Here is a 54,070-nt window from a genome sequence, read left to right as displayed (position 1 = left end):
TGGTCTCGGAAGTGTTGCCGTCGGCAGCGACCTGCCAGCCCGACAGATACACGGCTTCCAGGCCGGCCTTGGCCTGCTGCATGGCCTGGCCCGCAGAGATGGCACCGAAGGCGTTCACATAGCCCTTTTTCGAGCTGCCGTTGATCTTGTCCCACAGCACTTCGGCTCCGCGCTGGGCCAAGGTGTACTCGGGCTGCAGGCTGCCGCGCAGACGCACCACATCGGCGGCGCTGTAGCCACGCTTGACGCTCTTCCAACGAGGGTTCTGTGCCCAGTCCTTTTCGAGGGCGGCGATTTGCTGTTCACGGCTCAGTTGCTGGGTCAGGGATTGGGGCATGGTGCACTCCTTAACGGTTGAAACAAGATGGTTTGGGGTTCGCCCTTGGGATCAACTGTACGGCGACGGCAGCCTCACAAGCAGTCTTATGTCTTATAAAAGACTAAAAATTTAAACCAATAAAAACAATAACTTATTTTTTGTTTTCACAATAAGAAAATCAATTTCTCATATCGAGAAATATTGCGGCGGTGCAACATTCAAAAATTTCACCATGCAAAAACAGATTTCCACGCAATGAAAATCCCGCGGTTTGCGGCCTTGCAGTCCTCGCAAGCTCCAGATGCAGTAGTCCGGATACGGCTCGGCACCGGCTTGCAGAGGCTGCCGGGAGCCGCGATTGCAGACCCCATCGCGGCGGCTTTGACGCAAGCACAACACCTGCTATCCCTGTGACGCGCCGGCCGGCCCGGCCAGACGCTATGCTTGGCGGCGCCATCCGCCCTCCAAGACCTGCCATGACCCTAATCAGCCGCCCTATTGCCTATCTCTGTCTGGGGTTGAGCATGTCCCTGGTCGGCAGCTATGTGGCACTGTCCAAGCCGCTGGCCACCGCCTTTCCCGTCATGCTGCTGGCCTGGCTGCGCTTCGGCATTGGCGCCGTGGCCATGCTGGGCTGGCTCAAACGCCCGGCCGGCGAGGCACCGCTGTCGCGCCAGACCAGGCTGCTGCTGTTTCTGGAGTCCTTTCTGGGCAACTTTCTCTTCACGCTGTGCATGATCAGCGGCGTGTCCATGACCAGCGCCGTCACGGCCGGGGTGACCATGGCCGCCATTCCCGCAGCCATCGCCATCATGAGCTGGCTGTTTCTGCATGAAACCGTTGCCAGGCGTACGTGGATCGCGATTGTTCTCGCGGTCGCCGGCATCAGCCTCAATGCCCTCAGCGCCGAGAGCCAAGCGGCCTCGTCAGAAGCCGCCCAGCACTCGCTGCTGGGTCAGTTGCTGCTGCTGGCCGCCGTGCTGTGCGAAGCCTCGTATGCCGTCATCGGCAAGCGGCTCACCGCCAGCGTCAGCCCCAAGCGCATCACGGCACTGATCAACCTCTGGGGCTTCACGCTGTCCACGCCCGCCGGGCTGTACCTGGCCTGGAGTTTCGACTTTGCCCGGGTCTCTGCGCCGATCTGGGGGTTGCTGCTGTTTTATGCGCTGGCCGCCTGCATGTGGACGGTCTGGCTGTGGATGACGGGGCTGCGGGTCGTGGCAGCCTCACAGGCCGGCATCTTCACCGTGCTGCTGCCCGTCAGCGCAGCACTGGTGGGCTTGCTGGCCCTGGGCGAACGCATAGGCAGCATGCAGTTTCTGGCCTTTGGCATCGCCCTGGCCAGCGTGCTCATCGCCACCTGGCCTCAGCGTTGGTCAGGACCGCGCGGATAGAGCCAGACCTTCAGCCCAGCAAATTGCGACGGCCGAGCACCACGCCGTCGGCGTCGGCATACAGCCAGTCGCCGACGCGCACCGGCACGCCGGCGATCTGCACCGGCACATCCCGCAAGCCCTGACCCTGCTTGAGCGTGGGCATGGGGTTCAGCGCCAGCGCATACAGGCCCACGGATACGGCCTGGAGTTCCGCGACATCGCGCACGCAGCCATAGACCAGCACCCCGGCCCAGCCATTCCTGGCCGCAGACGCCGCCACATTGCCTCCGACCAGTGCGCGGCGCAGCGAGCCGCCACCATCGACGACCAGTACCCGGCCCCGGCCTGGCTCCGCCAGCGCCGCGCGCACCAGGCTGTTGTCGTCCAGGCATTGCACCGTCGAAACCTCGCCCGCAAACCGGTCCTGGCCGCCAAAGCTGTGGAACATGGGCGGCAGGACTCTGAAATCGCCGCTGACGTCATCGAGATGGGCGTCGCACAGGTCACAGGTGCTGAATGCGATGGCGGTTTCCGGCTGATTCACGAGGGTCTCCAGAGGTGATTGATGTGCCCGCCATCTTGCCTCGGACACTCCGCGGCCGGCGACACGAGTGAGCGGCTTGTCTCAAACAGCATCTTTTTCACAACACTCTCTGGAGCAAACCCCTAAAAAAACGTGCCAACTGGCCTCAACACAACAAATCAAGGCAAAAAAACGCTCCACTAGCTTGGAAGAGCGTTTTTTTCCCATTAGCATCAGACAGCCAGTGGATTTCAGCTGTTTTTCGCTGGTGACAAGTCCACTACCAATTAGGAAATAAGCAATATGGCAACTGCAAAGAAGGCAACCGCTGCAGCTCCCGCAGCAGCTCCCGCGAAGAAGCGCACTCCCAACGCAGCCTTCATGAAACCCCTGACCCCCAGCCCCGCACTGGCTGCCGTGGTTGGCGCGGCGCCCCTGCCTCGCACCGAAATCATCAGCAAGCTGTGGGTCTACATCAAGGCCAACAAGCTGCAAGACGCTGCCAACAAGCGCATGATCAACGCCGATGCCAAGCTCAAGGAAGTCTTCGGCAAGCCCCAAGTCTCCATGTTCGAGATGGCCGGCCTGATCGGTAAGCACGTCAAGTAAGCTCAGGCTTGCTGATCAAAAAAAGCTGGCTCAGGCCAGCTTTTTTGCATTGCCGCAGGCGCGCAGACGCTTCAACGCGTCCTGCGGCATCAATACACGTCGCGCCTGTAGCGGCCCGCGGCCAACAATTCCTCCACCATGGCCGGGCCCAGAATCGCCTGCAGCGCCAGATGCACGCCCTGGCCCATGCCGCTGCGGCTGCCGCAGACATAGATGGCCGCCCCCCGCTCCACCCAGCGCTTGACCTCGTCGGCATGGCTGCGCAGCAGATCCTGCACATAGCGCGGCCCCTGGGCCTGGCGCGACCAGGCCAGATCCAGCCGTTCCAGCTGCCCCTGCTGCCGCCAGGCCTGCAGCTTGTCGGCGCACAAAGCATCATGCTGAGGGTTGCGCTCGCCAAAAACCAGCCACTGATCGCTGCGCCCCTGCTGCACGCGCGCCTTGATGTGGCTGAGCAGGCCCGCCAGGCCCGAGCCATTGCCGATCAGCATCAGCGGCCGCTCGGCGTTGTCACCTAGCCTGAAGCTGCTGTGCGCGCGCAGCGTCAGCGGCAGCGCAGTGCCAATCTCCATGCCGCGGCACAGCCAGTCGGAAGCCAGCCCCGGCGAGCCGTCCTCGCGCGTGCTCTGGCGCACCAGCAGCTGCAGACAGCCCTCCGCCGTGACGGAGGCGATGGAATAGTCGCGCGGCCGGTCCGCAGCCGCGGGCACGCATAGCGAGACCAGGTCGCCAGACTGCCACTGCGGCAGTTCGCCTGCCTGCGGAGTCCATTCCAGCAGATACAGCGGACCGCCCTCGCTGCCGGGGTTGAGCAAGTGGCGCCGGCTCAGCACAAAAGGCTGGCCGACCGGCGTCTGCAGCCAATCGCTCTCCTGCGCCGCAGCACCCCGCAGATCCTGGCGCAGCCGCTCCACCTGGGCCTGCCATGCCTGCAGGCTCTGGGGGTTCATGTTGTCGACACAGATCAGCTCGCTGTGCGCCCCGCAGGCCTGCAGCCAGGCATGCACCGCCACGCCAAAAGCGCAAAACTGCTCATATTCATGATCGCCAAGCGCCAGCACCAGGCTTTTATGCCCTGCCAAGCCGGTTTGCTTGGGCAGCAGCTGCTGCACAAAGCCCAGCGCATGGTCGGGAGCGTCGCCCTCCCCCGTAGTGGACAGCAGCCACAGGCTGTGAACATGCTGCTGCAGCACGGCCGGGGTCAGCTTGTCCACGGGCAGCAGCCGCACCTGCAGGCCGCCGTCCACCAGCATCCTGGCGGTGGCGCGGGCCAGCGCCTCGGCCTGACCGGTCTGGCTCGCATAGACCACCAGCACCGCAGGCGCCTGGGCTCGGCCCTGTGGCTCCGCATTCTCGGCCTCCTCGGCCCTGCGCCGCCTGCGCACTTTGGCGGCCACGGCCAGGCACATGGCCGCATAGCCCCCCAGCAAAGCCGCGGCGCCCGAAAGGCGCCCGGGCGTCAAAATCCATTCCACTGTCATGTCTCGAATCGCTTGATCCAGGCAGGTGTTCTGATCACCTGCGCTTGTGCTCCCGGCTCGGCATGGGCGCTCAGCAAGGCCGCGATCCCATGCCGGCACGCAAAATCCAGACCCTGCTGCGGCCCCAGCACCGTGAGCACGGTGGCCAGCGCATCGGCATGCATGCATTCCTCATGGAACACCGTGACGCTGCTCAGCCCATGCGTCACGGGCCGTCCCGTGCGCGGGTCCAGCGTATGCGAATAGCGCCGGCCATCGACACTGAAGCGGTGCCAGCGGTCGCCCGAGGTCGCAAACGCGCCGTCGACTAGAGCCAGCACCGGCGGCTGTTCATGGGCCTGCATGCCAGAGCCCAGCTGCACCCGCCAAGGCTGGGCATCGGGCCGCCGGCCCCAGGCGCGCAGCTCGCCGCCAATCTCGAAAAGACCGGCGCTCCAGCCGGAACTCTGCAGCCGCTGCACCGCCCAGTCCACGGCAAAGCCCTTGGCAATGCCGCACAGGTCCAGCTCCAGCCCGCCGGGCTGCAGCAGCCGCCGGGTCCGGGCATCCCAGTTCAGCAGGCGATGGCCGCTGCTCCTGAGCAGCCGCTCGATCTCCGGCTCCGGCGGGATCTGTGCCTTATGCGGCTCCAGCGGATTCTGGCGCGGACCAAAGCCCCAGAGCGAGACCAGCGCCCCCATGCTCGGATCCATGGCGGCACCGGAAAGCCTGGCCCAGTGCAGGGCCGCTTCCAGAACATGGGCGAACTCCGCAGGCAACACCTGGGACTGGCCGGCTTCCGAACGATTGAAGCGGGTGATCAGGGAATCCGCCTCCCAGTTGCTCATCTGGGCGATGACCTCGTCCAGCACCTGCTGCACCAGCGCTTGCGCGGGTTCCGCGGACAGATACTCGGGGTTGGCCAGGCTCAGCGACCAGGAGGTGCCCATGGTCCGGCCGGACAGGCGGTGAATGCGGCCGTCCTGCCGCTGCTGCAGGGCCGCGGGCTTCCAGTGCCGGATGCCGAAATTCGCGGGCACGGCATGGCCGGGCGCTGCGGATAAGGGCAGTTGCCGCAGGCTGGCGCTAAAGCGTACGCGTGGAGTGCTGGTCATGACTGTAGAGGCCCAAAAGGCCACGCGCCCGGTACGGGCGCGTGGTTTGGCGGCCGGCCCCAAGGCTTAGGGCAGAACCTCCAGCGTGGCGGTGTAGCTCAGGTGACGCTCCTTGGCCTGAGCCACACTGGTCTTGGCATCCCTGGCGTCGGCATTCAGCCAGAACAGGCCCGGACGCGGGAATTTGATCTTGAGCTGACCCTTGGCATCGGTCTTGAGTTTCATGGCATCGGTGCCGTCACGATAGCGGATGCCGTCGGCCACCAGTTCGACCTCCAGGCCCGCCGCGGGCTTGCCGTCGATCAGGAAATCAAAGACCGCCTCTTCGCTGGCCACCAGGTCGTTGGGGTGGGTCACGGGCTTGAGCTCCAGACCCTTGCCGCTCAGCGCAATCGCCGATGGCTTGCCCAGGGAGACAAAGGTCTCCATGCGGCGCAGGTTTTCGGAAATGTTCACCTCCTTGGCACCGGCGGGAATCTGCTTGAGCACCTCCTCCGCGGAGCCGCGCAGGCGCTTGGGCTGGCCGCCCGCATCCTTGTAGCTGCCCATCACACCGGTCATCAGCATGGTGACGCGGTAGGTGCCGGCCTGCTCGGGCTTGAAGTCGAACACGCTGCGCAGCTCGCCCTTGGCCACATTCTTCATATCCACGGCCGAGCCGTCGGGAGCGCTCACCTTCACGCCCTCCAGCCCCAGCGGACGGTGGTTGAAGAAGAACACATCGTTGGACACGGCGGCATCCACCGTCACCCAGTCGGACTTGGACAGCACGGTGCTGGAGGGCTTGAACCAGAGGTCATGCGCCTGCGCGCCGAGGGTTGCCAGGGCCAGGGTTGCGGCGACGAGAGCACGGGTTTTGAACTTCATATCGGGTCCTAGAAAACAGAAAGGGTGACAAATCCGAAGGCGAGGCCCAGGCCAGGAACACCGAGCAAGAGCCGCCTCGCAGCGAGGGTGTTGTCCCCCCAGGGGGAAGCGGCAAAGCCGCACAGGGGGTGGTTTAAGGCTTGAGGTCCAGCTTGATGGCGCCCAGCTCGGACTTGCCGCTGGCGCTCAGGCTGGCGGCCTCCTTGGCGGGCCATTCAAACGGAATGGACACCAGTTCGCGGCCGCCGACTTCGCGCGCGGCCTCCACCATCAGCTTGTACTGGCCCGGCGCCAGCTGCGGCAGCGGGTTGCGGCCTTCGGCAAAAGACAGGGCGTGAGCACCCGCCGGCTTGGTGGGCTGGGTCACGCCGTCGATGGGAAAGCTCAGCTCCCGTCCCGTGCGGCGCCACCACTGACGCATGTCCTTGAGCCACTTCGTGCCTTCGGCGTCGCGCTTCTTGAGGTCGTACCAGACCGACAGATTGGCGGCCACGCTGCCGTCGGCCTTCTCCAGCCAGACAGCGACATAGGGCTTGTGATATTCGGCCACCTGCAGCTGGAGCACGGTCACCGTCACATTCATGCCGCCGGCGATCGCCGGCAGGCCCACCACGGCGCTCAGCGCCACCGAGGTCTTGAAAATCCTCTTCGCCATTTCTCTTCCTTCACAAAATTCCGCTCAGTGCACCAGCAGCAGCACCAGCAGGGCCGGCAGCACCAGGCCCAGACCCACCATGGGCCAGGTCATGGGCCGGCGCTGGGCATGCATCTTCAGGATCAGCAGGCCCGTGATGCAGAACACCAGGCAGCCGATGGCAAACACATCGATGAACAGGCTCCAGGCTCCGCCCGTGTTGCGCCCCTTGTGCAAATCGTTGAGGTAGGAAATCCAGCCCCGGTCCGTCTTTTCATATTCGACCAAGCCGTCCTTCAAACCCAGGCGCAGCCAGGCATCGCCGCCCGGGCGCGGCATGGCCACATAGGCTTCGTCATCGCTCCATTCCACGGCAAAGCCTCGGGTACCGACCTTGAGCTGCCGGCCCACCCAGTCCTGCACGTCAGCGGGCAGAGGTACTCCTTCTTTGCTAGCAGCCTGCGCTTGTTGTTTCTGGGCTGCCTGCAGTTTTTCAAGCAAATCGTCGGGCAGTTGCGCATCGCGCGACTCCACCCGGGGCTTGGCTTCGATCTGCCCCGCATGGTTGAGCGTGAAGCCGGTCAGAGCAAACAGCAGCATGCCGATCAGGCAGATGGCTGAGCTGATCCAGTGCCATTCATGCAATTTTTTGAGCCAGTACGCTCTTTGGGGCGCGTTGGAAGAAGCCGCAGTCATTGAGAACCTTAGGAGAGGCGCGCTCGCACCCTCTTGAAAACATCTGCGCCGCAGGGACGGCGGTCGCCGGGAGCGGCGACAAAGCAGCCGGGATTCTAGTTGCCGGCCATGTTAAATGCATATCACTTTTATTTACTTTACTTCAGCGCAACAAACCGAGACCTTGCCGCCACCGCAAGAAAGCCTCATCCAGCAATGGTTTTGCGCTCTCATTCGTGAAACAAGCCGGTGAATGTTGCCGCAGAGCAACATAAATCCATGCATGCGCTGCAATTCCGTAATTGTATCGAGAATCATTATCAATATCACCTAGAATTCGATCGCTGACTGAAGTTAACCGCGTCTTTCATTTGTAAGAAACATGTCCAACAATCCTCTGACTCCAACTGATTCCAATGGCTTGCACTGCGAACTCAAGCAGATCGTGATTGCGGCAGGCCTGTGCCTGATGAGCGCCGGCGCCTTTGCCCAAGAGACCACACTCTCCACCGTGCAGGTGGAAGCCACGGCGGACAATCCGTTGAAGGCGGAAACGACATCTCAGGGCAAGTTCACCGCTCCTCTGATCGACACTCCAAAGACGGTCAATGTCATCCCTCAAGAGGTGATTCAGCAAACCGGTAGCACGACGCTGGTCGATGCGTTGCGCCTGAGTCCTGGCATCACCTTCGGCTCCGGCGAAGGCGGCAACCCCACCGGCGATCGCCCCTTCATTCGCGGCAATGATGCGCAGGGCAGCATTTACGTCGACGGCGTGCGCGATATCGCTGCAGGTTCGCGCGAAATGTTCAACATCGAGTCCGTGGAAGTCATCAAGGGTGCGGACTCGGCTTATGGCGGTCGCGGTGGTGCAGGCGGCTCCATCAATATGACAACCAAGACTGCGAAGAAGGAAAATTTCTTCAACGCAGATCTGAGCGTGGGCAATGCTGATTACAAGCGCGGCACTGTTGATCTGAACCGTGTGATCAACGACACCACAGCCATCCGTTTGAACGCCATGGCGCACGACGCCGAGATTCCTGGACGCGATGGCCCCAAAAACAAGCGCTGGGGTATTGCGCCTACCGTCACGTTTGGCCTGGGTACCCCCGACCAGCTGACTCTGAGCTACCAGCACATCAGCAGCGACAATATTCCTGATGGCGGCATCCCTTATTACTACAACAAGGCCGTTCTGAATCAGACCAGCGACGTCACGCTGCGCCCGACCAATGGCGGCAACCGCAACAACTGGTACGGTCTCAAAGCGCGCGACAAGTACAAGGAAGACAGCGACCAAGTCAGCGCCACTTACATCCACAAGTTCAGCGACACCAACCAACTGCGCAACACGCTGCGCTGGAGCGGCTCGACGCAGGACTACATCTGGACCCAGCCCGATGACAGCCAGGGCAACACCGCCAACGGCCAAGTCTGGCGTCGCTTCAACTCTCGCTACAGCAAGACTTTCACTCTGCAAAACGCGACCGAGCTGACCGGCAAGACCGAAACCGGCAGCCTCAAGCACAGCTATGCCGTAGGCTTGGAGCTGTCCACGGAGCGCTCCAAGCTAGATAGCTACAGCATGGTGGACGCCAATGGCAAGGCCATCGCCAACACCAACCAGTGCCCCAGCGGTTCGCCCTATATGTGCACCAGCTTGGCCGCACCAAATGGCAATGATCCATGGACAGGCTCCATGGTGCGCAACAACCTGTGGACCAATTACAAGACCGATACCGCATCGGTCTATGCGTTTGACACGGTCACACTGGCCCCTCAGTGGATCTTGAACGGCGGTCTGCGATTTGATCACTACAGCACCAGCGTCATCAACACCGGCGGCACAGAATACAGCCGCAACGACAATCTGCTGAACTACCAACTGGGTCTGGTCTACAAGGTGCAACCCAATGGCAGCATCTATGCCAATGTGGGCTCCTCCTCCACACCAGCCAACAACGGTTTGGGCCAAGGCGCAGATGCAACCCTGGACCCTACCAGCGGCCGCACACCCATCAAGAACGCCGATCTGCTCAAGCCTGAGAAGACCCGTTCTATTGAACTGGGCACCAAGTGGGACCTGCTGGACAAGCGTCTGGGCGTGACCGCTGCGATCTTCCGCAATGAAACCACCAACGCGCGCATTATTGACCCCACAGGCAACACCGCATCCATGGTGGGCAAGAAGACCGTGGACGGCCTTGAGCTGGGCCTGACCGGTCGCGTGACCAAGGAAATCGATGTATTCGCGGGCTATACCTATATGGATAGCACCCAGAACAATATCGGCACAGTGACATCGGGCGCGCTCGCAGGCAAGCCTGTCGCCGGTACCGGTCTCGCCTTCCCCAACACCCCCAAGCACAGCCTGAGCCTGTGGGCCAACTACCGCCCCGACAACAAGCTCTCCATCGGCCTGGGGGCCTTTGCTCAAAGCGAAGCTGTGGGTGGCTACGGCTATACCAACGACGGTCATCTGATCACCCGCGCCATCCCTGGCTACGTGCGGTTTGACGCCATGGTCAGCTACAAGTTCACGCCGAACCTGGCTCTGCAGGTGAATATCCAGAACCTGACCAACAAGGACTATTACGCTTCGACCTACACCACCCACTACGCCACCCCCGGCTATGGTCGTGCAGTGATCGCAACGCTGCAGGCACGCTTCTAAAGAGCGTTTGCTTGTGACGGATCAAGCCCCACGCAACCATTGCGTTGGGGCTTTTTCTTTATCCTTGAGTCCTCCCTCGCTTTGAGGGAGCCAATCATTTACATCCCATGCTGCTTCGCATCCCCGCCTTGCTCACCCCCGATGAAGTCCGCCAGTGCCGCCTGGCACTGGAAGCTGCCTCCTGGCAAGATGGCAAAGCCACAGCCGGCCATATCGCAGTGCAGGTCAAAAGCAATCTGCAGCTGCCGCTGGACAGCCAGGTCGGCCAGCAGATCGGCGACCTGATCCTGGACCGGCTGGGCCGCAACCCTTTGTTCATGTCGGCAGCCCTGCCGTTGAAGGTGCTGCCGCCGCGCTTCAACCGCTACGAGGGCGGCGGCACCTATGGCAACCATATCGACAACGCCTTCTTCACCATTCCGGGCACGGCCATCAAGGTGAGAACCGATGTCTCCACCACGGTCTTCTTCAGCGAGCCCGATGAATACGAAGGCGGTGAGCTGATGGTGGAAGACACCTACGGTCAGCAAAGCGTGAAGCTGCCGGCCGGCGACGCCATCGTCTACCCGGGCACCAGCCTGCACCGCGTCAACCCCGTGACCCGTGGCACGCGCTATGGCTCCTTCTTCTGGACCCACAGCCTGATCAAGTCGGCCGAGCAGCGCCGCCTGCTGTTCGATCTGGACCAGAGCATCCAGCAGCTCACCCAGGAGCAGCCCGAACATCCGCGCCTGGCCTCGCTGTCCGGCACCTATCACAACCTGCTGCGCATGTGGGCCGAGGCATGAGCGGCGCCGCACTCAATGCCGCGGGCCGCCCCGTCGCTGCGCCGCTGCTGCGCGTACCGGCCGGCATGGGCTCGCTTGCCGACTATGGCCGCCTGGCCAGCGAGCATATGGAGGCCCTTGCCTGGGCGCACCTGGAGGGCGGCTCCGACCAGAACCTGACCCTCGCGCACAACCGCCAGGCCTTCGACGAACTGCGGCTTTGCCCGGAGCCGCTGGCCGACCTCTCCCAGGCCAGCACGCTGGTCAGCCTCTGCGGCCAGAACCTGCAATGGCCGCTGTTGCTGGCACCCGTGGCCTACCAGCGGCTGGCGCACAGCGACGGCGAACTGGCCACGGCCCGCGCAGCCATGGCCATGCGCACGGGCATGGTCGTCAGCACCCTGTCGAGCTATACGCTGGAGGAAATTGCCCAGGCCGCCAGCGCCGCCGCGCAGGAGCTGGGGCGCTGCGGCCCGCTATGGTTCCAGCTCTACCAGCAAGCCAGGCGCGAGCACAGCCTGTCGCTGATCCGGCGCGCCGAGGACGCCGGCTATCAGGCCCTGATCTGGACCGTAGACGCGCATATCAAGCGCTCCTCCTATCCGTTGCCGCCCGGCGTGGAGGCCGCCAATCTGCGCGGCATGCCTCAGCAGCGCCAGAGCGGCGACCTGATGAGCGAGCAGATCCTGTTCGGCACCGAACTGGCCCGCAGCGCCCCCACCTGGGACGATCTGACCTGGCTGCGCCAGCAGACCCGGCTGCCGCTCATCGTCAAAGGCCTGCTGTCGGCGCGCGCGGCCGCCAGGGCTGCGCAACTGGGCGCCGATGCCATCGTGGTCTCCAACCATGGCGGTCGCGTGCTCGACGGCGCGGTTTCGCCCCTGGAGGTGCTGCCGGCCATGCGCGCGGCGGTCCCCGCCCATGTGCCGCTGCTGCTGGACAGCGGCGTGCGCTACGGCACCGACATGCTCAAGGCACTGGCGCTGGGGGCCAGCGCCGTCATGCTGGGCCGCCCGCAGATGCACGCGCTGGCCGTGGCCGGCATGGCCGGGGTCGCGCATATGCTGTACCTGCTGCGCGCCGAGTTCGAGCTGGCCATGGCGCAGACGGGCTGCGCGCGGCTTGCCGACATAGGGCCCGAGGTCTTAACCATTCGCTGACTGGGTGTTCTGCGAAGGCACACATTGCAAATGCGATGGATTCGCATTTATAATCCCGCTATCACCTCAATAGCCAGCCACAACTGCCTGTAGCCATGATCGTCTGTGTATGCCGCCGGGTTTCCGACCGAGAGATAGCACGCCACGCGCATGCGGGCATGAGCTTTGATGAAATCCAGTTTGAATTGGGTGTTGCCACGCAATGCGGACGCTGCGAAAGCTGCGCCCGCGATGTGGTGGCGCAATGCTGCTCCAGCCACCCGATTGCGGCCATCCACAACGAATCACACGCCAGCGCTCCTGCGCAGACGGTTCAGCTTGCCGCCAACATCCTGGAAAGCAAAGCATGGCCCACCTCTCCATCCTCTCAGCCGTCTTCGGCAGCCTGATTCTCGTGATGGCCTGCACCTGGTGGATCCTGCGCGACTGATGTCATCGCGCCGGCTTACACTGCTTCGATAGCCAGCGCTTTTCGCTTCCGATTCCAGCCCGCGCTGCTTGCCTTTCTCGCCTCTATGTCCCAGTTTGATCGATTTGCTCCTGCCAACGGCCTAGGCCGCAATATGGCAGTGGCCGGCGCTGTGGTTGTCGTGCACGCTGCCGCCCTGTGGGCCATGCAGCATGGTCTGGCACAGCAAAACCCGCCCGAGGTGGTGGTTCCAGCCAGTGTGATTGCCGAGTTTGTGACTCCGCCGGCGCCCGAACCCAAGCCGCCGGCTCCGCCGCCCCCGGCTCCTCCGGCCCCAGCGCCCAAACCGCAGACCAAGCCCCAGCCCAAGCCCGAGGTCCAGAAGGCGCCGCCGCTGCCCAAAGCCATCAAGGACCCCACGCCCGTGCCCACGGCCCCGCGCGGCAGCACGGAAGACAGCGACAGCAAGCCGGACAAGACCCCGCCCGCACCTGCAGCACCCGTGGCTGCACCCGCTCCCCCGGCGCCACCGGCGCCGCCCGCTCCTCCCAAGATAGAGCAGCCCTCCAGCAATGCGGCCTATCTGAACAACCCCGCCCCCGCCTATCCTTCGGTGAGCAAGCGCATGGGCGAGCAAGGCAAGGTCCTGCTGCGCGTCTACATCAACGAGCAGGGCCAGCCCGAAAAGGTCGAGATCAAGCAGTCCAGCGGCTATGACCGCCTCGACGAGACTGCCATCAACACCGTGCAACGCTGGAAGTTTGTGCCCGGCAAGCGCAACGGCGTTGCCGAAGCCATGTGGCACATTGTTCCCATCAACTTTGTTCTCAAATAAATCCGCAGTTCTCAGGAGTACCCATGGAATCCCAATTCGGCATTGCCCACGTCTGGACACAGGGCGACTTCGTGACCCGTGCCGTGGCCATCATCTTGCTGGCCATGTCGGTGGCCTCTTGGCTGGTCATCCTCATCAAGGCCCTGGACATCGTGAAGTTCAAGAAGTACGCCACGAGCTCGCGGGACTTCTGGCATAGCCCGGACCTGGCCTCGGGCCTGGAAATGCTGGGCCACGACAAGGCCAATCCCTTCCGCTTCATGGTGATCGAAGGCCGCGAAGCCACGGCCCACCACCGCAAGACCAGCGCCCATCTGCACGACACCCTGGACATCAGCGACTGGGTGACGCGCTGCCTGCGCAATGGCATCAATGAATTCACGGCCCGCCTGCAATCGGGCCTGGCCATCCTGGCCTCGGTGGGCTCCACCGCCCCCTTCATCGGCCTGTTCGGCACGGTCTGGGGCATCTACCACGCGCTGGTGGCCATCGGCATGTCGGGCCAGTCCTCCATCGACAAGGTGGCCGGCCCCATCGGCGAGGCCCTGATCATGACGGCCCTGGGCCTGGCCGTGGCCATTCCCGCCGTGCTGGGCTACAACGCCCTGGTGCGCGGCAACAAGTCCATACTGAATGCGCTCAACAGCTTTGCCCATGACGTGCATGCCTACTTTGTGACCGGCGCCCGCGTTTCCGTGGACGGCCAGGTCTCGGGCAATGTCCTGCCGCTGAAGAAAGGCGCTTAAGCCATGTCATTCGGAACCATGGACGACGAGGGCGGCGACGAGGTGATGAACGAGATCAATATGACGCCCCTGGTGGACGTCATGCTGGTGCTGCTCATCATCTTCATCATCACCGTGCCCGTGATGAAGCATTCGGTCAACGTGGATCTGCCCCGCGCAACCAACCAGCCCGAGGACGCCAAGCCCGCCACCGTGCAGCTGGGCATCACGGCGGACGGCAAATATTCCTGGAACGGCCAGGCGGTCAGCGACGAGCAGCTCGAGACCAATCTCCAGGCCGAGGCCGCCAAGGAGCCCCAGCCCGATCTGCATATTCGCGGCGACAAGGAGGTGCGCTACGAACGCGTGGCCCAGGCCATGGCCGCCGCCCAGCGCGCGGGCGTCAAGAAGATCGGTTTCGTGACCGATCCGAGCAAATAAGCGGGCTCAGCCCCGCCTGCAACAACGGCCCATGACGGGCCGTTTTTTTATGGCTGTCAGCCATGAGAGAGCGCCCTCCCGGCCTTGGCGTGCCTGCGCTGGCCGCCTCTCTCAGGCTCCGAAACCGGACACCGGCAGTCGCACGGCACAAAAAATATCCGCCATTTCAGCCGCTGGTGCTTGCGTTTTAATTGAGAATGGTTATCATTAGCAAAAATTCAAACGCAAGGAATCATCGGCATGTCTGCACCGCTTGTCGCGAACTCACAGCCACACCGCACCATGGAGATGGCAGCACCCACAGGGCCTGCAGCAACGGCCTCCAGCCACCATCTGGACAGCGCCCTGCTGCTCAACGGCCAGAAGGCCGTGACCATCGTGCATAACGGCACGCCCTACCGCCTGCAAGCCACCCGGCTGGGCAAGCTCATTCTGACCAAGTAATCCGTTTCATCGTGGGGCGACACCGCAGGTGTCGTATTCGCCAGCCAAGCCTGCTGTCAAGCGTCAGCCCTCTCTGTCGCTCACATCTCGCCCAGCCACGCGTTTTTTCCTCATGGCTTTCACCCCAAAAAACAAACCCCTGCGCGCAAAACGCGGCAGGGGTTTGTTTTTTTGGCTCTGCCGATCGGCGGAGCCGGGGCGGGGCGATTACAGGCCCAGGGCGGCGATACCGGCCTTGGCGACCTGTGCGTCCTCATTGGCCTTCACACCGGAGACGCCCACGGCGCCCAGGCACTGGCCGTCCTTGACGATGGCCACGCCGCCTTCGAGCAGACCGTCGACAAAAGGCGCGCTCAGGAAGGCCGTGCGGCCGTTGTTGATCATGTCCTCGAAGGCCTTGGTGTCCTTGCGACCGATGGCGGCAGAGCGAGCCTTGGCGGGAGCGATGTGCGAGGAAATCGCTGCAGCGCCATCCAGACGCTGCAGCCACAGCAGGTGGCCACCGTCGTCGACGATGGAGATCGTCACGGGCCAGCCGTTCTTCAGTGCTTCGGCTTCGGCGGCTGCGGCAATGGCTTTCACGTCGGCCAGTTCGAGTTCGTGCTTGGTCTTCATAAAGGTACAAGGCTCCGTTGGATTTTCAATGTGGCAAGCATATTCTGTACTTTGTAGGCAAAAGTAGATCGCATGTGAAAAACATTCGATCCTAAAACTGCTGCATTGCAACGGGGTATTGCAAGGGCTTCTCAACACCCCCACCTAGAATGACAATGTTTACACACACAATTTCTGAAGGAGGAATGGCCACATGAACGAACAAGTCACCACACTGGGCTCTGCGGGCTACGGTGTCTCGCAGCAAGAGCGCAACCGTGTCTTGCGCAATACCTACTGGCTGCTGGCACTCAGCCTGATTCCCACCGTGCTGGGCGCTTGGCTGGGCGTGGCCACCGGTATCACGGCATCGCTGCGCGGCGCCGTGGGCCTGATCGTGTTCATGGTCGGCGCGTTCGGCTTCATGTACGCGATCGAGAAGACCAAGCACAGCGCCGCCGGCGTGCCCGTGCTGCTGGGCTTCACCTTCTTCATGGGCCTGATGCTGTCGCGCCTGATCGGCATGATTCTGGGCTTCTCCAACGGCACGCAGCTGATCATGACGGCCTTCGCCGGTACTGCTGGCGTGTTCTTCGTGATGGCCATGCTGGCCACCGTGATCAAGCGCGACCTGTCGGGCATGGGCAAGTTCCTGTTCGTGGGCGCCCTGGTGCTGATGCTGGGCTCCATCATCAACATCTTCGTGGGCTCCACCGCGGGCATGATGGCGATCTCCATGCTGGCCATCGGCATCTTCTCGGCCTACATGCTGTATGACCTCAAGCAGATCATCGACGGCGGCGAAACCAACTACATCAGCGCCACCCTGGCCCTGTACCTGGACCTGTTCAACGTGTTCCAGAGCCTGCTGGCCCTGCTGGGCATCATGGGCGGCGAACGCGACTGAGCCTTGGCTTGAGCCAAATACAAAGGAGTGCCACGGCACTCCTTTTTTATTTAGCATGCGGTCCATGAACAAGATCCTGAGCTTTGTGCTTGCTGCGGCGGCCGTCTCTTCTGCAAGCGCGGAACCCGCTGCAGACCCGCCCTTCGGCCGCTACCCGGCGCAGGCCTATCAAGGCAGTGTCCGCCTGCCCGACTTCAAGGGCCGGGACAGATCGTTCGCAATGTACAGAACCCGCATCGGCAACGGCATGAAGGATGGAGTCAACTTTGCCGGCCATCTGGCCCTCATCGAGATCGGCTGCGGCACGGGTTGCCGCCTGGTGTTCGCGGGCGATGTGTCCACGGGCAAGGTATATCGCTTCCCCGCCAGCGGAGAAGACTACGCCTCCCTGGCGCTGAGCTTTCGGCCCGACAGCAGGCTCATCAAGGCCCACTGGGAAAATTACGAGCACGATCAATGCCTGGAAGAAAGCTTCGTCTGGGAGCGCCACCGATTCACCAGCCAGGGCCGCAAAATACTGGGTAATGGCGAGTTCTGCCGGGAGTCCTGATGCGGGCTGAGAGGGGCTCGAGCAATTTTTTCGCGCCGAACCTCAACTTCTGCCCGGAACTGCCGATATAGGAGACAAGATGAAGCCAAACCACCTGCCCCGCGTGCTTGCCGCTGCCCTGCTCCCCCTGGTGCTGGCGGGCTGCAAGATTGAAGACATTCCGGGTCTGGGACCCGATCCGCGCGCCGTGGCGCGCGAGGCCGAGGCCAAGGCCGTAGGCGGCGCCTGCCGCCACGCCATGCGCGGGCTGGAGGACTGCTATACCCTGAACCCCAAGTCTCCCAAGTCCCTGGTGTTTGCGGGCTGGAAGGATATGGACGAATACATGCGCGCCAACAAGATCGAAGGCGTGCCCTCCGTGCTGGGCCAGAATGCCCCCGAAAAGCGCGGCAGCGCCGAACCCGACAACGGCCGCAACCGCAGCTAAGCCCCCCACAGCCCCAAAAACAAAAGCCGTGTGTGCGCCAGCACCACGGCTTTTGTTTTTGGGGCGCCGGCTTCGGGCCGGCACCGGGTTTGCTTAGTCCGCGCGCTCGAACACGGCCATGCTTTCCACATGGGCTGTATGCGGGAACATATTGACCACGCCGGCGGCCACGCAGCGGTAGCCGGCCTGATGCACCAGCAGGCCCGCATCGCGCGCCAGCGTGGCGGGGTTGCAGCTCACGTAGACGATGCGCTTGGGGAACTGCCAGCCTTCCTGGCCTTCGGGCAGCGGCGGCAGCAGATCCGGCTGCTCTTCGGTGGCCACGCCGACCTGCTTGGCGCCAATGCGGATCTGGTGGATGTCGGCCAGCGCCTTGGACAGAGCAAACGCACCTTCGCGCGGGGGATCGACCAGCCACTTGTCGGCATTGCCGTCGGCAATCAGCATGGCCGGCGTCATCTCGAACAGATTGCGCGCCACAAAGCCCGTGGGCGCCAGCTTGTCGCTCTCGGCGCGCGTGGCATTGTTGGCCGCATAGTTCTCGTGCGAACGCTTGACCAGGGTTTCCGAACCCTCAATGCCCAGCACCTCGCGCGCCATGGTGGCAATCGGCAACGTGAAGTTGCCCAGGCCGCAGAACCAGTCGATCACGCGCTCGCTCTTTTGCGCATCGAGCAGGCGCAGCGAGCGCGTGACCAGCACGCGGTTGATATGCGGATTGACCTGGGTGAAGTCCGTGGGCTTGAACGGCATGGTGATGCCGAAGTCCGGCAGGCCGTAGCACAGCTGCGGGCCGCCCTCTTCCATCAGATGCACGGTATCCGGGCCCTTGGGCTGCAGCCACCATTGGATGTTCTGCTGGGCCGCAAAGTCGCGCAGGCGCTGCTTGTCGGCGTCCGACAGCGGCTCCAGGTGGCGCAGCACCAGGGCCGTCACCTGATCGCCGCAGGCCACCTCGATCTGCGGGCAGGTCTCGCGCGCGTCCAGGCTGCCGATCAGCTCCCGCATGGGCATCAGCATGGCATCCACATGGGGCGGCAGTATCTTGCAGACCTCCATGTCGGCGATATAGCGGCTCTTGCGCTCGTGGAAGCCCACCAGCACCTTGTTCTTCTTGACCACATAGCGCACCGACAGGCGCGAACGAAAACGGTAGCCCCAGGCCGGACCTTCGATGGGACGCAGCAGCGTCTCGGGCTTGACCTTGGCCAGATGCCAGAGGTTGTCTTCCAGCACGCGCTGCTTGATGGCCACCTGGGCCGCCACGTGCATGTGCTGCATCTTGCAGCCGCCGCAGGCGCCCGCATGCAGACCGAAATTGGGGCAGCCGGGCGTCACGCGCTGGGAGGATTCGCGGTGGATCTCGGTCAGCGTGGCCGCTTCCCAGTTGTTCTTCTTGCGGTGGGTGTTGGCGCTGACGATTTCGCCGGGCAGCGCGCCATCAATGAACACCACCTTGCCGTCGGGCTTGCGGGCCACGCCCTGGGCGTCCATGTCCATGGACAGCACTTCCAGCCAGCCCTCGGGCAGCGCCGGGGCATCAGAGGGGACTTGGGGCAGGTTTTCGGGAATTTTGTTGTCGCGGGATTCACTCATGGTGGCCCGATTGTCTCAGGCCGCCCCATACCCGAGAGCCGACCACGGCAAAAAACCGCGCGACTCACACCCATCCGACGCCGGGATTTTCAGTCAAAACCCGGCTTGACCCTTGTTTAGTAGGCGCTTGCAGCTATGCAATCAGAAGCGCTCAGACTCGCGCAGGAGACGCTCGCGGCGGCTGCGAGCCTCTGCCGTCTGGGCGCGTTCGGCAATCAGGTTGACCTCGGTGGCGCAGTTGAACTCGTCCAGCGAGAAATACATGGTGGCGCCCGGCGAAAGCCGGGGTACCGTCATATGCAGCGGCAGCGACAGGTCCACGGGCGAGCGGTTGGAGCGGTAAATCAGCTCGTTATTCGGCGCATAGACGAAATAGCAGGCGGCCGATGCCGCCTGGGCCATGGCACAGGCCGACAGAACAAGCGTGGCTCGCAAGACGGATGCAGCGGTCATGAAGTCCCCTCCCTATCCGGGGCAAGGCGCCCCTCTTCTGCCCGTCATTCTAGGGCGCGCGTACCGCTGCCGGAAACGCGGCGCTTTTCCGGCCTCAAAGAAACCGTGAGCCAGACCCCGATTCCTCTCTGCCACCGGCCGCAACAGCCGTCTCCCCGAGCCGCATTTTCATGCAATGCAAATTACAAATTTCTGTATTGACAGAAATTTCGACCAAAGACACACTTTGAATCATGCAACTGAGTCCTATCGCCGAACGCTTTGTACGCCACTGGGGAGACATGGGCAACGCCTGGGGCGTGAACCGCACCGTGGCGCAGATCCATGCGCTGCTGTTCTTCCACGGTCGTCCGCTCAATGCCGACGAGATCTGTGAAACCCTGGGCGCCGCCCGCTCCAATGTGAGCACCAGCCTCAAGGAGCTGCTCAGCTGGCAGCTGATCCGCGTCAGCCGCAAAAGCGGCGACCGGCGCGAGTATTTCGAAACCTCGGCCGATGTCTGGGAGCTGCTGCGCACCATCGTGCGCGAGCGCAAGCAGCGCGAGTTCGACCCCACCAGCGCGCTGCTGCGCGAGCTCATTGCCCGGCCCGAGTTCGAGCAGGAAACGCCCGATGCCCAGGACCGCGTGCACGAGACGCTGCGCCTCATGGACTCGCTGGGCGTCTGGACCGACGAGATGCTGCGCCTGTCGCCGGCCACGCTGGACAAGATACTGCGGCTGGGCGCCAGCGTGCAGCGCTTTGTGCGCGGCAGCGGCAAGGAGTGAGGATGCGGTCCGAATTTCTGCTCAGGCAGAAAATTACAAAGGAGTAGCGTATGCGAGTTCTGATCTGTGGCGGTACGGGCTTTCTGGGGCGGCATATCGTCAACGCACTGGTGCAACAGGGGCATGACCCCGTGGTGCGCAGCCGCCACTCCGACCCCGCGCTGGATTTTGCCGACCTGACCCAGGCCGACGACTGGCTGGCCCATCTGCAGAGCGTGGAAGCCGTGGTCAATGCCGTGGGCGCTCTGCGCGACACTCCCAGGCAGTCGCTGCAGACCCTGCATACCGATGCCCCCATCGCCCTGTTCGATGCCTGCGCCCAGGCCGGCGTGCAGCGCGTGGTGCAGGTCTCGGCCCTGGGCGTGGCCGACAGCGCCACGCGCTACGCCAGCACCAAGCGCGCCGCCGACGAGCATCTGCTGGCGCTCAACCAGGCCGGCCGGCTCAACGGCGTGGTGGTCCGGCCCAGCATCATCTTCGGCGCGGGCGGCGCCAGCACCGAGCTGTTCATGAGCCTGGCCAAGCTGCCCGCGCTGCTGCTGCCCCAGGCCATGCAGTCCAGCCATGTCCAGCCCGTGGCGGTACGGGATCTGGCCCAGGTGCTGGCCCAGCTGGCCACCAGCGAGGCGCCCAGCGGCGTCATCAATATAGGCGGGCCCGAGGCCCTGACCCTGGGCAGTCTGATCGCCAGCCTGCGCGGCCAGATGGGACGGAGTTCCGCGCTCGCGCTGACCATGCCGCGCTGGGCTGCCGAGCTCAGCGCGCGCGTGGGCGACCGCATCAGCGCCCTGCCCTGGTGCACCGAAACCCTGACCCTGCTGCAAAGCCATAACGTGACGGATCCGCAGACACTGGCCAAGCTGCTGGGGCGTGAGGGCGTGCCACCCGGCCGGCTGTATGCCACCCTGCCCGAGAGCCAGAGCAGGACGCGCAAGTCATGAGCCAACACAGTTCCGCACGGCGCGCCATGCATGCCAGCCTGGTCATCGTCTGGCTGGGCACGGCGGCCGTGAGCGCGCTCGACCATCTCGGCCTCTCGGGGCTGGACCACGAAGGCGCGCGCCTGCTGGCCGCTGGCGGCATCGCCGATGCGCGCTGGCAGGCCCTGCTGATCTGGTCCGGCCTGCTGGCCGACCTGTTCATAGGCATCGCCCTGCTGCTGCGCCCGGGCCGCGCCAGCTATCTGGCCGCGCTGACGCTGATGACGGCCATGACGCTGGTCGGCACCGTGCTGCAGCCCGCGCTGTGGCTGCATCCGCTGGGGCCGCTGCTCAAGAACCTGCCGCTGGCCGCCATGCTGTGGTTTCTGCTGCAGCCCGAAAACATCTGTCCACGCTCCTCCAAACTCGAACCATGAATACCTATCTGCTGCTCAAGACCCTGCACATACTCTCCAGCGTGCTGCTCGTAGGCACGGGCCTGGGTTCGGCTTTCTATATGTTCTTTGCCAACCGCAGCGGCTCGGTCGCGGCCCAGGCCGTGGTCAGCCGCCTGGTGGTGCGCGCGGACTGGTGGTTCACCACGCCCTGCGTCTTCATCCAGCCTGCCACCGGCCTGACCATGGCGCATATGGCGGGCTGGCCGCTGACCACGCCCTGGCTGGCACTGTCGCTGGGCCTGTATGCGCTGGCCGGCCTTTGCTGGCTGCCCGTGGTGTGGTTGCAGGTACGCATGGCGGCCGTGGCGGCACAGGCCCAGGCCGGCGCCACACCGCTACCCCCGCTGTATCGGCAGTACCAGCTGCGCTGGGAAGCCCTGGGCTACCCGGCCTTTATCGCCATGGCCGGCACCTACTATCTGATGGTCAACAAGCCGGCTCTGTGGGGCTGATGCCATCCTGAAAGGTGTTTCCTGTTCGCAGCAAATGGGGCGCGGGGCTATTCGACCGCTCGTTCGGATCGATGCGGCCTTGCGATGCGGCTTAGCCCCAACTCCATGCACTTTGTTTGCGCGGTATTTCCAGGCTGCCAATGGCATTCAAGCCGAAGAAGTGATGAATGCCAACGGCCCGGACTAGGTTAACCGGGTCAACCCAAACAACGGCATCGATTGCCTGAATTCACCGCTGCCCTGAGCCGCACCGAAAACGCCGCGCCTCGGCCAGGAGCAGGATTCGGCTGATATATTGAAAACATCGCGTCGCTGAAGAAACTGTTATGCCCAATTTTGAGAACTTGTTTGCTTTCGGTCTTATTTCTCTTGGGATGGTGCTCACGCCAGGGCCCAATATGGTGTATCTGATCTCCCGGTCAATATGCCAGGGACGCACTGCGGGCCTTATCTCCCTGGGCGGCGTCGCTCTTGGCTTTGTGTTCTACATGATGTGCGCTGCGCTAGGCATTACGGCAATCGTCATGGCTGTCCCGTATGCCTACGACGCATTGCGCATTGGCGGGGCCCTGTATCTGATTTATCTGGCATGGCAGGCCGTCAAGCCGGGAGGCCGCTCTCCGTTCGAAATCAGGAACCTTCCGCAGGACGGCCCCAAAAAGCTATTCCTGATGGGGTTTCTGACAAATCTGCTCAACCCGAAGATTGCCGTGATGTATCTGTCGCTTCTGCCGCAGTTCATCAACCCCGAACATGGCAACGTGCTGTCCCAGTCGCTGGTACTGGGCTTCACGCAAATTACGATCAGTGTGAGCGTGAATGCCACGATTACCGTGCTTGCGGGGTCGATCGCAATGTTTCTTTCCAGCCGCCCCACCTGGATCTCGGTCCAACGATGGTTGATGGGAACGGTCCTCGCAGGCCTGGCCGTGCGCATGCTGACCGAAGCAAGAAGGTAACAAGTTCAAGTCGATGCCTCAATCGCCGCTCAACGTCGTGTTGCGCCAATCACAGCTTGGCTTCAAGCCAGGCTGCACAGCGCATTTTCAGCCGCCGCGCCCGGTATTGTTTTGATAGCTGCCCACGATGGGTGGGTAAAGCATTGACTCTATATACTCAATCATTATTAAGAAGAATTGAGGGAGTAGAAATGCGTGTGCGATGGTTTAGGGCCTGGATTGTTGCTGTCGGGCTGGCCGCTTTGGGCTACGCGCAGGCCCAGCCCAGCGAGACGGTCAATGCCGCGAAAGCCGGCGAGACGACGGCCCAGTACGAGTTGGGAAAAGCCTATCTTTACGGCTAGGGCGTGGAAAAGAATGCCGACCAGGCCCTGCACTGGCTCCGCCTGGCGGTCGACCAGAATCATGCGCCGTCCCAGTATCTGTTGGGTCTGGTGTATGCGCTCGGTGCCGAAGGCGTGGAAAAGAATCCGCAAGAAGGTCTGGCGCGCATTCGCCAGGCCGCCAATAGCGGGAATCCGGATGCGCAAAACCTGCTCGGAACCCTTTACGTGAAGGGCGAGGCGGTTGAGAAGGACGTGGCAGCAGGTGTGGCGTGGCTGGAGCGGGCTGCGCAGCAAGAGTCGCTGGCGGCGCAAAAAATCCCGGGCCTTCTCTACCGCGATGGCAAGCTGGTCCCTCGGGATCTGCAAGCCTCATTCCGCTGGAATATGGCCGCGGCCCGGCAAGCCGACATGCTTGCGCAGTTCACCGTGGCCGAGATGTATTACCTGGGCGAAGGCGTGGAGCAGAACCGCGCCGAGGCCGCAAACTGGCTGACCCCGCTGGCGGACAAAGGGGTGAAGAAGGCCCAATTGCTGCTGGGCAAGATTTACTTCGAGGGCCAGGGCATGGCCCCTGACTACAAGCGAGCCGTACTGCTGCTGCACGGCGTGGCTGTCCAAGGATCGGGCGAGGCGTTCTATGAACTCGGCCGCCTGTTCGAACAAGGCGAGGGGGAATACCGCAACGAAAAGGAAGCGATCGCCTATTACACCCAGGCGGTGAAGTACAAGCACGCGGGCGCAGCGCAGCGTCTGGAGGAGCTCTCCGCTGCGTCCCCCGGCGCGGGATCGTTTGTGCAGTCCATGGAATACATGGAGAACCTGAACTCTGCCCTGCGAGGCAATATGCTGGCGCAGTACAACATCGGCGTGTTTCAGTACCTGGGCAAAGGCTTCGAGCGCCCCAATTACGCCGAAGCCGCCAAATGGTTCGCCATGGCGGCCAACCAGGGCTATGCCAAGGCCCAGTACAACCTGGGCACCTTGTATGAGAGCGGCGAGGGTGTGAAAAAGAATCTGGCCGAAGCGGTGAAGTGGTACCGGCTGGCAGCCGAGCAGCAGGATGCGCCGGCCCAATATGCCCTGGGGACTTTGTACAGGGACGGCCTGGGTGTGAAAAAGAATGCCAAGCTCGCCCAAGACTGGCTGCAGCGTGCCGCGGACCAGGGCCATGAGCCTGCCAAAAAGGCCTTGGCACAGCGCTGAACCGATCGGCATATTCCGCCAGCCCGGCCGGCGACGGCGGTGTTATGCGCTGGCGGGCGGCAGCGATCGGCCTGAATTCCCCATCAGGCCTCGATGTATTTCAGGTGAATGATTGGGTAATGCCGACCTTGCCCGTCAAGCGAAGAGCGACCCGTGCGCTTGAAGCCCATTTTTTCGTAGAAACCTAATGCTTGAAGGTTCTGCTCATTGACATCGGTTGTCATTCCGGGATGAAGCGAAAGACCGTGACTAACCAGTGCGGCACCAAGACCTGTCCGGCGGCATATGGGGTCAACGAACAAAGCCTCCATATGTCCGTTGTCGATGAGCATGAATGCCAACGGGTAATCGTTGGCATCCACGGCGAACCAGAGCGGAGCCTTGGGCAGAAAGTCGCAAACCATCGCGTCAATGGCTCTGCGGTCTTCCGGGGTCAGAAAATGATGGGTGGCATCAACCGCGCGGCGCCAAATCTCAAGGGCACGTTCACCCTCATCGGGACGGGAATTTCGGATCGTAGTCATTGCCTGATTATGGGCACTGCAGGGCTCGGGCCCGAGTCGGCGACCAACAAGGCTGCCTCAGAGTGAGCTTCTGTTGATTGCACCACTTATCACTCCGATATCCGCTTTGTGTCGCAGTGCGACAGTCGTACATCGACCAGAAGCAGCCACCTCCAACAGATTAAGGGTGCAGTGCAGTCTTGCATTTACCATTGACCTCTACCAACAAGGGTCCCCGCCGCAGTCCATGAGCAGCTTTCTTTCCTTTGTCAGCAAGACAAGCGACGGCGCAGTTGACCGAGATGTCGTTGAAGAAGCATCAAGTTGCCTGGATAGATTTACCGAAGCATTCAATTCGCTAGATCTGGCGGGGATGGATGCGCAGCTTCATTTCCCGCACGTGATGCTCTCAGAATCGGAGACTCTGCTCTGGGATGCTCCTGATCAGCACCCTTCTGATTTTTTCCAGCGACTGCAAAGCACGGGCTGGGCATCTACACACTATGAATCGAAAGCTCCAGTCCTGGTCAGCCAGAACAAAGTCCATTTTCTAGTCACGTATACGCGGCGCTCAAATACTGGCGAAGAGCTGAGCCGTCATATCAATCTCTGGATCGTGGTCAAGAAAAACGGCATATGGGGTATATCGCTTCGCTCATACTGATCGGCACCTGATGACCGCATTGAACTTTCTGCGTTCTGTGGCCGGAACCGGGGTGCCTGCTGGAACTCCGTCGCCTGCCCTGTTGAGATGCCGCAAATTCTTCTACAACTTGGATGGCAGGCGCTGGTGGTGCAGCTTTCTCGCGAGGATCAACTAATGAAAGAATGTTTGGAGCAAATACAGAGACAATACTCAGAGCGAGCAGCAATCGTTGAGAATATGTAGCTGTTGTCGGCCATGAGGTGAAGCTCATCACACCAAGGGTCTACCCTCGAATCAAATCGAATCCATAAAAACCATATGCAAATCAATAAATCATTCATCGCTTCGCTGGGAATATTGGCATTAATTCAACCCTCGCTATCCTTCGCGGACAATGACAATGGAAAAAACATCTATTTTCAAAGATGTGCCATGTGCCACGGAGCAGATCTCAAAGGAACAGGACCATTGGCCAATAAAAGCAATCCTCCCACACCCGATCTGACAACATCCGCCTTCAAAAAACGGTTAAATGACTATCCGGGCGTTATTGTCTCATCGATAGTGCTTCGTCCAAATGGAGACCTGATTCCAAGAACCTTGCAGGAAAATGGTGTGAAACTGCCGCCGTTCTCCTGGAGAGTTAAGGATCTGCGCGAAATCAATCAATACATGAGTGCCGCGATTTCGAAGAATCGATAATTTTCGGCCTGCTGTTTTCTTATGCAGCCTCCAAAGCCCATTCTGAAAAATCGGAGAAATTTCCGATCAGCGTGGAATAGCCAAGGCATTATTTTTCTAATTCCAAGCGTGAAGGCCTATTTCCGCATGGCTGATCAGGGATCGAAGCCAGCTCCTCGACTCTTCCTTCTCAAAGCGGCAGCCTGGCCTCGTCCTTGACTTCTTCCATCACCGCATAGGTGCGGGTTTCGCGCACGCCCGGCAGCTGCCACAGCACGCGGCCCGCAAACTCGCGGTAGGCGGCCATGTCGGCCATGCGGGTCTTGAGCAGATAGTCGAAGCCGCCGGCCACCATATGGCATTCCATGATGGCCGGATAGGCCAGGACGGCGGCCTTGAATTCCTCGAACACATGGGGCGTGGTGCGGTCCAGCAGCACCTCCACGAACACGATCATGCCCACGCCCAGCTTGCGCGGGTTCAGCCTCGCCTCGTAGCCCAGGATATAGCCGTCGCGCGTGAGCCGCGTCACACGCGCTTGCACGGCCGTGGGCGACAGCGCCACCTGCTCGGCCAGGCGCAGATTGGAGATGCGGCCATCGATCTGCAGGATTGCCAGTATTTTTCGATCAATCCTGTCGATATCCACCACTGCATCGCTATTCATTGGTGAATTCCTCTTTTCATCCAGATCAATATAGTGATTCATTCATCAGCGGCCCAGCGATGATTTTCCCTATGTAGACACCGGCCCGCGGGCCGCATGCTATGCAGTTGTAGACATGGTGAAGGCCGCGCACCCGATCGCGGCCGGGCTTCCCGAATCTCCGCGCCTATATGTCGAACTTCACGCCGCTGCCAGACCCCGCCCGCCCTGCCGACGCCCTGCGCCGCGCCATCACCGCGGCCACGCGCATGGCCGAGCCCGAAGCCGTGGCCCGCTTGCTGCCCGCGGCCACCCTGCCCGCCGACCAGGCCGCGCGCGTGGCGGCCCAGGCGCAAACACTGGTCGAGCGGCTGCGCGCCCAGCCCGCCAGTCTGGGCCGCGAGGGTCTGGTCCAGGGCCTGCTGCAGGAGTTCTCGCTGTCCTCACAGGAAGGGGTGGCGCTGATGTGCCTGGCCGAGGCCCTGCTGCGCATTCCCGATGCCGCCACACGCGACGCCTTGATCCGCGACAAGCTGCGCGGCGGCGACTGGCAGGCCCATCTGGGCAACAGCCCCTCGCTCTTCGTCAACGCCGCCGCCTGGGGGCTGGTGATCACGGGCAGGCTGGTCGACACCCATAGCGAGGCCGGCCTGCTTTCGGCCCTCAAGCGCATCACGGCCAAGGGCGGCGAGCCGCTGGTACGCAAAGGCGTGGACATGGCGATGCGGCTGATGGGCGAGCAGTTCGTGATGGGCGAAACCATAGAGCAGGCGCTGGAGCGCGCGCGCGCGCTCCAGGCCCGAGGCTTTCGCTATTCCTACGACATGCTGGGCGAGGCCGCGCTCACCGCCCAGGATGCCGAGCGCTATCTGCAGTCCTATGTGGAGGCCATCCATGCCATAGGCAAGGCCGCCAAAGGCCGCGGCATCTACGAAGGCGCGGGCATTTCCATCAAGCTCAGCGCCCTGCACCCGCGCTATGCGCGGGCTCAATGGCAGCGCGTAATGGCCGAGCTGCTGCCGCGCGTGCTGCGGCTGTGCGAGCTGGCGCGCGGCTACGACATGGGCCTGAACATCGATGCCGAGGAGGCCGACCGGCTCGAGCTCTCGCTGGATCTGCTCGAGCAGCTGGCCCACGCGCCAGGCCTCAGGGGCTGGAACGGCCTGGGCTTTGTGGTCCAGGCCTACCAGAAGCGCTGCCCCTATGTGATCGACTATCTCGTCGATCTGGCCCGGCGCAGCGGCCGCCGCCTGATGGTGCGTCTGGTCAAGGGCGCCTACTGGGACAGCGAGATCAAGCGCGCCCAGGAGGGCGGCCTGGCCGACTACCCGGTCTACACGCGCAAGCAGCACAGCGATGTGGCCTATATCGCCTGCGCGCGCCGGCTGCTGGCCGCACCCGACGCGGTCTATCCGCAGTTCGCCACCCACAACGCCCAGACCGTCGCCAGCATAGAAGCGCTGGCCGGCACCGAGCCCTACAGCGCCGGCCGCTATGAATTCCAATGCCTGCACGGCATGGGCGAGCCGCTGTACCGCCAGGTGGTCGAGGCCGGGGATGCGGCCGCGCGCCGGCCTTGCCGCATCTACGCGCCCGTGGGCACGCACGAGACGCTGCTGGCCTATCTGGTGCGCCGCCTGCTCGAGAACGGCGCCAATTCATCGTTCGTGCACCGCATTGCCGACCCCGGCTGGCCCATAGCCGATTTGATAGCAGCCCCCGCAGACCAGACCTTGGCCGAGGCCCGAAACGGCGCGGAAGTCATAGGCCTGCCCCACCCGCGCATCGCGGCCCCGCGCGAGCTGCTGGGCAGGCAGCGCGCCAATTCACAGGGGCTGGACCTGAGCGACGAGCGCGCGCTCGATGCGCTCTCGCTATGCCTGGAGCAGACACTTCCGACCGCGGCGGCGCCGTCGGCCGACGCCGTCGTCAACCCGGCCCGGCTGGACCAGGTGCTGGGCCGGGTGGAGGAAACCACGCCGGCGCAGATTCTGCAGGCGCTGCAAAGTGCGGAGCAGGCCCAGCCCGGCTGGAGCGCCCTGGCCGCGGCGCAGCGTGCGGCCCTGCTGGAAGCGGCCGCCGAGGCCTATCAGGCACAGATGCTGCCGCTGATGAGCCTGCTGATGCGCGAAGCCGGCAAGACCGCGGCCAACGCCGTGGCCGAGGTGCGCGAGGCCACGGACTTCCTGCGCTACTACGCCGCACAGCTGCGCCGGCAGGCAGAAGCCGGCTGGCTTGCGCCCGGCATAGGCCCCGTGGTCTGCATCAGCCCCTGGAATTTTCCGCTGGCCATCTTCACGGGCCAGATCGCGGCCGCGCTGGCCGCGGGTAATACGGTGCTGGCCAAGCCCGCCGAGCAGACGCCGCTGATCGCCCTCGAAGCCGTGCGCCTGCTGCATGCGGCCGGCATACCCGGCGAGGTGCTGCAGCTGCTGCCCGGCCGCGGCGAGACCGTGGGTGCGGCCCTGGTCGCCGATGCGCGCGTGGCCGGCGTGCTGTTCACGGGCTCCACCGAAGTGGCACGACTGCTGTACCGTCAGACCGCGGCGCGGCTGCGCGCCGACGGCGAGCCCGTGGTACTGGTGGCCGAGACCGGCGGCCAGAACGCGATGCTGGTGGACTCCTCGGCCCTGGTCGAGCAGGCCGTGCAGGACATCGTGAACTCGGCCTTCGACAGCGCGGGCCAGCGCTGCTCGGCCCTGCGCCTGCTCTGCGTGCAGGACGATTGCGCCGACCGGTTGCTGGCCATGCTGGTCGGCGCCATGCGGGAGCTGCGCAGCGGCGATCCCGCGAAGCTGGCCACCGATGTCGGCCCCGTGATCGACGCCGAAGCCAAGGCCGGCATAGAGCAGCATATCGCCAGGCTCCGGGCCCAGGGCCTGCGCATCCATCAGGCGCCGCTGCCGCCGGAAATCGCCAGCCAGGGCCATTTCGTGCCGCCCACGCTGATCGAGCTGCAGGACCTGCACAGCCTGCAGCGCGAAGTCTTCGGCCCCGTGCTCCATGTGCTGCGCTACCCGCGGCGCGAGCTGCCGCAGCTGCTGGGCCGCATCAACGCCCTGGGCTACGGCCTGACCATGGGGCTGCACACCCGCATCGACGAGACCGTGAGACAGGTCGTCCAGGCGGCCCGGGTGGGCAATCTCTATGTGAACCGTAATATGGTGGGCGCCGTGGTGGGCGTTCAGCCCTTTGGCGGCGAGGGCCTGTCGGGCACGGGCCCCAAGGCCGGCGGGCCGCTGTACCTGCCGCGCCTGCAGCAGGCGCCGTCCTCGCCGCTGCAGTCGCTGTGCACCCTGCTGCAGCAAGCCGGGACCGCTCAGCCCCCCGCCCATGCATCGCCTGCCGCGCGAGGTCTGCAGCAGCTCCAGCGCTGGGCCGTGGAGCACGGCGAGACGGCGCTTGCCGCCAGCTGCGAGGGCTTGACCAAGGCCCTGCCCGAGCTGCAGGCCGCGAGGCTGCTGCCCGGCCCCACGGGAGAGCGCAATCTCTATGCGCTGACCGGCAAGCCACGCATGCTATGCCTGGCCCGGGACAGGCATATGCTGCTGCAGCAACTGGCCGCCGCCCTGGGCTGCGGCTCCATGGCGCTATGGGTCAACACGCCCGCCAGCGTAGCGCTGTATACCGGCCTGCCCGCGGAGCTGCGCCAGCATATGGAACTGCTGGACGCGGACCTGTCGCCCGCAGAGATCGCGGCCGCCAAGGCCATGGATGCGGCGCTGTTGGAATGCGGTGACTCAGAGTTCCTGCAATGGGCCCAGGCCCTGGCCCAGCGCCCCGGCCCCATAGTCCTGGCCACCCGCTGCCGCGCGGGCCGGCCGCTGCGGCTGGAGCGGCTCTGGCATGAGCGCGCGCTGTCGCACAACACGGCTGCGGCCGGCGGCAATGCGGCGCTGATGACTCTGGAGTGAAGCTGTGCCCCCTGAGACGCTATACGCCTTCCCCCTCTAGCCGGGCGCCCCTCCCTGTTGCGCGGAGGGGGACGATACCTTCGGTGCGGGGCGGCGGGGCCGCCCAGGCCCTTCCTCGGTGTCTCTGACTGTGAGCGTGCCGATTTGTTGCTCTTGCAATGCTCAGCACAAAAAAGAGAGCACCCGGCGCAAGCAGTACCTGCGCCGGGTGCCGATCCGATCCAGATATATGGACTTAGAGCTTGGCCAGAGAGACTTCGGTGGACTTGACCAAGGCCACGACCTCCGAGCCCACGACCAGGCCCAGATCGTTGACCGAGCGTGTGGTGATGACGGAGGTCACGATGCCCCAGGGGGTTTCCACATCCACTTCCGAGACCACGTCGCCGCGGATGATTTCCTTGACCTTGCCCTTGAACTGGTTGCGCACATTGATGGCTTGAATCGACATGGGTTTTCCTTTCGGTTTGAAAAAATTAATGGTTCAGATGGCCCAGCGCAGTCCGCTGGCAGGAGTGCCGGGCCAGCCGTGCTCGGCAGGCTGCGGCGCAGCATCCGGCTCGGGCTTTTGCAGCACGCGATCCAGAATGCGCGTCTCCAGCGCCGCAAAGCGGGGATCGCCGTGCGCGCGCGGCCGCGGCAGGTCTATGCGCTCGTCGAGCGCGATGCGCCCGTCCTCGATCAGCACCACGCGGTCGGCAAGGGCCACGGCCTCCTGCACATCGTGGGTGACCAGCAAGGCCGTGAAGCCGTGGCTGCGCCACAGGCCTTCGATGAGTCTGTGCATCTCGATGCGCGTCAGCGCATCCAGCGCGCCCAAGGGCTCGTCGAGCAGCAGCAGGCGCGGCCTGTGCACCAGTGCGCGCGCCAGGGCCACACGCTGGCGCTGGCCGCCCGACAGCCGCGACGGCCATTCGTTTTCACGGTCCGCCAGGCCGACCTGGGCCAGCACCTCGCGACCCCTGGCGCGCGCCGAGTCGGGCAGGCCCAGGATCACGTTGTCCAGCACGCGCAGCCAGGGCAGCAGGCGGGCGTCCTGGAACATGATGCGCGTGCCCTGCTTCGCCTGCTTGGCATCTAACTCATCGATCAGCAACTGGCCCGAGCTAGCGGCTTCCAGCCCCGCCACCAGGCGCAGCAGCGTGGACTTGCCGCAGCCGCTGCGGCCCACGATGGCGATGAATTCACCGGGCTGCACATCGAGCTGCACCTGCTTGAGGACTTCGCGCTCGCCGTAGCGTTTGGTCAGCTGCTGGGTCTGCAGCTGCACGCCGGGCCGTTCGCTGCGGTCTGCCTCCTCCGGCGCCGCATCTTTCGCCTCACGCCACAGCCGGCCGCTCGCCAGCAGCGCCTCGGCCTCGTCCCACGATGCCTCCCACGCCACCAGCGGCTGTCGCGCATTCATGGCACCGGCACTGACCAGCGACTGCGTCAAACGACTCCACAAATTGCTCATCACAAGCTCCTGTCTTTTTCAAAAACTGGCATACCCTCAATCCAGAGACGCCGAGCAAGAGCCGCCTTGCGGCGAAGGCGTCGTCCCCCTGAAGGGGGAAGCCGCAAAGCGGCTCAGGGGGTTACCCATAATTTGGATGCCAGCGCAGCCACCAGCGCTCCAGCGAGCGCGCAAACAGATCGGCCAGCTTGCCCAGCAGCGCGTAGAGCAGAATCCCCACCAGCACCACATCGGTCTGCAGGAACTCGCGCGCATTCATGGTCAGGTAGCCTATGCCGGCCTGGGCCGAGATGGTCTCGGCCACGATCAGAATCACCCACATCAGCCCCAGCGAAAAGCGCAGGCCCACGAGAATCGACGACAGCGCCCCGGGCAGCACGATGTCGCGATACAGCTGCCAGCGCGTGAGGCCGTAGCTCCTGCCCATTTCGATCAGGCCCGGATCCACATTGCGGATGCCGTGGAAGGTGTTGAGATAGATGGGAAAGAACACCGAGATGCTGATCAGGAACAGCTTGGCCGACTCGTCGATGCCGAACCACAGGATGACCAGCGGAATCAGCGCCAGAGCGGGAATATTGCGCACCATCTGGATCGTGGAGTCGAGCAGCGTCTCGGCCCAGCGCTGCGATCCCGTGAGCAGGCCCAGAGCCAGACCGAGGCTGCCGCCTATGGCCAGGCCCAGCAAGGCGCGGCCCGCGCTGACCTTGACATGGGTCCATAGCTCGCCCGATTCGGCCAAAGCCCAGGCCGCACGCAGCACGTCCAGAGGCGCGGGCAGCACCCGCGTGGACAGCCAGCCATGGGCCGATGCGGCCTGCCAGATCGCGATCAGCGCCACGGGCAGCAGCCAGGGCAGCAGCCGCAGGCCGACCTGCCGCGCGAACAGCTCCAGGCGCGGCGTGGCTTCGGCCGCCTGATCCGCGGGATCCAGGGCCAGGGTTTGAATTTCGTTCATGCCCACTCCTTCAGCTTTGCGAGACACGGACCGGGTCGCGTGGTGCGGCGACGCTCGGCGTGACGGCGCTCGGCGAATACAGATTGGCCACGGTCTCGCCAAACGGGCCGCCGGGGTTGCCCCCGCCCAGCTTCTGCTGCACGTTCACTGGCAGCAGCGGGAAGACCAGCTCCGCGAAGCGGTAGGCCTCCTCCAGATGCGGATAGCCCGAGAGCACAAAGGTATCTATGCCCAGTTCCGCATATTCCTGGATGCGCTCGGCCACGGTCTGCGCGCTGCCCACCAGGGCCGTGCCCGCGCCGCCGCGCACCAGGCCCACGCCGGCCCAGAGATTGGGGCTGATCTCCAGATCTGCGCGGCTGCGTCCAATCGCCGACGGGCCGCCCCTAGGCGATTGGGCCCCCTCGGGGGGCAGCGAGGACACGTCAGTGCCGAGCGTGGGGGCCTTGTTTCTCGCCCTCGCATGCAAGGCCGCCATGCGGCGCTGGCCTTCGGAGTCCATGCGCGCAAACGCGGCCTGGGCCTGGATCACGGTCTCGTCCTTGAGGCGGCTGATCAGGCGCTCGGCATCGGCCCAGGCCTCCTCGTCGGTCTCGCGCACTATCACATGCAGGCGGATGCCGAACTTGACCTGGCGGCCATGGCGCTCGGCCTTGGCGCGCACATCGGCAATCTTCTTCGCGACCTCGGCCGGTGGCTCGCCCCAGGTCAGATAGGCATCGACCTGCTCGGCCGCAAGCTCGTGGGCCGCGGGCGAGGAGCCACCGAAGTACACGGGCGGATACGGCTTTTGCAGCGGCGGGAACAGCAGCTTGGCCCCCTTGACCTGCAGATGTCGGCCTTCGAAGTCCAGCGACCGGCCCTCATGGCTGCGCGCCAGAATCTCGCGCCAGATCCTGATGAACTCGGCCGACTGCTCGTAGCGCGTGGCATGGTCGAGGAACACGCCGTCGCCTTCGAGTTCGGCCTGGTCGCCGCCCGTGACCAGATTGATCAGCAGCCGCCCGCCCGAGAGCCGGTCGAAGCTGGCCGCCATGCGTGCCGCGAGGCTGGGCTGATGCAGGCCGGGGCGCACGGCCACCAGGAACTTGAGCCGCTGGGTGACGGGCAGCAAGCTGGAGGCCACCACCCAGGGGTCCTCGCAGGAGCGGCCCGTGGGAATCAGCACCCCCTCGTAGCCCAGGCTGTCGGCCGCCTGGGCCACCTGCTTCACATAGTCGTGGCTGAGCTGGCGCGCGCCTTCGCTGGTGCCCAGATAGCGGGCATCACCATGGGTGGGAATGAACCAGAAAATCTGCATGACGGAATCTCCTCAGAGCTTGGCTGCCGGCGCCTGGCCGGGCGTGGCGGGCGTGGCGAATTGGGCATAGCCGGCGTATTCCGCGGGCGAGGGCTGCCAGACGATGTCGGCCACCCGCACCTGGCGCGGAATCACGCCGAGACGAAAAAACGCATCGGCCACACGCTGCTGATCGGCCACGATGGCCGGGCCGAGCAAGGTGGTGGGCGAGCTGGGCCGGCGGCCTATGAAGCGGCTCACCACGCTCGCATCGAGACCGCTGAAGGCCGCCAACAGCTGCACTGCCTCTTGGCGCGAGCTCTGCACCAGCTGGTCGGCGCGCGTGAGCTCCTCGAACAAGACCTTGATGAGCTGGGGATGGCGTTCCACCAGGCCGCGCGAAGCCAGATAGAAGGAGTTGTTGCCCGTCAGACCTTCGCCGCTGCTGAGCACGCGCGGGTGGATGCTCAGCTCGGTGGCCGCGTAATACGGGTCCCAGATGGCCCAGGCATCGACGCTTTTGCGCTCGAAGGCGGCGCGTGCATCGGCGGGCGCCAGATACACGGGCTGGATATCGGTCCAGGCGATGCCGGCCTTGTCGAGAGCCCGCACCAGCAGATAGTGGGCACTCGAGCCTTTTTGCAGCGCGATGCGTTTGCCCTTGAGATCGGCCAGGCTTTGCAGCGGCGAATCCGCAGGCACCAGAATGGCCGAGCTCTCGGGTTTGGGCGGCTCGGCCCCCACATAGCGCAGCTCCTTGCCAGCGGCCTGGGCAAACACGGGCGGCGAGTCGCCGGTCAGGCCGAAGTCCAGGCTGCCGGCCGACAAGGCCTCCAGCAGCTGCGGCCCGGCGGGAAACTCCAGCCAGCTGACCTTGGTCTGGGGCAGGCGCTTTTCCAGCACGCCATGCTGCTTCAAGACCACCAGATTGACGGCGGACTTCTGGTAGCCGATGCGCAGCTGGGCCGGTGCTCCGGCCACGGCAGCCGGTTGCGCCTGGGCATAGTGGGCGGCCAGCGCCCAGCTGAAGGCCGTGGTGCCCAGCAGCTGCAGCGCCTGGCGGCGGCCACGATTGAAGCGGGGGCGCGATAAAGAGGTACTCATGATGGCGATCTCCTTGTCCGAGCCGGGATCAGCGGCCGGCCACCAGGTCCACGGGCGCCGCATGCAGCAGGTTGAGCTTCTTGGGAATCAGCTTGAGATCGAAGAAGGTGTCGGCAATCTTTTGCTGCTCGGCCAGGATCTCGGCGTTCACGGCCTTGGTGCCGAAATCCGTGCGGCTCAGATAGAGCTCGGTCACGGCCGGCTCCAGCCCCAGGATCTGGGACAGTTCGGCCGCCGCGGCGCTCTTGTTCTTGGCGGCCCAGGAGTCGATGGCCGCAATCTCCTCTATCGCGATGCGCAGCACGTCGGCATTGCGGCTCGCATAGTCGCGCGAGGTGAAGTAGTAGGCGCGGTTGTGCACCACGCCCCTGGCATCGGCCAGCAGGCGCGCGTCCAGGGTTTTCTGGGCCGAGGCCAGGAACGGGTCCCAGATTACCCAGGCATCGACCGAGCCCTTCTCGAAGGCGGCGCGCGCATCGGGCGGCGCCAGAAAGACCGATTGCACGTCGCCGTACTTGAGGCCGTGCTTTTCCAGCAGCTTGACCAGAAAGTAGTGCACGTTGGAGCCCTTGTTGTAGGCGATGCGCTTGCCCTTGAGATCGGCCACGCTGCGGATCGCCGAGTCCTTGGGCACGATCACCGCCTCCAGCCCGGGTCTGGCCACGGTGGCCCCCGCGTAGACCAGGGGTGCGCCCGCGGCCTGGGCAAAAATGGGCGGCGCCTCGCCCACGTCGCCAAAATCTATGGAACCGACGTTCAGTGCCTCCAGCTGCACCGGACCGGCGTTGAACTCCACCCAGCGCACGGCCACGCCCAGCGGCGCCAGCCGTTTTTCCAGCGTGCCGCGGTTCTTGAGGATGGACAGCCAGCCTTTCTGGTGGCCCACGCGCAGCACGCGCTGGCCGGCGGTGGCGTTGCCGCCCTGCTGGGCCAGGGCCGAGCCCGAAGCCAGGGCCAGGGCGGCGCCCGCCGTGCGGCTCAGCCATTGGCGGCGGGTGGTGTTCAGCACACCGGCCGCAGCCGGTTTGGAAATAACGGAAGCTTGTGACATGGGTATGGCTCTTTCCTGGCCGCGGTTCGCGGCCGGCGATATTGAGGAATTTCGCGCGCAGTACCGCCTTCACAGTGCGCGGACTGCTATCAAAAACAGAGGCGAGCGTGTCAACGCTGCAAGAAAGGACGACCAGCAAGGGCCTAGGCGGCCCCGCCGCCCCGCAGCAAAGGTCGTCGTCCCCTGGGGGAAGCGGCAAAGCCGCTCAGGGGGAACCTATCTAGACGCTACATCGCACATCGGCAAAAGCGATGTCCTCGAACTCGCCGGCCGCGGGTTTGGCGCGGCGCAGATCGGTGGCGAGCAGCTGGGCCGCGTCCTCCACACGCTCCGCAATCTCGGCGGCGACGCCGTAGCCACCTTCGGGCAGCAGGGGAACCCCCTGGTCCGTGGCATAGATGCCCGGCAGGATATGGCGCGCGCCCAGCGACTGCAGCACGGGGCGCAGTGCATAGTCCAGCGCCAGCATGTGGTGGGGGCTGCCGCCCGTGGCCAGGGGCAGGACCAGCTTGCCCTTGAGCGCGGTCTGCGGCAGCACATCGAGAAAGACCTTGAGCAGGCCGCTGTAGGCCGCCTTGTAAACCGGGGTCGCGACCACCACCGCCTCGGCCCGGGCCACGCGGTCGGTGACGGCGCGGATGACGGGATCGTCGAAGCGCGCCTGCAGCAGGGCCGCGGGATCGAGCCGGTTCAGCTCCAGCACGGGCTCGGAGCGCAGGCCCTGAGCCTGCAGACGGGCGGCCACGGCGTCGAGCAAGGCGCTGGAGCGCGAGGGCTGCGAAGGGCTGCCGGCAATCAGCAAAATGGACATGGCTTAGCTCTCCATCGAATCGTAAGCAGATGGCGGCCGGGCCGCCACGCCGCCTTTATTTCTTGCTGTAGATCTGGTCGAAGCTGCCGCCGTCGGCAAAATGGGCCTTGTCCGCCGCTGCCCAGCCGCCAAAAGCCTGGTCGATGGTGAACAGCTCCAGCTTGGGGAACTGCTTGGAGTACTCGGCCGCGACCTTGGCGTCGGTCGGACGGTAGAAGTTCTGCGCGGCGATACGCTGGCCTTCCTCGGAGTACAGATACTTGAGATAGGCCTCGGCCACAGTACGCGTACCCTTCTTGTCCACCACCTTGTCGACCACGGCCACCGAAGGCTCGGCCAGTATGGACAGCGAAGGCGCGACGATCTGGAACTTCTCGGGGCCGAATTCCTTGAGCGCCAGATAGGCCTCGTTCTCCCAGGCCAGCAGCACATCGCCGAGGCCGCGCTGCACAAAGGTCACGGTGGAGCCGCGTGCGCCGGTATCGAGCACGGGCACGTTCTTGTAGAGCTTGGTGATGAAATCCTTGGCCTGGGCCTCGCCGCCATATTTGCGCTTGGCGAATTCCCAGGCTGCCAGATAGTTCCAGCGCGCGCCGCCCGAGGTCTTGGGGTTGGGCGTGATCACCTGGACGCCGGGCTTGACCAGATCGTCCCAGTCCTTGATGTTCTTGGGATTGCCTTTTTTCACCAGAAACACAATGGTGGAGTTGTAGGGCGCGCTGTTGTGCGGCAGGCGCTTTTGCCAGTCGGGCTTGACGCTGCCGTTCTTGACCAGGGCGTCGATGTCGCCGGCCAGGGCCAGCGTCGCCACATCGGCCTCGATGCCGTCGATGATGGAGCGCGCCTGCTTGCCCGAGCCGCCATGCGACTGCTTGATGCTCACATCCTGGCCCTGGGTCGCCTTCCAGTGCTTGGCGAACGCCTGGTTGTAGTTCACGTACAGCTCGCGCGTCGGGTCGTAGGAGACGTTGAGCAACTGCACGCCGCCCTGGGCCAGGGCCGGCAATGTGGGCAGAGCGGACAGGGTCAAGCCGGCAATCAGGCTGGCAGCCAGAGGAAACTTGATAAAGTGGCGACGATTTTTCATGTGACTGTGTTCTTGGAGTGAATGGATAACGGGCTTCACCGTTGCTGTGCATTCTTCAACCGCAGTCTTAAAACTCAAACTACTAAGATTTCAGTTTGTTATTACCTAAACATCTGAAATCAACAACAAGGACATTTTTCATGGCACGTACTGTTCACTGCATCAAGCTTGGCATCGACGCTGAAGGCCTGGACTTCCCTCCCTACCCTGGCGAGCTGGGCAAGCGCATCTATGAAAGCGTGAGCAAGCAGGCCTGGGCCGACTGGCTCAAGCACCAGACCATGCTGGTCAATGAAAACCGCCTGAACCTGGCCGATGCCCGCGCCCGTCAATATCTGGTCCGCCAGATGGAAAACCATTTCTTTGGCGGCGGCGCGGATGCGGCTGCCGGCTATGTGCCTCCCAGCGCAGAGTAAGTTCGTCTGACTCGGACACAAAGCCCCGTGGCGCTGGCCCGGGGCTTTTTTATTGCGGGCGGCTGCACCAGCGAGGGGCCGGCCTGCGGGACAGATGGCGGCGCCGGGCCCGCCCTCGGCCTCTAAAGCCGGTTGCCGCACGACCCATCAAACCAGGCCGGCACAGGTATTAACCCGAATACGGTCTCTGGAACTGGCTAGAATCGCGCCCATCCTGCGGGAGAGCGGAACCTGTCAACGGTTCCCGCCGAAGGCGCAAACTCCCATAATCGCTCAGGCAATAAGTACCGCAGGTGGGTCGGACAAGACCCGGATATCGCCAACTGGAGAGCAGCCCGCAACCACAAGTCTGCAGGGCTCACCGAAGGGGCAAGCATGTCCACCGCGAAGGTGCTCATGCGCAACTCTCAGGTAAAAGGACAGCGGGAGAGGCACACCGGACATTCTCTTTCGGATACGAATGGCCGGTCTTTCCCCGAGGGCTGTCATGCTTCCTTCCGTTTCCCTGCTGGACTCATTCCAGACCTCCAGCTTCACCGTCATGCTGGTCATCTATCTGGTGGCCATCGCCGCCGAAGCCATGTCCGGCGCGCTCGCCGCGGGCCGGCGCAATATGGACATCTTCGGCGTGGTCGTGATCGCATTCGTCACGGCCCTGGGCGGCGGCACCATCCGCGACATGGTGCTGGGCCATTACCCCATAGGCTGGACCCAGCATCCCGAATATGTGTACCTGGTCATCAGCTTCGGCCTGCTGACCACGGTGATCGCCCGCCATATGCACCGGCTCAAGCAGGTCTTTCTGTTTCTCGACGCCATGGGCCTGATCGCGTTCTCGCTGATCGGCAGCAATGTGGCGCTGGAGCTGGGCTACCCCGCCATCGTGGTCATCATGGCCGGCATGATCACCGGTATCAGCGGCGGCATTCTGCGCGACGTGCTGTGCAACCAGGTCCCCGTGGTGTTCCGGCGCGAGCTCTATGCCAGCGTCTCGCTGGCAGTCTGCCTGATGTTCCTGGGCCTGCGCCACCTGGACGTAAGCTCCAATATCAGCACCGTTGTCTGCTTTGCCGGCGGCTTGGCGTTTCGTCTGGCGGCCATACGCTTCAAATGGCGGCTGCCCGTGTTTTCCTATCAGCAGCGCTGGGAGTGAAATAATGCTCCCCCTGTGGCGCTGCGCGCCTTCCCCCTCTCTCGCTTCGCGGGAAGGGGACGACAGCCTCGCTGCGGGACGGCCCTTGCTCGCTGCCTCTGGCCTTTACGCTGCGCCAGTTTTTAAGCGTCACGCCCTGTTGATGCGTTTTCCCCTGCCATGTCCGAACCCATTACATGGATGCCTGATGGCACTCCCTATAGCACCCGATTTGGCGACCGCTATCACAGCGAGCTGGGCGGCCTTGACCAGGCGCGCCAGGTTTTTCTGGCCGGCTGCAAGCTGCCCGCGGCCTGGGCCGATGCCGGCCAGTGGCGCATTCTGGAAACCGGCTTCGGCTTCGGCCTGAATTTCCTCGTCACCTGGGCCGCCTGGAAGGCCGACCCCAGGCGCCCGCGCCTGCTGCACTTTGTCTCCGTCGAGGCCTATCCGGTCGCGGCCGAGGATCTGCGGCGCGGCCTGCCCGACGACCCGCTGCTGCACGAGCTGGGCGAGCAGCTCGCCGCCCAGTGGTGGGGACTGCTGCCCGGTGTCCACCGGCTTTCGTTTGACGAGGGCCGGGTGCTGCTCACGCTGTATATAGGCGATGCCGAGGCCATGCTGCGCAAGCAGCAGCTCACGGTGGACAGCGTGTATCTCGACGGCTTCTCCCCTTCCAGGAACCCCGGTCTCTGGAGCCCCGAGCTGCTCAAGAACGTGGCGCGCCACTGCCGCCGGGGAACGAGCCTGGCCACCTGGTCCGTGGCCGCAGAGGTGCGCGAGAGCCTGGGCAAGCTGGGCTTTGCGGTGCACAAGGTCGCGGGCATACCGCCCAAGCGCCACAATCTGCAGGCCAGCTACGACCCGCGCTGGGAGCCGCGCCACCGCGATGACGGGCTGCCAGCCCCCGTGGAGCGGCCCGGACGCTGCCTGGTACTGGGCTCGGGCCTGGCGGGCGCTGCGGCGGCGGCCAGCCTCGCGCGGCGCGGCTGGCGGGTCAGCGTGCTGGATGCGGGGACCGAGCCCGCGGCCGGGGCCTCCGGCCTGCCCGCGGGCCTGTTCTGCCCCCATGTCTCGCCCGACGACAGCCTGATCTCGCGCCTGTCGCGCAGCGGCGTGCGCACTACACTGCAAACCCTGCAGCAGCTCGAGCGGGCGCGGCAGCTGCAGCCCGGCTTGGACTGGGCACACAGCGGCGTGCTGGAACATGACCTGAGCCAGCCCGCGCATCTGCCGCCCGAGTGGCTCAGCCCGGAGTCCGCCGGCCAGCAATGGAGCCGCCCCGCCCAGCCCGATCAACTGGCCGCGGCCCGCCTGCCGGGCGACAGCCAGGCCGTCTGGCATGTGCAGGCCGGCTGGGTACGGCCCGCGCAACTGGTCAAGGCCTTGCTGCGCACGCCGGGCATCAGCTGGCAGGGCCAGGCACGGATAGCCAGGCTGCAGCAGGGCGGCGGCGCAGCCCCGTCGTGGCAGGCGCTGGATGCCGAGGGCCGGGTACTGGCCGAGGCCGATCTTGTCGTGCTCGCGCTGGGCCCGGCCAGCACCGCGCTGCTGGCGGCCAGCGGCCTGGAGGCCGGTGGCTGGGAGCTGCAGCCGATTCGCGGCCAGGTCAGCGTGGCCGGACACACGGCCCGGACCAGGGCCGCCATGCCGCCCTTCCCCGTCAACGGCCACGGCAATCTGGTGCCGGATTTTCCCGTAGCGTCCGGTGCGCGCCAATGGATCATGGGCTCCACCTTCGAGCGCGATGTCAGCGAGCTTCCGCCCTCGGCCGCCGACCAGCGGGCCGCCCACGCCAGCAATGCCGAGAAGCTGGCCGCGCTGCTGCCCGGGTGTGCCGAGGCGCTCGAGGGCTTTTTCAACGCGCCCGACCTGCCTGCGACCTGGTCGCGCCTGCGCTGCGCGGCCTATGACCGCATTCCCGTCGCCGGCCCCGTGGGCCGAGGCGCGCAGGATGCGCGCGGGCTCTGGGTGCTCACCGGCCTGGGTTCGCGCGGGCTGACGCTGTCGCTGCTATGCGCGGAACTGCTGGCCGCGCGCCTGCACGCAGAGCCTCTGCCTCTGGATGCGAAGCTGGCCCAGGCGCTGGGCTCGCAGCGGCTCTATGCCAGGGCCGCGAAGCAGTCCGGCACCAGGTCCGCGGCCTAGGCCACCGCCCAAAGAAAAAGGGCTTGCAGCCGATTCGCTGGCAAGCCCTGCCTTCATCGGGCTGGGATCACTGGCCCGAGGCCTCGGCTCCGCGCAACAGGGCTTCGGCCGGCTGCTGCGGCTGCAGCCGGGTCGCCAGCACCTTGTCCAGCGTCTTGCCGTCCATGTCCACGACTTCAAAGCGCCAGTTCTCCCACTCCACCACATCGGCCTCGCTGGGCATGCAGCCCAGCAGCAGCATGATCATGCCGCTCAGGGTGTGGTAGCGGCCGCGCTCCTCCTCGGGCACGGCATCCAGGCCCAGATGGTCCTTGAGCTCGGGCACGGGAATATGGCCGTCCAGCAGCCAGCTGCCGTCCTCGCGCTGCACGGCCCAGCTCGATTCCGGGTCGCGCGGCTGGAACTCGCCGGTAATGGCCTCGATCAGGTCCTTGAGCGTGACTATGCCCTGCACCTCGCCGTACTCGTCGATGACAAAAGCCATGTGCACATCCGAGGTGCGGAAGTTGTCCAGCAGTTCCATGCCGGTGATGGTCTCGGGCACGTAGAGCGCGGGCTGCAGCGGCTGGTCCTTGAGTTCGCGGCTGCCGCCCGACGCGCGCACGCTGCTGGCCAGCCACTGGCGCGGATTGAGCACGCCCACGATATTGTTCATATCGCCGCGTATCACGGGAAAGCGCGCGTGGTCGGCCTGCTCTATGCGCTGCAGATTGGCTTCGAAGCTGTCGTCTATGTCCAGGCACACCACATCGCCGCGCGGCACCATGAGCGAGCCGATCTGGCGATCGTCGAGGCGGAACACATTGCGCACCATGGTGTGCTCCTGGGACTCGATCACGCCGGCCGTGCGGCCTTCGACCAGGATAGCCTGGATTTCCTCCTCGGTCACCACGGCGCCGCTGTTTTCCTTGACGCCCAGCAGCTTGAGCAGGCCGCGTGTGGAGGCCGACAGCAGCCATACAAAAGGCTTGGTGGCCAGGGCCAGAAAGTTGATGGGGCGCGAAACCAGGCGCGCCAGCGCTTCGGGATGGGTCTGGCCCAGGCGCTTGGGCACGAGTTCGCCCACCACGATGGAGAAATAGGTGATCAGCACCACGACCAGGCCGGTCGACAGGTAGTCCGCATATTTCTGCGCCATGCCCAGCTGTATCAGCCAGTTCTCCAGCGGCCCGGCCAGCGCGGCCTCGCCGACGATACCGTTGAGCACGCCTATCGAGGTGATGCCGATCTGGATGGTGGACAGAAAGCGCGTCGGGTCTTCCCCCAGTTTGATAGCGGCCGCCGCGCCGCTGTCGCCCTCATCGATGAGTTTCTGCATGCGTGTCTTGCGCGCGGTGACGAGCGCGATCTCCGACATGGCGAACAGGCCGTTCAAACAGATGAGGGCGAAAAGTATGGCTATTTCCATAGGCAGGCACCTGCTTGCGCCAGGCGCCTCGGTCATTGAACAAGCCCCGATTCTAAAAAAATCCGCGCCGGCGCCCGCTCCCGAATTGCAAGCGCGCTTCTAGGAAATAGCCTTCGGGCATGGGCTGCGGCTTTACATATTCATTCAGATATATATGCAGCACGAAATAATCGTTTGTTTTTATATAAAGCCTCTCTACAGTTCATGCCAACGATCCGGCTGATGCGATCACCGGCCCCACGCTAGAACTGTAGACACATGTACCAATACACAGCCTTCGACAAAGCGTTCGTCAAGCAACGCGCCGACCAGTTCCGTGACCAGCTCGAGCGCTGGCAAAGCGGCAAGCTCTCGGAAGACGACTTCCGTCCGCTGCGCCTGCAAAATGGCTGGTATGTGCAGCGCTATGCGCCCATGCTGCGCGTGGCCGTGCCCTATGGCGAGATCAACTCGGCCCAGATCCGCGTGCTGGCCCGCGTGGCCCGCGAGTACGACGAGCCCGAAGCCGCGGTTTTCCAGCAGGCGCTCGAAGGCCAGGGCAAGCTGGGCACCACCTATCTGCCCAAGAACTGCGCCCACTTCACCACCCGCACCAATGTGCAGTTCAACTGGATTCCGCTGTCCAAGGCCGCCGATGTGATGGACCTGCTGGCCAGCGTGAACCTGCACGGCATCCAGACCAGCGGCAACTGCATACGCAACACCACCACCGATGCGCTGGCCGGCATTGCGCCCGACGAGATCATCGACCCGCGCCCCTACGCCGAGATCCTGCGCCAGTGGACCACGCTGCACCCCGAGTTCGCCTTCCTGCCGCGCAAGTTCAAGATCGCCATCACCGGCGCCAAGGAAGACCGCGCCGCCACGGGCTGGCACGATGTGGGCCTGCATCTGCTGAAGAATGCCGCTGGTGAAATCGGCTTCAAGGTCTTTGTGGGCGGGGGCATGGGCCGTACGCCCGTGATCGGCACCGTGATCCGCGAGTTCCTGCCCTGGAACCAGATCATGAACTACATCGAGGCCATCGTCCGCGTCTACAACGAGCTGGGCCGCCGCGACAACAAGTACAAGGCGCGCATCAAGATCCTGGTCAAGGCCGAAGGCCAGGCCTATATCGATGCCGTGGAAGAGGAATTCCGCCAGATCGTCGAGGTGGACGGCGCCCCCCATACCGTGCCCCAGGCCGAGTTCGAGCGCGTGGCCGCCATGTTCAGCACCCCGGTCCTGCCCTCCGTGGCCGATGCCGGCGCCGACGAGCAAGCCTTGCTCGCCCAGGCCGCCAAGGAGCCCGCCTTCGCGCGCTGGATCGCCCGCAATGTGCATAGCCATCGCATCGAAGGCCTGCGCGCCGTGACCCTGTCCTTCAAGCGCGTGGGTCAAGCACCCGGCGATGCGACCGGCGAGCAGCTCGACGCCCTGGCCCAACTGGTGGATGAATTCTCCGCCGGCGAAGCCCGCGTCACCCACGACCAGAACGTGATCCTGCCCTGGGTGCAGGCAGGCCAGCTGCATGCGCTGTGGCAAAAAGCCAAGGCCCTGGGCCTGGCCAGCACCAATGTGGCGCTGCTCACCGACATGATCGCCTGCCCCGGCGGCGACTTCTGCGCGCTGGCCAATGCGCGCAGCCTGCCGATTGCCGACGCCATCACGGCCCGCTACCAGGATCTGGACGAGCTCGACGATATCGGCGAGATCGACCTGCACATCAGCGGCTGCATCAACAGCTGCGGCCATCACCACAGCGGCCATATCGGCATCCTGGGCGTCGACAAGGACGGCAAGGAGTGGTATCAGGTCACGCTGGGCGGCTCGGACGGTTCCACGCTCTCGGGCGATGCAGTGGCGGGCAAGGTGATTGGCCCGTCCTTCAGCGCGGCCGAGGTGCCCGATGTGATCGAAGCCGTGCTGGCCACCTACCGCGACCTGCGCCAGCCCGGCGAAGCCTTCATCGACGCCGTGCGCCGCATCGGCCTCGACCCCTTCAAGGAAGCCGGCAAGAGCGCGCGCCACCCCGTGGCCGACGAAGAAACCGAAGAGGCCCTGGCCTGAACCACAAGAATAAGGAAAGCATCATGCAAATTCTGGCAAGCAAGGATTACCAGGGCCCGGCCGAAAACGATGCGAGCGTGCTGGTGCTCGCCAACGACGTGAACGCGCTGGAAGTGAGCCTGGACGGCATCCGGCAGGTGGACTTGTTTTTCCCCAATTTCACCGACGGCCGGGCCTTCACCCAGGCCTATCTGCTGCGCCGCCGCCGTGGTTTCGCGGGCGATATCCGCGCCACGGGCGATGTGCTGATCGATCAGCTGGTGCAGATGGAGCGCACGGGCTTCAGCTCCGCCGTGCTGCGCGAAGGCGTGGACTCTGCCGATGCCCAGCGCCAGTTCGAGCGCTTCGGCGGCTACTACCAGGCCGATGCCGTGCATACCCAGCCCCATTTCGCCGAGGTGCAAGCATGAGCCAGCTCGCCCCCGTAAGCACCCACGACCTGGATCTGGCGCAAATCAATGCCGAACTGGGCCGCGACGCCCAGGCGCTGGTGAACTGGGCCGTGGGCCTGGCCCAGCCCACCATAGTCACCACCAACTTCCGCCCCTTCGAGGCCGTGATTCTGCACATGGTCACGCGCGCCAGGCCCGACGTGCCCGTGGTCTGGATGGACAACGGCTACAACACCGAAGCCACCTACCAGTTTGCCGATGCGGTGACCAAGCAGCTGGGGCTGAATCTGAAGATCTACCTGCCACTGCGCTCGCGCGCCCACCGCGAGGCCGTGGAAGGCGCCACGCCAGCGCTGGACGATCCGCGCCATGCGGCCTTTACCGAAGAGGTGAAGCTCGAACCCTTTGCCCGCGCCCTGCGCGAAACCGCACCCAAGGTCTGGTTCACCGCCCTGCGCGCCACCGACACCGCCGTGCGTGCGCAGATGGACCCCGTGAGCATCAACCCCGACGGTCTGATCAAGGTCGCGCCGCTGCTGCACTGGTCGTCCAAGGAACTGTACGAATACTGCGAAAAGCACGGCCTGCCCAACAACTTTGACTATGTGGACCCGACCAAGGGCGAAGACAACCGCGAATGCGGCCTTCACTTGACGCACTAACGTGCGCTCCCCCTGAGCCGCTTTGCGGCTTCCCCCTCACTCGCTGCGCGGGAGGGGGACGGCACCGGTGCTGCGGGACGGCCCTTGCACGGTGCCCCTGGTGTGGGCTTGGCCAGTTTTTACGCCATTGCTTAAAAAAGATAGCTGCCTGCGCAATTTCCATCAGCGCAACAGCATAATTTGATTGGATAAACAATGAACGCCCGTGTGGATACTTCCGTGTTGAGCCAACTCAGCAACCGTCACCTGGATGCGCTGGAAGAGGAAACCATCTTTATCCTGCGCGAGGTGGCTGCGGCCTTCGAGCGCCCGGCCCTGCTGTTCTCGGGTGGCAAGGATTCGCTGGTCATGCTGCGCTGCGCCGAAAAAGCCTTTGGCGCGGGCCGCATCCCCTATCCGCTGCTGATGATAGACACCGGCCACAACTTCCCCGAGGTGACCGATTTCCGCGACCAGCGCGCCAAGGAACTGGGCGCCGAGCTCATCGTGCGCAGCGTGGAGGACTCCATGGCCCGCGGCACGGTGCGCCTGGCCCATCCCGGCGAATCGCGCAATGTGCACCAGTCGGTGACCCTGCTGGAAGCCATCGAGGAATTCCGCTTCGACGCGCTGATCGGCGGCGCCCGCCGCGACGAGGAAAAGGCCCGCGCCAAGGAGCGCATCTTCTCTCACCGAGACAGCTTCGGCCAATGGCAGCCCAAGGCCCAACGCCCCGAGCTGTGGACGCTGTTCAACACCCGCATCGCCCCGGGCGAGCACTTCCGCGTGTTCCCCATCAGCAACTGGACCGAGCTGGATGTGTGGCAGTACATCGCCCGCGAGAACATCGCCCTGCCCTCGATCTACTACACGCACAAGCGCGATGTGGTGGAGCGCAAGGGCCTGCTGGTGCCCGTGACCCACCTGACCCCGCCGCGCGACGGCGAACAGATCGTGGTGCGCGACGTGCGCTTCCGCACCGTGGGCGACATCACCTGCACCTGCCCCGTGGAAAGCACGGCCGCATCGGCCGAGGACATCGTGATCGAAACCCTGGCCGCCGAGGTCAGCGAGCGTGGCGCCACCCGCATGGACGACAAGACCAGCGAAGCCTCCATGGAAAAGCGCAAAAAGGATGGGTATTTCTGACACCCCCTGAGCGGCTTTGCCGCTTCCCCCTCTCTCGCTTCGCTGCGCTTGCGGGAGGGGGACGACGCCATCGCCTCGAGGCGGCTCTTGCTTGGCGTCTTTGAGTTGGGACATGCCTGTTTGAGGAAAAAATGCGATGACTGAAACTATTAATTCCGTAGCTGCTAGCGCAAACTCATCAAGCGCTGCAGGCCAATTTGATGCACATAACAGCAATGCGCTGCGCTTCATTACCTGCGGCTCGGTGGACGACGGCAAGAGCACGCTGATCGGCCGCCTGCTGGTGGATACCAAGGCCGTGCTGCAGGATCATCTGGCCGGCGTCACCAAGAGCGGCGAAACCGATCTGGCCCTGCTGACCGACGGCCTCAGCGCCGAGCGCGAGCAAGGCATCACCATCGACGTGGCCTACCGCTATTTCGCCACCGAGTCGCGCAAGTTCATCATCGGCGACGCGCCCGGCCATGAGCAGTACACGCGCAATATGGTGACGGCGGCATCGAGCGCCGACGCGGCCGTGGTCCTGGTCGATGCGACCAAGCTGGACTGGCGCAACCCCGAGCTGCAGCTGCTGCCCCAGACGCGCCGCCACAGCCTGCTGGTGCACCTGCTGCGCGTGCATTCGCTGGTCTTCGCCGTCAACAAGCTCGATGCCGTCGAAGATCCGGCCCTGGCCTTTGCCCATATCCAGGCGGCACTGCAGAAGTTCGCGGCGTCCGCGGGCATTCAGGCCACGGCCACCGTGCCCGTGTCCGCGCTCAAGGGCTACAACGTGGTCAATACCGAGGCCGGCTGGGCCGGCTATCACGGCCCCAGCCTGCTGCAGCTGCTGGAACGCCTGCCCAACACGCCCAACGACCAGGCCCTGCCCCTGGCCTTCCCCGTGCAATGGGTGGAGAAATTCTCCTCCTCGGCCGACATATCCCAGGGCCGCCGCGTCTTCTGGGGCCGCGTGGCCGCAGGCCTGGCACAGGTCGGCGCCCAGGTGCAGATTCTGCCCAGCGGCCAACTGGCCACGGTGGCCCAGGTCATCGACCATGCGCGCGTGCCCCAAAGCGTGCCTGCAGGCCTGTCTGCAGGCATCACGCTGGACCGTGAAGTAGACGTTTCGCGCGGCGACTGGATCGTGGCCGCGCCCCTGGCGGCCCAGGCCGCCGAGGACGATTTCGACACGCCCGCAACGCAAAGCCCCTGGCCCGCGAGCCGCGAGATCGTGGCCACCGTGGCCTGGATGGACAACGAGCCCCTGGTGCCCGGCCGCGTGTACTGGGCGCTGCACGGCCACCGCTGGGTCAAGGCCAAGGCGCGCCGCGTGCAGCACCGCCTCAACATCAACACCCTGGAGCGTGAAGAGGCCCAGCAGCTCGAGGCCAATGCCATCGGCCAGGTGGAGCTGGTGCTGCAGGAAGCCATTCCGGCCGCGCCGTTCGCCAAGGCCCGCCAGCTGGGATCGCTGATCCTGGTGGACACGGCAAGCCATGCCACGGCCGGTGCGGCCCTGGTGAACTGAACCTGCCGCGACCCCGGCCGCAGGGTGGTTCTGGAGCGCAAACCAGATCGCCATGCGGCCTTATCCATGCCAGGGACTGGCGCTGCGCGGGAAAAATCCTAAAATCACGGGGTTTCACCAATCCCCACATAAATAGAATCCTTCATGACTCACGTCGTCACCGAAAACTGCATCAAGTGCAAATACACCGATTGCGTGGATGTTTGCCCCGTAGACTGCTTCCGCGAAGGCCCCAACTTCCTGGTCATCGATCCCGACGAGTGCATCGACTGCGCCGTCTGCATCCCCGAGTGCCCCGCCAACGCCATCTTTGCCGAGGAAGATGTGCCCGCCGATCAGCTGGCCTTCATCAAGATCAATGTGGACCTGTCCCAGCTCAAGAGCTGGAAGAGCATCACCAAGCGCAAGACTGCCCTGCCCGATGCCGACGAATGGAATGGCAAGCCGAACAAAGTGGATTTGCTCGAACGCTGAGCCGTTCGAGGCGCGGACTGCGCTACGCTTGGCCGCATGAGCCTGTCTAACGCACCGTCCAACGCATCCTCACTCTCCCAACCCGCCGTGGAAACCGACGCCCTCATCATAGGCGCGGGTCCGGCGGGTTTGTTTCAGGCCTTCCAGCTGGGCCTGCAAGGCATTGCTGCCCAGCTGGTCGACGCCTTGCCCCATGCGGGCGGCCAGTGCTATCAGCTCTATGGGCACAAGCCCATCTACGACATTCCCGGCATTCCCGTCTGCAGCGGACTCGAGCTGGTGCGGCGGCTGGAACAGCAGATCGCCCCCATGCAGGTGCCGCGCCATCTGGGCCAGCAGGTGCAGAGCGTGGAGCCCATGGCCGACGGGCGCTGGCAGATAGGCACCACGGCCGGAACCTGGTTTCAGGCGCGCACGGTGTTCATCGCGGCGGGCGTGGGGGCTTTTGTGCCCAAGGCCCTCAAAGTGCCCGGAGCCGAGCTGCTGGACCCCGAACAGCTCCTCTATCACCCGCAGCACCTGGATGGGGCTGCCGGGCGCGAAGTGCTGGTCTATGGCGGCGACGAGGAGGCCGTCACTGCGGCCATTGGCTGCGCCGTCGAAGGCGGCATGCGCGCGCGCAAGACCTATCTCATGCACCGGCGCGATGCCTTCAGCGCCGAGCCCGGGCAGCTAGCGCAGCTGCAGCAGCTGCGCGAGTCCGGAGCCGTGGAGGTGATCACCGGCCAGATCACCGAGGTGCGGCAGCAAGACGGCCGACTGCAGGCCGTGCAATGGATGGACGGCGAGGGCAACGAGCATCCGCTGCCTCTGGAGCTGCTGCTGGTCTATCTGGGTATTTCGCCGCGCCTGGGCCCGTTGACGGACTGGGGCCTGGCGCTGGAGCGCAAGCAGCTACTGGTGGACCCGGCCACGCTGGCCACCAGCGCGCCTGGCATTTATGCGATCGGCGACATCGTCAGCTATCCCGGCAAGAAGCGGCTGATCCTCTGTGCCTTCCATGAGGCAACCATGGCCGCGTTTGCGGCCGCGGAATATCTGCAAGGCAGCAAGCCGCTGCTGGAGTACACCACCACCAGCGCGCGGCTGCACGCCATCCTCGGTGTCGAACACCCGGCAGCCGGATAGCCAGCCCATAGAAAAAAGCCGCCACCCCGCGCAAGCGGGATAGCGGCATCAATCACGACGGGGCCAGGCCCCACCGCGCGCACCTTGCGTCGGCCGTCAATGCCCGTGTGCGGGCTTGGCCGGGATGACGGGCACTTCCTTGCCGTCCTTGTCGTAGAGCTTGCCGCCCTCGAAACGGTCGCCATCGGCCAGCACCTCCAGCACATGCTGGCTCAGAGCCCGGCCGTAACCGGCCTCGAAGACCGAGGGCTGGTCGGAATTGCCCTGCTTGAAATGGTTGTAGACCAGGTTCAGCAGCACCGCAACCAGGGCCGTGGCGCTGATGCCCGAGTGGAAGATCGTGGCGAACCAGGCCGGAAACTGATCGTAGAACTTGGGCGCCACCACCGGCAGCAGGCCCGCGCCCACCGAGGTGGCGACGATGATCAGATTCATGTTGTTGTTGTAGTCCACCTTGGCCAGGGTACGGATGCCGCTGGCCGCCACCGTGCCGAACAGCACCAGCCCCGCCCCGCCCAGCACGGAAGGCGGCACGCAGGCCACGATGCGCCCCATCACGGGCAGCACGCCGAACACGATGAGGATCAGGCCGCTGAAAGCCACCACGAAGCGGCTCTTGATGCCCGTCACCGCCACCAGGCCCACGTTCTGGGCGAACGCGCTCTGGGTAAAGCCGCCGAAGATCGGGGCCACGATGCTGGACAGCATGTCGGCACGCAGGCCGTCGCCCAGGCGGCGGCCGTCGACGGGACTGCCCACGATTTCCCCCACGGCCAGCACGTCGGCCGAGGTCTCCACCAGAATCACCAGAATCACGATGAACATGGAGATCGTGGCCGCCATATTGAATACGGGCCAGCCAAAGTGCAAGGGAGCGGGCACGGCCACGATGGGGCCGCTGAGCACCTGCGAGAAATCGGCCTTGCCCATGAAAACCGCCGTCACCGTGCCCACCACGATCGCCATCAGGATCGACAGGCGCGACAGCGTGGCATTGCCCAGCTTGCTGAACAGCAGCACCAGGAACAGCGCGAGCCCGGCCAGGCAGATGTTGCCCATGCTGCCGTAATCAGCCGCCTTGGCGTTGCCGCCCATGGCCCAGTGCGCAGCCACGGGCATCAGCGACATGCCGATCACCGTGATCACGCAGCCATTGACCAGCGGCGGAAAAAACTTGGTGATGCGCGAGAAAACCGGCGCGATGATCAGCCCCAGCACCGAGGCATACATGACCGCTCCCAGCACCCCTTCGATACCGCCGCCCGTATGCAGGATGCTGACCATGGTGGCCACGCCGGCAAACGAAACCCCTTGCACCAGGGGCAGGCGGCAACCGAAAAAGGGAATGCCCAGGGTCTGCAGCAGAGTGGCCACGCCGCCCATGAACAGGCAGGCGGTCACCAGCAGGCCGGTATCGGCGGCCGACATGCCGGCGGCCTCGGCCACGATCAGCGGCACGGCCACAATGCCTCCATACATGGTCAGCACATGCTGCAGGCCATACATCAGATTGGCTGCGGTGCCGAGATTTTCATCCTCCGGACGCTGAGCCTCCAGATTCACGGATGATCCGGAATATTCCTTCATCGCTGTCTCCTAATTCTTCCAACTCACCAAGGCTCTATTGGCCTCTTGGCTCATTCACTTACCATTCCTGCAAGGCATGCGGCGCGGCAGCACTGGAGCAAGACTGCTTGACGAGGCATGGCTTCGTCGTTTCAGCGCTCTCCAAGGGACAAGCACAGCCGTGACCGCCCCGCATCTTCTGCAGGAGCCCGGCCGGGCCGTGCTCCTCTGCCATTGCACACCACGCCCATCAGGACATGATGTTGAGAATGTACGTTGTCGGCACACAAAAATTGTCTACCGTTTTGTATACAAAGTACTGACAAGAACCTTTCCAAAAGCGGCCGGGGGATGGCCATCCCCTGATGCGCCGCAAGTGTTGATCGCTAAAGTTGAAACTATGACCGGAGAACAGGAGTGCCTGCGCCGAAATGGCCGTCACTCGTCTTCGGCGACGGCAATGCCGGGAAACAGCAGCTCCGTGAAGCCGAACTGCGTGAAGTCGCGCATGCGCATGGGATACAGCTTGCCCCAGAGATGGTCGCACTCATGCTGCACGACGCGTGCATGAAAGCCTTCGACCGTACGGTCAATGGGACCGCCATAGATATCGAAGCCCGTGTAGCGCACCTGATTCCAGCGCGGCACCATGCCGCGCATGCCCGGCAGCGACAGGCAGCCCTCCCAATCCAGCTGTTCCTCATCCCCGACAGGAGTGATCACCGGATTGAGCAGCACGGTGCGCGGCACGACCGGCGCCTCCGGGTAACGGGGATTGAACTCGCCCGAACCGAACACCACCATCTGCAGATCCACTCCGATCTGCGGCGCCGCCAGGCCCGCGCCGTTGGCCGCGTGCATGGTGTCCAGCAGATCCGTGAGCAGCAGGTGTAGTGCGTCGGTATCAAACTCTGCGACGGGTTGGGCAATACGCAGCAAACGCGGATCACCCATCTTCAAGATGGTGCGAACAGTCATGGCATCGATGGGAGCCCTCAGGCCGGCCGGCCCGAACAACACTCCTCTATATGGATAAGGAAAACTCGCAGCCTCCAAAGCCTGCGAACACTCAAAAGCATAGCGCGCTGCCGGCAGCAGGCGCCAGATCCAGGCTTTCGGGCCTGTCACCTACAAATTTTCATGAAATTCCCACGAACTTCTCACGAGCATCTTTTTACGTCCTATAATCTAGGACTTCTTCCTCAATAGCTCAGTCGGTAGAGCGCCGGACTGTTAATCCGTAGGTCCCTGGTTCGAGCCCAGGTTGAGGAGC

56 protein-coding genes, 1 tRNA gene and 2 riboswitches (1 of these 59 cut by a window edge) are annotated in these 54,070 nt (G+C 64.1%); of the genes, 34 read left to right on the top strand and 23 right to left on the bottom strand.

Translation table 11 applies throughout. The features are described from left to right. Positions 1-337: the start of an isocitrate lyase gene (gene aceA, locus AB6724_RS18105; protein WP_369339926.1), read on the bottom strand. The gene continues 995 nt to the left of window position 1, outside the view; the window shows 337 of its 1,332 coding nt (coding positions 1-337); its start codon is at positions 335-337; its stop codon lies off the left edge, out of view. 458 nt (positions 338-795) lie between these two features. Between aceA and AB6724_RS18100 the strand changes: the two genes are divergently transcribed. After that, positions 796-1,713, top strand: a complete 918-nt coding sequence (locus tag AB6724_RS18100; RefSeq protein ID WP_369339925.1) for a DMT family transporter — start codon at positions 796-798, stop codon at positions 1,711-1,713. Positions 1,714-1,723: 10 nt separating this feature from the next. On the opposite strand, the gene rraA is transcribed toward AB6724_RS18100, so the two are convergent. Next, positions 1,724-2,239, bottom strand: coding sequence for a ribonuclease E activity regulator RraA (rraA, locus tag AB6724_RS18095; protein WP_369339924.1), 516 nt, complete (start codon positions 2,237-2,239; stop codon positions 1,724-1,726). 282 nt (positions 2,240-2,521) lie between these two features. Between rraA and AB6724_RS18090 the strand changes: the two genes are divergently transcribed. Then, on the top strand, positions 2,522-2,827 hold the full coding sequence (locus AB6724_RS18090) for an SWIB/MDM2 domain-containing protein (protein WP_369339923.1): 306 nt from the start codon (positions 2,522-2,524) through the stop codon (positions 2,825-2,827). 89 nt (positions 2,828-2,916) lie between these two features. Here AB6724_RS18090 and AB6724_RS18085 read toward each other — a convergent pair whose 3' ends face one another. From AB6724_RS18085 to AB6724_RS18065, 5 genes are all read right to left on the bottom strand, one after another. Then, entirely contained in the window at positions 2,917-4,308 is a 1,392-nt protein-coding gene (locus tag AB6724_RS18085; RefSeq protein ID WP_369339922.1) for a sulfite reductase subunit alpha, read from the bottom strand. Continuing rightward, positions 4,305-5,402, bottom strand: coding sequence for an FAD:protein FMN transferase (locus AB6724_RS18080; protein WP_369339921.1), 1,098 nt, complete (start codon positions 5,400-5,402; stop codon positions 4,305-4,307). The genes AB6724_RS18085 and AB6724_RS18080 overlap by 4 nt, the downstream gene beginning before the upstream one ends. 66 nt (positions 5,403-5,468) lie before the next feature. Further along, complete coding sequence (locus AB6724_RS18075; protein WP_369339920.1) at positions 5,469-6,269, bottom strand: DUF4198 domain-containing protein; 801 nt, start codon at positions 6,267-6,269, stop codon at positions 5,469-5,471. Positions 6,270-6,402: 133 nt separating this feature from the next. Further along, the gene (locus AB6724_RS18070; RefSeq protein ID WP_369339919.1) at positions 6,403-6,924 is read right to left on the bottom strand and encodes a DUF2271 domain-containing protein; all 522 of its coding nucleotides are present in this window, start codon (positions 6,922-6,924) and stop codon (positions 6,403-6,405) included. A gap of 24 nt (positions 6,925-6,948) precedes the next feature. Then, positions 6,949-7,599, bottom strand: a complete 651-nt coding sequence (locus tag AB6724_RS18065) for a PepSY-associated TM helix domain-containing protein (protein WP_369339918.1) — start codon at positions 7,597-7,599, stop codon at positions 6,949-6,951. 448 nt (positions 7,600-8,047) lie between these two features. On the opposite strand from AB6724_RS18065, the gene AB6724_RS18060 reads away from it, so the two are divergent. The 8 genes from AB6724_RS18060 (at position 8,048) to hemP (ending at position 15,036) form a co-directional block, all read left to right on the top strand. Continuing rightward, entirely contained in the window at positions 8,048-10,255 is a 2,208-nt protein-coding gene (locus AB6724_RS18060) for a TonB-dependent receptor (RefSeq protein ID WP_369339941.1), read from the top strand. A gap of 107 nt (positions 10,256-10,362) precedes the next feature. Beyond that, on the top strand, positions 10,363-11,043 hold the full coding sequence (locus AB6724_RS18055) for a Fe2+-dependent dioxygenase (RefSeq protein ID WP_369339917.1): 681 nt from the start codon (positions 10,363-10,365) through the stop codon (positions 11,041-11,043). Beyond that, entirely contained in the window at positions 11,040-12,182 is a 1,143-nt protein-coding gene (locus AB6724_RS18050; RefSeq protein WP_369339916.1) for an alpha-hydroxy acid oxidase, read from the top strand. Before AB6724_RS18055 ends, AB6724_RS18050 begins: the two co-directional genes overlap by 4 nt. Positions 12,183-12,277: 95 nt before the next feature. Then, entirely contained in the window at positions 12,278-12,571 is a 294-nt protein-coding gene (locus AB6724_RS18045) for a (2Fe-2S)-binding protein (protein ID WP_369339915.1), read from the top strand. Between the two features lie 126 nt (positions 12,572-12,697). Beyond that, the gene (locus tag AB6724_RS18040; RefSeq protein ID WP_369339914.1) at positions 12,698-13,426 is read left to right on the top strand and encodes an energy transducer TonB; all 729 of its coding nucleotides are present in this window, start codon (positions 12,698-12,700) and stop codon (positions 13,424-13,426) included. A 23-nt stretch (positions 13,427-13,449) separates the two neighbouring features. Then, entirely contained in the window at positions 13,450-14,172 is a 723-nt protein-coding gene (locus AB6724_RS18035) for a MotA/TolQ/ExbB proton channel family protein (protein ID WP_369339913.1), read from the top strand. Between the two features lie 3 nt (positions 14,173-14,175). After that, the gene (locus AB6724_RS18030; RefSeq protein WP_369339912.1) at positions 14,176-14,592 is read left to right on the top strand and encodes an ExbD/TolR family protein; all 417 of its coding nucleotides are present in this window, start codon (positions 14,176-14,178) and stop codon (positions 14,590-14,592) included. Positions 14,593-14,874: 282 nt separating this feature from the next. Continuing rightward, positions 14,875-15,036, top strand: coding sequence for a hemin uptake protein HemP (gene hemP / locus AB6724_RS18025; RefSeq protein WP_439329893.1), 162 nt, complete (start codon positions 14,875-14,877; stop codon positions 15,034-15,036). A 207-nt stretch (positions 15,037-15,243) separates the two neighbouring features. Here hemP and AB6724_RS18020 read toward each other — a convergent pair whose 3' ends face one another. Continuing rightward, positions 15,244-15,651 carry a GlcG/HbpS family heme-binding protein gene (locus tag AB6724_RS18020; RefSeq protein WP_369339911.1) on the bottom strand — a complete coding sequence of 136 codons (408 nt, stop codon included), beginning with the start codon at positions 15,649-15,651 and terminating at the stop codon, positions 15,244-15,246. A 193-nt stretch (positions 15,652-15,844) separates the two neighbouring features. Here AB6724_RS18020 and AB6724_RS18015 point away from each other — a divergent pair, with 193 nt between their 5' ends. From AB6724_RS18015 to AB6724_RS18005, 3 genes are all read left to right on the top strand, one after another. Next, positions 15,845-16,537: a Bax inhibitor-1/YccA family protein gene (locus tag AB6724_RS18015; RefSeq protein WP_369339910.1), complete on the top strand. Its 693-nt coding sequence runs from the start codon at positions 15,845-15,847 to the stop codon at positions 16,535-16,537. A gap of 64 nt (positions 16,538-16,601) precedes the next feature. Next, positions 16,602-17,087 (top strand): hypothetical protein, encoded by a 486-nt coding sequence (locus tag AB6724_RS18010; RefSeq protein ID WP_369339909.1) that lies wholly within the window; start codon positions 16,602-16,604, stop codon positions 17,085-17,087. Positions 17,088-17,166: 79 nt separating this feature from the next. After that, entirely contained in the window at positions 17,167-17,514 is a 348-nt protein-coding gene (locus AB6724_RS18005) for a hypothetical protein (protein WP_369339908.1), read from the top strand. A gap of 93 nt (positions 17,515-17,607) precedes the next feature. Here AB6724_RS18005 and rlmD read toward each other — a convergent pair whose 3' ends face one another. Further along, a complete protein-coding gene (gene rlmD / locus AB6724_RS18000; protein ID WP_369339907.1) occupies positions 17,608-19,110 on the bottom strand; it encodes a 23S rRNA (uracil(1939)-C(5))-methyltransferase RlmD in 1,503 nt (500 codons plus the stop codon). Positions 19,111-19,251: 141 nt separating this feature from the next. Then, complete coding sequence (locus tag AB6724_RS17995; protein WP_369339906.1) at positions 19,252-19,563, bottom strand: hypothetical protein; 312 nt, start codon at positions 19,561-19,563, stop codon at positions 19,252-19,254. Between the two features lie 233 nt (positions 19,564-19,796). Here AB6724_RS17995 and AB6724_RS17990 point away from each other — a divergent pair, with 233 nt between their 5' ends. The 7 genes from AB6724_RS17990 (at position 19,797) to AB6724_RS17960 (ending at position 24,648) form a co-directional block, all read left to right on the top strand. After that, positions 19,797-20,330 carry a GbsR/MarR family transcriptional regulator gene (locus AB6724_RS17990; protein WP_369339905.1) on the top strand — a complete coding sequence of 178 codons (534 nt, stop codon included), beginning with the start codon at positions 19,797-19,799 and terminating at the stop codon, positions 20,328-20,330. 50 nt (positions 20,331-20,380) lie between these two features. After that, positions 20,381-21,271, top strand: coding sequence for an NAD-dependent epimerase/dehydratase family protein (locus AB6724_RS17985; RefSeq protein ID WP_369339904.1), 891 nt, complete (start codon positions 20,381-20,383; stop codon positions 21,269-21,271). After that, positions 21,268-21,687: a DoxX-like family protein gene (locus AB6724_RS17980; protein WP_369339903.1), complete on the top strand. Its 420-nt coding sequence runs from the start codon at positions 21,268-21,270 to the stop codon at positions 21,685-21,687. The genes AB6724_RS17985 and AB6724_RS17980 overlap by 4 nt, the downstream gene beginning before the upstream one ends. After that, a complete protein-coding gene (locus tag AB6724_RS17975; protein ID WP_369339902.1) occupies positions 21,684-22,160 on the top strand; it encodes a DUF2269 family protein in 477 nt (158 codons plus the stop codon). The genes AB6724_RS17980 and AB6724_RS17975 overlap by 4 nt, the downstream gene beginning before the upstream one ends. A gap of 326 nt (positions 22,161-22,486) precedes the next feature. Continuing rightward, positions 22,487-23,119 carry a LysE family translocator gene (locus AB6724_RS17970; protein WP_369339901.1) on the top strand — a complete coding sequence of 211 codons (633 nt, stop codon included), beginning with the start codon at positions 22,487-22,489 and terminating at the stop codon, positions 23,117-23,119. 191 nt (positions 23,120-23,310) lie between these two features. Next, on the top strand, positions 23,311-23,463 hold the full coding sequence (locus AB6724_RS17965) for a hypothetical protein (protein WP_369339900.1): 153 nt from the start codon (positions 23,311-23,313) through the stop codon (positions 23,461-23,463). A gap of 3 nt (positions 23,464-23,466) precedes the next feature. Next, positions 23,467-24,648, top strand: coding sequence for a tetratricopeptide repeat protein (locus tag AB6724_RS17960; protein ID WP_369339899.1), 1,182 nt, complete (start codon positions 23,467-23,469; stop codon positions 24,646-24,648). 83 nt (positions 24,649-24,731) lie between these two features. Here AB6724_RS17960 and AB6724_RS17955 read toward each other — a convergent pair whose 3' ends face one another. Then, a complete protein-coding gene (locus AB6724_RS17955; protein ID WP_369339898.1) occupies positions 24,732-25,172 on the bottom strand; it encodes an acetyltransferase in 441 nt (146 codons plus the stop codon). 226 nt (positions 25,173-25,398) lie between these two features. On the opposite strand from AB6724_RS17955, the gene AB6724_RS17950 reads away from it, so the two are divergent. Together AB6724_RS17950 and AB6724_RS17945 are read left to right on the top strand one after the other, a co-directional pair. Then, on the top strand, positions 25,399-25,815 hold the full coding sequence (locus AB6724_RS17950) for a DUF6841 family protein (RefSeq protein WP_369339897.1): 417 nt from the start codon (positions 25,399-25,401) through the stop codon (positions 25,813-25,815). A gap of 300 nt (positions 25,816-26,115) precedes the next feature. Then, positions 26,116-26,499, top strand: a complete 384-nt coding sequence (locus AB6724_RS17945; protein WP_369339896.1) for a c-type cytochrome — start codon at positions 26,116-26,118, stop codon at positions 26,497-26,499. Positions 26,500-26,668: 169 nt separating this feature from the next. On the opposite strand, the gene AB6724_RS17940 is transcribed toward AB6724_RS17945, so the two are convergent. Next, the gene (locus AB6724_RS17940; protein WP_369339895.1) at positions 26,669-27,145 is read right to left on the bottom strand and encodes an Lrp/AsnC ligand binding domain-containing protein; all 477 of its coding nucleotides are present in this window, start codon (positions 27,143-27,145) and stop codon (positions 26,669-26,671) included. 170 nt (positions 27,146-27,315) lie between these two features. Between AB6724_RS17940 and putA the strand changes: the two genes are divergently transcribed. Further along, a complete protein-coding gene (gene putA / locus AB6724_RS17935; protein ID WP_369339894.1) occupies positions 27,316-31,038 on the top strand; it encodes a trifunctional transcriptional regulator/proline dehydrogenase/L-glutamate gamma-semialdehyde dehydrogenase in 3,723 nt (1,240 codons plus the stop codon). 235 nt (positions 31,039-31,273) lie between these two features. Here putA and AB6724_RS17930 read toward each other — a convergent pair whose 3' ends face one another. From AB6724_RS17930 to AB6724_RS17895, 8 genes are all read right to left on the bottom strand, one after another. Continuing rightward, positions 31,274-31,489: a TOBE domain-containing protein gene (locus AB6724_RS17930; RefSeq protein ID WP_369339893.1), complete on the bottom strand. Its 216-nt coding sequence runs from the start codon at positions 31,487-31,489 to the stop codon at positions 31,274-31,276. A 33-nt stretch (positions 31,490-31,522) separates the two neighbouring features. Next, positions 31,523-32,494, bottom strand: coding sequence for an ATP-binding cassette domain-containing protein (locus AB6724_RS17925; protein WP_369339892.1), 972 nt, complete (start codon positions 32,492-32,494; stop codon positions 31,523-31,525). 121 nt (positions 32,495-32,615) lie between these two features. Then, positions 32,616-33,452 carry an aliphatic sulfonate ABC transporter permease SsuC gene (gene ssuC / locus AB6724_RS17920; protein WP_369339891.1) on the bottom strand — a complete coding sequence of 279 codons (837 nt, stop codon included), beginning with the start codon at positions 33,450-33,452 and terminating at the stop codon, positions 32,616-32,618. A gap of 10 nt (positions 33,453-33,462) precedes the next feature. Further along, entirely contained in the window at positions 33,463-34,752 is a 1,290-nt protein-coding gene (locus AB6724_RS17915; RefSeq protein ID WP_369339890.1) for an FMNH2-dependent alkanesulfonate monooxygenase, read from the bottom strand. Positions 34,753-34,764: 12 nt separating this feature from the next. Continuing rightward, on the bottom strand, positions 34,765-35,835 hold the full coding sequence (locus AB6724_RS17910) for a sulfonate ABC transporter substrate-binding protein (protein ID WP_369339889.1): 1,071 nt from the start codon (positions 35,833-35,835) through the stop codon (positions 34,765-34,767). Between the two features lie 28 nt (positions 35,836-35,863). Next, entirely contained in the window at positions 35,864-36,886 is a 1,023-nt protein-coding gene (locus AB6724_RS17905) for a sulfonate ABC transporter substrate-binding protein (protein WP_369339888.1), read from the bottom strand. Between the two features lie 220 nt (positions 36,887-37,106). Beyond that, positions 37,107-37,697, bottom strand: a complete 591-nt coding sequence (gene ssuE / locus AB6724_RS17900; protein WP_369339887.1) for an NADPH-dependent FMN reductase — start codon at positions 37,695-37,697, stop codon at positions 37,107-37,109. Between the two features lie 55 nt (positions 37,698-37,752). After that, positions 37,753-38,784 (bottom strand): sulfate ABC transporter substrate-binding protein, encoded by a 1,032-nt coding sequence (locus AB6724_RS17895; protein WP_369339886.1) that lies wholly within the window; start codon positions 38,782-38,784, stop codon positions 37,753-37,755. Between the two features lie 140 nt (positions 38,785-38,924). On the opposite strand from AB6724_RS17895, the gene AB6724_RS17890 reads away from it, so the two are divergent. The 3 genes from AB6724_RS17890 to mnmC all read left to right on the top strand — a co-directional run bounded on the left by AB6724_RS17890 (position 38,925) and on the right by mnmC (position 42,480). Then, a complete protein-coding gene (locus AB6724_RS17890; protein ID WP_369339885.1) occupies positions 38,925-39,200 on the top strand; it encodes an oxidative damage protection protein in 276 nt (91 codons plus the stop codon). 207 nt (positions 39,201-39,407) lie between these two features. Then, a riboswitch (glycine riboswitch) is annotated at positions 39,408-39,500 on the top strand. A gap of 13 nt (positions 39,501-39,513) precedes the next feature. Further along, positions 39,514-39,633: riboswitch (glycine riboswitch) on the top strand. 54 nt (positions 39,634-39,687) lie between these two features. After that, a complete protein-coding gene (locus AB6724_RS17885; protein WP_369339884.1) occupies positions 39,688-40,353 on the top strand; it encodes a trimeric intracellular cation channel family protein in 666 nt (221 codons plus the stop codon). A 159-nt stretch (positions 40,354-40,512) separates the two neighbouring features. Next, positions 40,513-42,480 (top strand): bifunctional tRNA (5-methylaminomethyl-2-thiouridine)(34)-methyltransferase MnmC2/FAD-dependent 5-carboxymethylaminomethyl-2-thiouridine(34) oxidoreductase MnmC1, encoded by a 1,968-nt coding sequence (gene mnmC, locus AB6724_RS17880; RefSeq protein ID WP_500683335.1) that lies wholly within the window; start codon positions 40,513-40,515, stop codon positions 42,478-42,480. A 67-nt stretch (positions 42,481-42,547) separates the two neighbouring features. On the opposite strand, the gene AB6724_RS17875 is transcribed toward mnmC, so the two are convergent. Further along, the gene (locus AB6724_RS17875; RefSeq protein WP_369339883.1) at positions 42,548-43,888 is read right to left on the bottom strand and encodes a hemolysin family protein; all 1,341 of its coding nucleotides are present in this window, start codon (positions 43,886-43,888) and stop codon (positions 42,548-42,550) included. Positions 43,889-44,146: 258 nt separating this feature from the next. Here AB6724_RS17875 and AB6724_RS17870 point away from each other — a divergent pair, with 258 nt between their 5' ends. From AB6724_RS17870 to AB6724_RS17840, 7 genes are all read left to right on the top strand, one after another. Continuing rightward, positions 44,147-45,937, top strand: coding sequence for a nitrite/sulfite reductase (locus AB6724_RS17870; protein WP_369339882.1), 1,791 nt, complete (start codon positions 44,147-44,149; stop codon positions 45,935-45,937). 23 nt (positions 45,938-45,960) lie between these two features. Continuing rightward, the gene (locus tag AB6724_RS17865; RefSeq protein ID WP_369339881.1) at positions 45,961-46,347 is read left to right on the top strand and encodes a DUF934 domain-containing protein; all 387 of its coding nucleotides are present in this window, start codon (positions 45,961-45,963) and stop codon (positions 46,345-46,347) included. After that, the gene (locus tag AB6724_RS17860; protein WP_369339880.1) at positions 46,344-46,991 is read left to right on the top strand and encodes a phosphoadenosine phosphosulfate reductase domain-containing protein; all 648 of its coding nucleotides are present in this window, start codon (positions 46,344-46,346) and stop codon (positions 46,989-46,991) included. The genes AB6724_RS17865 and AB6724_RS17860 overlap by 4 nt, the downstream gene beginning before the upstream one ends. 195 nt (positions 46,992-47,186) lie before the next feature. Continuing rightward, positions 47,187-48,119: a sulfate adenylyltransferase subunit CysD gene (cysD, locus tag AB6724_RS17855; protein WP_369339879.1), complete on the top strand. Its 933-nt coding sequence runs from the start codon at positions 47,187-47,189 to the stop codon at positions 48,117-48,119. Between the two features lie 136 nt (positions 48,120-48,255). Continuing rightward, on the top strand, positions 48,256-49,629 hold the full coding sequence (locus AB6724_RS17850) for a sulfate adenylyltransferase subunit 1 (RefSeq protein WP_369339878.1): 1,374 nt from the start codon (positions 48,256-48,258) through the stop codon (positions 49,627-49,629). Between the two features lie 144 nt (positions 49,630-49,773). Next, a complete protein-coding gene (gene fdxA, locus AB6724_RS17845; protein WP_369339877.1) occupies positions 49,774-50,103 on the top strand; it encodes a ferredoxin FdxA in 330 nt (109 codons plus the stop codon). A gap of 36 nt (positions 50,104-50,139) precedes the next feature. Continuing rightward, positions 50,140-51,231, top strand: coding sequence for an NAD(P)/FAD-dependent oxidoreductase (locus AB6724_RS17840; RefSeq protein WP_369339876.1), 1,092 nt, complete (start codon positions 50,140-50,142; stop codon positions 51,229-51,231). A 96-nt stretch (positions 51,232-51,327) separates the two neighbouring features. On the opposite strand, the gene AB6724_RS17835 is transcribed toward AB6724_RS17840, so the two are convergent. Together AB6724_RS17835 and def are read right to left on the bottom strand one after the other, a co-directional pair. Next, positions 51,328-52,818, bottom strand: a complete 1,491-nt coding sequence (locus AB6724_RS17835; protein ID WP_369339875.1) for a nucleobase:cation symporter-2 family protein — start codon at positions 52,816-52,818, stop codon at positions 51,328-51,330. 417 nt (positions 52,819-53,235) lie between these two features. Beyond that, positions 53,236-53,775 (bottom strand): peptide deformylase, encoded by a 540-nt coding sequence (gene def, locus AB6724_RS17830; RefSeq protein WP_369339874.1) that lies wholly within the window; start codon positions 53,773-53,775, stop codon positions 53,236-53,238. Positions 53,776-53,996: 221 nt separating this feature from the next. Between def and AB6724_RS17825 the strand changes: the two genes are divergently transcribed. Further along, positions 53,997-54,069: transfer RNA gene (locus tag AB6724_RS17825), tRNA-Asn, on the top strand. Position 54,070: the final 1 nt, after the last annotated feature.

The organism is Comamonas guangdongensis, from assembly GCF_041079535.1.
Taxonomy (GTDB): Bacteria; Pseudomonadota; Gammaproteobacteria; order Burkholderiales; family Burkholderiaceae_C; genus Comamonas; species Comamonas guangdongensis.
This window is presented reverse-complemented; position numbering and strand designations above follow the sequence as displayed.

What these genes read in the sequence shown, in the direction of transcription:
- AB6724_RS17890 (WP_369339885.1), top strand. Translation starts at nt 38,925, where the DNA reads ATGGCACGTACTGTTCACTGCATCAAGCTTGGCATCGACGCTGAAGGC.
- def (WP_369339874.1), bottom strand. Translation starts at nt 53,775, where the DNA reads ATGACTGTTCGCACCATCTTGAAGATGGGTGATCCGCGTTTGCTGCGT.
- AB6724_RS17865 (WP_369339881.1), top strand. Translation starts at nt 45,961, where the DNA reads ATGCAAATTCTGGCAAGCAAGGATTACCAGGGCCCGGCCGAAAACGAT.
- AB6724_RS18020 (WP_369339911.1), bottom strand. Translation starts at nt 15,651, where the DNA reads ATGAAGACCAAGCACGAACTCGAACTGGCCGACGTGAAAGCCATTGCC.
- AB6724_RS17895 (WP_369339886.1), bottom strand. Translation starts at nt 38,784, where the DNA reads ATGAAAAATCGTCGCCACTTTATCAAGTTTCCTCTGGCTGCCAGCCTG.
- AB6724_RS17925 (WP_369339892.1), bottom strand. Translation starts at nt 32,494, where the DNA reads ATGAGCAATTTGTGGAGTCGTTTGACGCAGTCGCTGGTCAGTGCCGGT.
- AB6724_RS18070 (WP_369339919.1), bottom strand. Translation starts at nt 6,924, where the DNA reads ATGGCGAAGAGGATTTTCAAGACCTCGGTGGCGCTGAGCGCCGTGGTG.
- AB6724_RS18090 (WP_369339923.1), top strand. Translation starts at nt 2,522, where the DNA reads ATGGCAACTGCAAAGAAGGCAACCGCTGCAGCTCCCGCAGCAGCTCCC.
- ssuE (WP_369339887.1), bottom strand. Translation starts at nt 37,697, where the DNA reads ATGTCCATTTTGCTGATTGCCGGCAGCCCTTCGCAGCCCTCGCGCTCC.
- AB6724_RS18005 (WP_369339908.1), top strand. Translation starts at nt 17,167, where the DNA reads ATGAAGCCAAACCACCTGCCCCGCGTGCTTGCCGCTGCCCTGCTCCCC.
- AB6724_RS17990 (WP_369339905.1), top strand. Translation starts at nt 19,797, where the DNA reads ATGCAACTGAGTCCTATCGCCGAACGCTTTGTACGCCACTGGGGAGAC.
- AB6724_RS17945 (WP_369339896.1), top strand. Translation starts at nt 26,116, where the DNA reads ATGCAAATCAATAAATCATTCATCGCTTCGCTGGGAATATTGGCATTA.
- cysD (WP_369339879.1), top strand. Translation starts at nt 47,187, where the DNA reads ATGAACGCCCGTGTGGATACTTCCGTGTTGAGCCAACTCAGCAACCGT.
- AB6724_RS17915 (WP_369339890.1), bottom strand. Translation starts at nt 34,752, where the DNA reads ATGCAGATTTTCTGGTTCATTCCCACCCATGGTGATGCCCGCTATCTG.
- AB6724_RS17885 (WP_369339884.1), top strand. Translation starts at nt 39,688, where the DNA reads ATGCTTCCTTCCGTTTCCCTGCTGGACTCATTCCAGACCTCCAGCTTC.
- hemP (WP_439329893.1), top strand. Translation starts at nt 14,875, where the DNA reads ATGGAGATGGCAGCACCCACAGGGCCTGCAGCAACGGCCTCCAGCCAC.
- AB6724_RS18040 (WP_369339914.1), top strand. Translation starts at nt 12,698, where the DNA reads ATGTCCCAGTTTGATCGATTTGCTCCTGCCAACGGCCTAGGCCGCAAT.
- mnmC (WP_500683335.1), top strand. Translation starts at nt 40,513, where the DNA reads ATGTCCGAACCCATTACATGGATGCCTGATGGCACTCCCTATAGCACC.
- putA (WP_369339894.1), top strand. Translation starts at nt 27,316, where the DNA reads ATGTCGAACTTCACGCCGCTGCCAGACCCCGCCCGCCCTGCCGACGCC.
- AB6724_RS18015 (WP_369339910.1), top strand. Translation starts at nt 15,845, where the DNA reads ATGAACGAACAAGTCACCACACTGGGCTCTGCGGGCTACGGTGTCTCG.
- AB6724_RS17970 (WP_369339901.1), top strand. Translation starts at nt 22,487, where the DNA reads ATGCCCAATTTTGAGAACTTGTTTGCTTTCGGTCTTATTTCTCTTGGG.
- AB6724_RS17950 (WP_369339897.1), top strand. Translation starts at nt 25,399, where the DNA reads ATGAGCAGCTTTCTTTCCTTTGTCAGCAAGACAAGCGACGGCGCAGTT.
- AB6724_RS18065 (WP_369339918.1), bottom strand. Translation starts at nt 7,599, where the DNA reads ATGACTGCGGCTTCTTCCAACGCGCCCCAAAGAGCGTACTGGCTCAAA.
- AB6724_RS18010 (WP_369339909.1), top strand. Translation starts at nt 16,602, where the DNA reads ATGAACAAGATCCTGAGCTTTGTGCTTGCTGCGGCGGCCGTCTCTTCT.
- AB6724_RS18030 (WP_369339912.1), top strand. Translation starts at nt 14,176, where the DNA reads ATGTCATTCGGAACCATGGACGACGAGGGCGGCGACGAGGTGATGAAC.
- AB6724_RS17965 (WP_369339900.1), top strand. Translation starts at nt 23,311, where the DNA reads ATGCGTGTGCGATGGTTTAGGGCCTGGATTGTTGCTGTCGGGCTGGCC.
- AB6724_RS18080 (WP_369339921.1), bottom strand. Translation starts at nt 5,402, where the DNA reads ATGACCAGCACTCCACGCGTACGCTTTAGCGCCAGCCTGCGGCAACTG.
- AB6724_RS17980 (WP_369339903.1), top strand. Translation starts at nt 21,268, where the DNA reads ATGAGCCAACACAGTTCCGCACGGCGCGCCATGCATGCCAGCCTGGTC.
- AB6724_RS17850 (WP_369339878.1), top strand. Translation starts at nt 48,256, where the DNA reads ATGACTGAAACTATTAATTCCGTAGCTGCTAGCGCAAACTCATCAAGC.
- AB6724_RS18075 (WP_369339920.1), bottom strand. Translation starts at nt 6,269, where the DNA reads ATGAAGTTCAAAACCCGTGCTCTCGTCGCCGCAACCCTGGCCCTGGCA.
- AB6724_RS18035 (WP_369339913.1), top strand. Translation starts at nt 13,450, where the DNA reads ATGGAATCCCAATTCGGCATTGCCCACGTCTGGACACAGGGCGACTTC.
- AB6724_RS17860 (WP_369339880.1), top strand. Translation starts at nt 46,344, where the DNA reads ATGAGCCAGCTCGCCCCCGTAAGCACCCACGACCTGGATCTGGCGCAA.
- AB6724_RS17875 (WP_369339883.1), bottom strand. Translation starts at nt 43,888, where the DNA reads ATGGAAATAGCCATACTTTTCGCCCTCATCTGTTTGAACGGCCTGTTC.
- AB6724_RS17930 (WP_369339893.1), bottom strand. Translation starts at nt 31,489, where the DNA reads ATGTCGATTCAAGCCATCAATGTGCGCAACCAGTTCAAGGGCAAGGTC.
- AB6724_RS18050 (WP_369339916.1), top strand. Translation starts at nt 11,040, where the DNA reads ATGAGCGGCGCCGCACTCAATGCCGCGGGCCGCCCCGTCGCTGCGCCG.
- AB6724_RS17940 (WP_369339895.1), bottom strand. Translation starts at nt 27,145, where the DNA reads ATGAATAGCGATGCAGTGGTGGATATCGACAGGATTGATCGAAAAATA.
- AB6724_RS17905 (WP_369339888.1), bottom strand. Translation starts at nt 36,886, where the DNA reads ATGTCACAAGCTTCCGTTATTTCCAAACCGGCTGCGGCCGGTGTGCTG.
- ssuC (WP_369339891.1), bottom strand. Translation starts at nt 33,452, where the DNA reads ATGAACGAAATTCAAACCCTGGCCCTGGATCCCGCGGATCAGGCGGCC.
- AB6724_RS17985 (WP_369339904.1), top strand. Translation starts at nt 20,381, where the DNA reads ATGCGAGTTCTGATCTGTGGCGGTACGGGCTTTCTGGGGCGGCATATC.
- AB6724_RS18100 (WP_369339925.1), top strand. Translation starts at nt 796, where the DNA reads ATGACCCTAATCAGCCGCCCTATTGCCTATCTCTGTCTGGGGTTGAGC.
- AB6724_RS17835 (WP_369339875.1), bottom strand. Translation starts at nt 52,818, where the DNA reads ATGAAGGAATATTCCGGATCATCCGTGAATCTGGAGGCTCAGCGTCCG.
- AB6724_RS17870 (WP_369339882.1), top strand. Translation starts at nt 44,147, where the DNA reads ATGTACCAATACACAGCCTTCGACAAAGCGTTCGTCAAGCAACGCGCC.
- AB6724_RS17975 (WP_369339902.1), top strand. Translation starts at nt 21,684, where the DNA reads ATGAATACCTATCTGCTGCTCAAGACCCTGCACATACTCTCCAGCGTG.
- AB6724_RS18055 (WP_369339917.1), top strand. Translation starts at nt 10,363, where the DNA reads ATGCTGCTTCGCATCCCCGCCTTGCTCACCCCCGATGAAGTCCGCCAG.
- AB6724_RS17995 (WP_369339906.1), bottom strand. Translation starts at nt 19,563, where the DNA reads ATGACCGCTGCATCCGTCTTGCGAGCCACGCTTGTTCTGTCGGCCTGT.
- rlmD (WP_369339907.1), bottom strand. Translation starts at nt 19,110, where the DNA reads ATGAGTGAATCCCGCGACAACAAAATTCCCGAAAACCTGCCCCAAGTC.
- AB6724_RS17910 (WP_369339889.1), bottom strand. Translation starts at nt 35,835, where the DNA reads ATGAGTACCTCTTTATCGCGCCCCCGCTTCAATCGTGGCCGCCGCCAG.
- AB6724_RS17955 (WP_369339898.1), bottom strand. Translation starts at nt 25,172, where the DNA reads ATGACTACGATCCGAAATTCCCGTCCCGATGAGGGTGAACGTGCCCTT.
- fdxA (WP_369339877.1), top strand. Translation starts at nt 49,774, where the DNA reads ATGACTCACGTCGTCACCGAAAACTGCATCAAGTGCAAATACACCGAT.
- AB6724_RS18045 (WP_369339915.1), top strand. Translation starts at nt 12,278, where the DNA reads ATGATCGTCTGTGTATGCCGCCGGGTTTCCGACCGAGAGATAGCACGC.
- AB6724_RS18060 (WP_369339941.1), top strand. Translation starts at nt 8,048, where the DNA reads ATGAGCGCCGGCGCCTTTGCCCAAGAGACCACACTCTCCACCGTGCAG.
- AB6724_RS17840 (WP_369339876.1), top strand. Translation starts at nt 50,140, where the DNA reads ATGAGCCTGTCTAACGCACCGTCCAACGCATCCTCACTCTCCCAACCC.
- AB6724_RS18085 (WP_369339922.1), bottom strand. Translation starts at nt 4,308, where the DNA reads ATGACAGTGGAATGGATTTTGACGCCCGGGCGCCTTTCGGGCGCCGCG.